The sequence below is a fragment of the Chryseobacterium salivictor genome (assembly GCF_004359195.1).
In the GTDB taxonomy this organism is placed as follows: Bacteria; Bacteroidota; Bacteroidia; order Flavobacteriales; family Weeksellaceae; genus Kaistella; species Kaistella salivictor.
In genome coordinates, this window is sequence record NZ_CP037954.1 from 57,672 (window position 1) to 115,342 (window position 57,671).

Below are 57,671 nucleotides of genomic sequence, written 5' to 3' on the forward strand. Positions count from 1 at the left end.
TGATGATGAGATCAGCATTTTTTTGGGCAATTGAAAAAATCGAAAAACACGCCGTTAAAAGGGAAATTATTTTTTTCATATTTGTTTATTTTTTAGTGAATATCTGTTTCCAGCGTAATTTTCTTATAAATTTGATTTCATCTTTTGATAATTCCCGTTTTCCTTTTTGTTTAAAAAAAGATTTCATCGTCGTTAAAAACTCTCCCAATGATCTGTTTTTCAATGATGATTTTGCCGATGAAATCAGAGTCAAAGGCAGATTCAACCCAATATTATAAAAATACTCACCGAGTTTTTCGGCTTTCTGATTCTTATACTGAAAAGCGGTCGGACGTAAATGCTTGACCCACAAATCTTTTATAGTGATAATTTCCCAACCGTTTATTCTGGCCAACATCACATCGATATTATCCCAGCCCAAAACCGGGCGCAAACCCTTCATATCCTGAAAGCATTGTTTCCTATAGGATTTTATCGGGCCGCGAACATGATTTTTGGAGGATAAATTTTCGAATTTCCATTGGTGCTTTTCATCTTTAAAATCGAATGCCAACGCCATTTCAAAAATAGATTTCGGTATTTTAACGATCCCCGATACCATTCCTGCTTTAGGCTGCGTTTCGTAGATCTGATTAACTTTCATTAAATAATTGGGCGGAAAAATAATATCTGCATCGAATTTACAGATGACATCAAAATCATTTAAAACAACGGTTTCTAAACCTTTATTAAAAGTCCGGACTACTTTCGCGCCAGGTTGATGCGCTGATTCCTGTAAATTCAGAATTTTAAATTTAGGATGGTTAAGAATAAATCCGTCAACAACCTGCTGGGTTTTGTCCGTAGAACCATCATTGACTACAATGCAGGAAAAATCCTGAAAAGTTTGTTGTTGCAGAGATTTCAGGGTGAAAAGAATATTATTCTCTTCGTTGTGTGTTGGAATGATGATCAGGAATTTCATAATCTACATTTCGTCGTTCCATTCTTTGATGGTAACTTTTGCGATCAATCCTTCCAAAACAAAAGGATCTCTTTTCACAAACTCTTCGGCAACGGCTTTATCGATAAAAATCGCCATCGCGCCTTCTCCGGGAACAGCAAACGCACCGGTTCCCAAAACTTTTCCGGCTTTTATAAATTCATCTTCTACCACTTGATGTTTGGGAAAAACTTCCATGAATTTTTCCATTGGCGCATCTGCGTGTTCGTAAAATACTACTGCTTTCATAATTTTTACATTTAAAATTAATTGAACTTCTTATTCCACTGATTTACCAAACGACTGCTTAAATTAAATCCAGTTTGTAGGCATTAAAAATTCAAATTCTAATGCGCTTCCAGCCAGTTATCTCCTACTCCAACTTCGACTAATAAAGGAACCGTCGTTTCGTAAGCGGATTCCATTTCTTTTTTAATTAAGGCGGTTACGGTTTCCAGTTCTTCTTCCGGTGCTTCAAAAACGAGTTCATCATGAACCTGCAAAAGCATTTTCGTCTTTAAATTCTTTTCGGTCAGTTTCTGGTCAATTTTAATCATTGCCAGTTTAATAACATCAGCTGCACTTCCCTGAATTGGTGCATTTACGGCGTTTCTTTCGGCATGCGCTTTTACGACAAAGTTGGCAGAATTGATGTCTTTAAGATGTCTTTTACGGTGCAGAATAGTTTCAACATAACCCATTTGCTGCGCTTTCACTACTTGATCCGCCATGTACTTTTTCAACTTTGGATAGGTTTCAAAATAAGACTCAATCATTTCTTTCGCTTCCTTTCTTGAAAGACCGGTTTGTTCCGCTAATCCGAAAGCTCCTTGACCATAAAGAATACCGAAATTAACGGTTTTTGCCTGTGAACGCTGGGTTTTGGTTACTTCTTCCAAAGGAACCCCAAATAATTTAGAGGCCGTAGAAGCATGAATATCTTCGCCATTTTGAAAGGCTTTAATCATATTTTCTTCTTCCGAAATTGCGGCAATTAAGCGCAGTTCGATTTGAGAATAATCCGCCGCAATAATCTTATTTCCCGGATTGGCGACAAAAGCACCACGAATCTGCTGACCGCGCAAAGTCCGGATCGGAATATTCTGCAGATTCGGATTTACACTGGCCAAACGCCCTGTTGCAGCGGTAGTCTGAGAAAAATTGGTATGAACGCGATGGTCTGTTTTATCGATTTGAAGCGGTAAAGCATCGACGTAAGTGGATTTTAATTTTTGATAGGTCCGGTATTCTAAAATGTGTTTAATGATTTCGTGCTTTGAAGATAATTTCTGCAAAATATCTTCGGAAGTGGCATACTGACCGGATTTCGTTTTCTTGGCCTTGGGATCGAGCTGCATTTTTTCAAATAAAACTTCGCCCAACTGTTTCGGCGAATTCATATTAAATTCTTCCCCCGAAAGTTCGAAAATCGTTTTCTCAAGGTTCCGCAAATCATTTTCTAAATCGATACTTTCCTGCGCCAACCATTTTTTATCGAGGGCAATTCCTTCCAGTTCCATCTTGGCCAGAACTTTCATTAAAGGCATTTCTACTTTGAAAAATAAATCTTCGAGATTTTCTTTCTGAAGTTGTGGTGCGAAAACGCCGTACAACCTCCAACTGATGTCGGCATCTTCGGCAGCATATTTTGTCTGTTCTTCAATGGTAAGCGACCGGAACGTTGCCTGATTTTTTCCTTTTTTACCAATTAAAGATTCAATTGAAATTGGTTTGTAATTAAGGTACATTTCGGAAAGATACTCTAAAACATGCCGACCGTCCGGACTGAGTAAATAATGCGCAATCATCGTGTCGAAGAGCAATCCTTCAACAGCAATGCCGTATCTTTTTAAAACTTTGTAATCAAATTTTATGTTGTGACCGATTTTCAATATATCCTGCTTCTCAAAAAACGGGCGGAAAATTTCTAAGGTTTCTACAACTTCGTCCCTATTTTCTGATAACGGAATATAATACGCCAATCCGTCTTGGTAGGAAAAACTCATTCCGATGAGTTCGGCTTCCATTTCGTCTGAGGAAGTGGTTTCTATATGGAACGAAACCGCTTTTTTCGTAATTAAATTTTGAGCTAAAATATGCTGCGCTTTTTGGGAATCGATGTACTGATAAAGATGATCGTTATCAAAAACGCTTCCTTTGGTTGTTGTTGCCTGATCTAATTCTTCAAAGTTTGCAAACAAATCCAGCTGCATGGATTGGTCGCCACCCTTTGTAGGTTGAGGATTTGAAAGGGATGGTTTCACATTAGATTTTGCACTTTCATTTGTCGGAGCGAAAGCACGATACAGATTTTCGTATAAACGTCGAAATTCAATTTCATCAAAAACCTCTTTTACTTTTTCGAAATCCGGCGTATCTAAATCATATTGTTCCTGATGAAACTCAATGGGCACATCACAAATAATCGTCGCCAATTTTTTGGAAAGTATTCCCCGTTCGGCAGAATTCTCCACTTTTTCTTTCATTTTTCCTTTTAAATCTGCCGTGTTGGCTAAAAGGTTCTCGATGCTGCCGTATTCTTTCAGAAATTTCTTGGCCGTTTTTTCGCCGACTCCTTCCAAACCGGGAATATTATCCACGGCGTCGCCCATCATTGCTAGAAAATCGATAACCTGTTTGGGATCTTCGATTTCATATTTCATTTTAACTTCTTCAATCCCCAAAATTTCAAATTCAGCCCCTTTTAATCCTGGCTTATAAATTTTGACATTTTCAGTGACCAATTGGGCAAAATCTTTATCGGGCGTTACCATAAAAATCTGGTAACCCTCTTTTTCGGCTTTGCACGCAATCGTTCCGATAACATCGTCGGCTTCATAACCTTCCAGACCCAAAATCGGAACATGCATTGCCTTTAAAATACGGTGAATATAAGGAATCGCTAATTTTATCGCTTCAGGAGTTTCGCTTCTGTGGGCTTTATAATCAGCAAAATCAGCGGTTCTCACACTGGCTTGTCCGACATCGAAAACCACCGCGAGATGTGTTGGTTTTTCTCTGCGGATCAATTCGATTAAAGAGTTGGTAAAACCAAAAATTGCGGAAGTATCAATACCGGTACTTGTTACCCGGGGACTTCTGATTAAAGCATAATATCCACGGAAAATCATCGCAAATGCATCGATGAGGAAGAGACGTTTATCGTTATTTTCTGACATAGAAGCAAAGATATAAAAAAGATAGGAGTGGCCGAAGAAATGAGAATGATCAAACAGGAATATTGCACTAATAATTTCCGCAATTCCAAAATTTGAAAATTTAAGAATGTACTACGGAAAATTAACCGTTAAAATTTCAGTTAAGAAATTAAGTTCATTACTATTTCCGGCGAACTTGGAGGTTTATTAAAAATAAATTTTAATGAAAACTATTCCAAAACGGAAGTTGTAGAATTTGACCTGTTCTGCTTGTGGATTACCTTTAAGGCTAAAGTGGCGAAAAACCCTCCTGTAAAAAAGCCCATCAAAGCTCCCATCAAAACATCTAACGGAAAATGTACGCCCAGATAAATTCGGCTATAAGACACAATAATTGCCCAGGAAAACAAAATATAAGGAAAGAACCGGTATTTTTTGTTCAAAAGCAAAGTCATAAAAGTGGCGATAAAAAAGGTATTGGCAGCATGGCTGGAATAAAATCCATATTGTCCGCCACATTGTACAGAACGCATTATTCCGGTGAGTGCAGGATCGTGACACGGTCGTAAGCGGCCGATTCCAGTTTTGAAAATACCCGCCAACTGATCGGAAACGGTAACTCCCAAAGCAATGAAAATCAGAATAAAAACGATATTCCGGAGTTTGAAGTTTTTAAATAAAAGGTAAAGAAAAATAACATAGAGCGGAATCCAAATCCACGTTGCTGAGATCATGAGCCATAATTGATCAAAAGACTCACTTCCCATATTATTGAGAAAAAGAAAAATGGATTGGTCTTTCTGAATAATTTCCTGCATATTAGCGGCTTACTGGTCCCTCGTGGGTATCATTATCGGCAAGATTGACTTTCGGCTCTTCTCTTCTGGCAAGAGCCTCTTTATCCAGTTCAGTCAAAGGATTAAAGTCCATTGCTGCCTGTTTCACTTTGTCGATTTCTCTTTTGATTTCCGAGACAGGATTGTCTGTTTCTTTCAGTATTTCAGTTTTTACATCTTCCATGGCGCCACGCATTTTGCGTACTCCTTCCCCTAAATCGCGTGCAATCTGCGGCAATTTATTAGGACCAAACAAGACAACAATTGCTAGGGCAATCATGAGCATTTCACCTATACTTAATTCCATGGCGTAAAATTACAAAAGATTATGGTATCGTTTTTCATTTTTAAAATTAAATTATTCTTAAAATTATAGCGAAAAAAATAATAAGATCCGGCAGCTAAAATTTTTTCTTTCTGGGAAAAAGGCGGTTGACCAAAACAACACTCACTGTCATTAATATAAATCCAAGGAAAAAGGGTGCTCCGGGAAATATAAAAGGTGCAGAATCGTGGGTAAAGTAATAAAAAATATTCGTCATTAATGGCGGACCGATAATCGCAGTAAAACTGATTAAACTAGCCAAAGCACCTTGCAGTTCGCCCTGTTCATTCTTTGGAACTTGGGCTGATATTACCGATTGTAGTGCAGGTCCGGCAATTCCACCTAAACCATACGGCACCAGAAAGGCAAACATCATCCAACTTTCACTGGCAAAAGCAAAGAGAAGCAAACCCACTGCATAAAGTGCCAGTCCGTACACGATGGTTCTTTCATTACCGAGTTTGGGTTGTATCAGCCGGATTAAATATCCCTGAACCAAAGCCGCCATCAAGCCCACAAAGCCTAAGGAAAGACCGACCAGTTTCTCGCTCCAGCCGAATTTGTACATGGTAAAGAAAGTCCAGTTCGTTTGTACGGCATGTCCGGCAATATACACGAGAACCAAAGTTGAAATCAATCCCAAAATTTCCGGATGTTTCTTCAATTGCAGCAGGGAACCAACAGGGTTTGCTCGTTTCCAGTTGAAAGGCCGCCGATGTACTTTGTCGAGACTTTCCGGAATAATAAACCAGCCATAAAGGAAGTTGACCAAACATAAAACCGAAGCAGCGTAGAAAGGAACCCGCGCCCCATATTGCCCCAGAAACCCTCCGATCACCGGACCGATTATAAATCCTAAACCAAAGGCTGCACCGATTACGCCAAAGTTTTTTGCCCGGTCTTCATCATTCGAAATATCGGCGATATAAGCACTTGCCGTGGTAATACTCGCACCGGTAACTCCAGAGAAAATTCTTCCTACAAAAAGCCAGAAAATCGTGGGAGCAATTGCCTGGATGAAAAAATTCAGGGAGAATCCCAATAACGAAAAAAGGATGATTGGTCTTCTGCCGTATTTGTCACTCAAACCCCCTAAAACGGATGCGAAGATAAACTGCATTCCTGCATAGGCAAAACTGAGCCAGCCTCCGTAGCGGGAAGCAACGCTTAAATCTGTTGTACCAACCAATTCCTGAATCAGTTTCGGGACGACAGGAATCACGATTCCCCACCCCGTAATATCGATTAACAGCGTGACGAAAATGAAACCTATGGCGGCTGATTTTTGGTTTTTTTTCATTGCGGGTGTAAAGATAGTTTTTTGTGAGGTTTTTTTTTAATAGAATAAAGATAAAAGATAACAGACCGCTGATAGATTAAAATAGTCCTGACAGTGGAGAAATATTTAACGCAAAGGCGTTTCATTTCTTCTCATACCGGTTGTAGGTATTAATCAGTCTAATCTTGGGGAAATCCAACATTAAAATATTCTATAAGATTATTTTTAAACTATGTAATAAATAAAACTGGTGTAATCTTCGATTTCACTTTTCAAAGTTTCGAGCGAATTGATCGTTATGACTATGCCGATATTCAAGAATACGTTCCTTAACGTTTATATTCCGAGACTAATTTCTTAGGGAGAGAAAAAGGTTTTGTTTTTTATGGATGCACGGATTGCAGCGCGCTGGAACGGGGCTCTGTAACTTGCGGGAAAAATATGATCTTCGAATAAATGTTTAGAATTGTTTCTAAAGTTTCCGGTTGCGGTTTTAGCTGCCATGAAATACGGCATTGATATTACCAAATGCAGCGTTTGCAAAATTGGGACGCTGGAATGGATGGCGACTTATGTAAATATCGCAAAACAGGGTGTTCATCTAGTAAATGCTGCCAAATTACTAAACCGTGGTTCTCCAAGAAAACCCATGAAAAAATGTAACAAAACTTTAGTAAAAAACCAACCAAGTGGGCGCCTTATCCAGCAATTGATAAACGCGCTCAAATGCATCCGGATCACCCTCAGAAGATCGGTTAGTTTCCTGATATGTAAGCACGAATTAGGAAGAGTATGGTTAAGGGATTGGTTTTTGGGGTGGTTGAGGATTTGGATGGTTGAGTATTTTGATTATTTGAATAACCGAATAATAAATATTTTTTTTAAATTACCTCCTGTTACTTTTTACCTGGCTCTTTCTCTTGGCTCTTCAAATCAGAAGCAATTCTTTCGCACGCCTTATCTAAAAGCCGATAAACCCGATCAAACTCTGCCATTTCACTCCAGTAAGGATCCGGAACTTCCTGACTGTTGTCTAAAATTAAAGAAACTTTATTTCGTTGGTAATCTGATTTTGCTAATGATAAAACATCAGTTAAATTATTTTGGTCCATACAGTAAATATGGTCAAATTCTTCAAAATCTTTGGTTGTAAAAGGCCTTGATTTCTGTTGAGAAATATCAACATGATAGTTGTGAGCGGTTTGGATAGAGCGGTAATCTGGACTTTTACCTTCATGCATATCAATCGTGCCGGCAGAATCTACGATAAAGCCTTCAGGAAGTTTCGACTGCAGGATCCCTTCCGCTAAAGGACTTCTGCAGATATTGCCCAGGCAGACCATTAAAATTTTCATGTAACTTTTATTAAAAATGCAAAATACAAAATAAAAAAAGGAATTTTTAAAAAAACTCCTTTTAGATAATGGCGGTAATAAAAATTACTGTTTAATTTTTTCAGTTAATTCTTTTACGTATTTCTTAATTTCTTTGTCTATTTTTGAAACATCTTTAATGGTGTCACAAGCGTACATGACGGTTGAATGGTCTTTTCCGCCCATTTCTTCACCAATTTTATTAAACGTAGCATTCGTGAACTCTTTTGCAAAATACATCGCTAACTGCCTTGGCAACGCAATTTCTCTTTTACGGGTTTTCGACAACAACTGCTCTCTTTCAATTCCGAAATATTCACAGACAACTTCCTGAATGTAAGGAATATTGATGACTTTTTTCTGATTGGCAGCGATTTTATTAATCGTTTCTTTTAGAAGTTCTAAAGATAATTCAGATTTATAAATCGTAGAATAGGCAATTACAGAATTGATAACTCCGATCAGTTCACGGACGTTTGTTTTTACTTCTGATGCAAGGAAATCGAGCATATCTTCTGTCAAAACAATTCCGTCACGGCTTAATTTATCAACGATGATTTTACGTCTGGTATCGAAATCAGGAGATTTAATTTCCGCTGAAAGCCCCCATTTAAATCTAGAAACAATACGGTCCTGAATATCCAGAATATCAACCGGTGCTTTATCTGAGGTTAAGATAATCTGTTTTCCGTTTTGGTGCAGATAATCGAAAATGTGGAAGAAACTGTCCTGAGTCGATTTTTTCCCTGAAAGAAACTGAATATCATCAATGATCAACACATCAACCATTTGATAAAAATTAGCAAATTCTGTCTGCTTGTGCGCTTTCGCTGCAGAGACAAACTGCTGGATAAATTTCTCGGATGATAAATAAAGAACCACTTTTTCAGGAAAAGCATTTTTAACTTCCAAACCAACGGCATGCCCTAAGTGAGTTTTCCCAACACCGTAACCTCCGTACAAAAACAATGGATTAAAAGCAGTTGCACCCGGTCTTTTAGCAATTGATTTTGCTACCGTCGAAGCAAACTTATTACTTTCTCCTTCTACATAATTGTCAAATGAAAAATCAGCTTTCAGGTTAGAATCAATATTAATTTTCTTCATTCCCGGAATGACAAACGGGTTGATGACGTTCGCGGAGAATGACGGCGGCAAAGTTTCCTGCATTTTTGGAGTCGGAACACTTTTCCCTTTCATGTTCATAGTAATCGGTTTCTCCTGGCCTGTCGGTTTATTTTCCATCACCGAATACCAAAGTTTCACTCCTTTACCAATGTTTTTTTTCAGCGCTGCAGAAAGCAGTGAAAGATAATTATCCTCTATATATTCTTTGTAAAAATCACTCGGAACCAACAAGGTCAGATTATTGCTGATTAATGATACAGGCTGTACATTATCAAACAGTAAATCAAAAGAATTCTCGAGTTTTTTTAGGTCGGTATTGTCTTCCGCTGCGTTGAGGTTGTCCCTCATAAACGTAAGACATTTCTCCCAAATTATAGTTAAATTTTCATCCATTTTCTTGCTGCAATTTTTCCTTCGCTTGTTAATTTTGACGGGAAGACAAAGATGTAATTTTTAATTGTCAAAAAAAAATCTTTGTACTATTGATTAATTAAAAATATATTTGTATGTCTAATTGAATACTTAAGATGATACACACAACACACACATTAAGAGTGCGTTACGCCGAAACAGACCCTATGAAATACGTCTATTATGGCAATTACGCTACCTATTTTGAAGTAGCCAGAGTAGAACTTTTTCGGGAACTCGGGATGCCATATAATGAGATTGAAGACCGTGGAATCTGGTTACCCGTCTCCCAATTTTCCATTAAGTATTTAAAACCAGCCTTGTATGATCAAAATCTCGAAATCCATACTTTTATAAAAAAAATACCGGGCGTCAGAATCGATTTTGAATATGAAATTTATAATGATTCTAAAGAGAAAATTACGGAGGCAAAAACGACTTTATTTTTCCTGGATTCGAAAAAAAACAAGGTGATAATATGTCCCGATTTTTTAATGGAACTTATTGAAAAAAATTGGAAAGATTAAACGCTAAAATAATCTATTTAAAAGAAAAACAAAAGCCTTTCCGCAAAGATTCGATGGTTAATTTTCGACTTCGTTCAGGAATTACATTATTCAAAAAAAAATACAAACTTTGGTAAGAATACGGTAAAATTCAATACAAATATTTTGAGACGGCCGCTGTTATAAAAAATTACAGTTCAGATCCGGATTCAATTTCGTACGGTTCTTTATCTTTTTCAAAAATCCTGGTCATTTCATTTCCTTCAACGGTAATCCGGTTCCCAATCCTTCGAATCCAGTTTCCTTCCCGGAGACCGATGACTTTGGTATTATTTTGAGTTAAAAATTCTTTGAGCCGGGTTTCGCGGGTTTCGCCATTATGTTTCAAATCCAGATTCGGATCCAGATAATGAGGATTTATATTAAAAGGAACCAAACCCATGCATTCAAAACTTGGAGGATAAACAATGGGCATATCGTTTGTCGTTTTCATATTGAGGCCGCCAATATTCGATCCGGCACTTGTTCCCAAATAAGGTTTTCCGCTTTCTACATTTTCTTTTACCGCCTGCATCAAATTCTTTTCATGCAAAGTTTTTACCAATAAAAAAGTATTTCCGCCGCCGGCAAAAAATCCTTTAGCTTCATTCACCGCCGCAATTTGATTTTCAAATTCATGCAGCCCTTTCACTTTTATATTAAGCTCTGCAAAAAACTTTTTCGCAATCTCGGTATACTCATCATGTGAAATCCCGCCTGGTCTTGCAAACGGAATAAAAACAATTTCATCAATCCCCGTAAAAAGTTCCGCAATTTCTGACTTAATGTATTCCAGATAATTTCCACCAAAGAGCGTAGAAGTCGATGCCAGCAGGATATTCATATCAATAATTTTTTTTGGTTACCGGGCACAAAGATAATGAAATGAAAATAGTTTAAAAATCAACCACCAATTAAATTATCATATTAATAATATTATTCCTGATTTTTATCAACTTTCTGTTAATTTATTTATAATGTGATTTTAATAAATAATTACAAAGTATATTTGCATAGAATTTAACAACAAAAACACTTTATCATGAATTACACGATTGTTGGCCTTTTCCCAAGTCAGGAAAACATCAAAGAAGTTTCTGCAGGAATAGAAAAATCAGGCATCAAAAACCAGGATTATATCATCTACAGAACCGACAAAGACAATGCGCCGGAAGTGAAAAACAATTTCTGGAAAAGACTCTTCGGGTCTTCTAAAGCACCGGTAAACCACACGGCAGACCCTTTGATCACAAGTGTCTCCGTAAAAAATGAAGAGGAGCTGAAAAGCGTTACAAAATCTTTTAATGATAATAAAGTCGTGAAAATCTATGAATTCAAAGACATGTCGATTGAAGAAGCAAAAGATTTAAACTACATCAGGAAAATTGTAGCACTGCGCGCGAAATCCCACATTTATGCAATGCCGGAAATCACCGTTTCACCCGCACAGATGAACTGATCATAAACGGCCTATATAAGCAGCACCGGAAATAAATTTTCAAAATAATTTCAATATAGCCGTTCTATTCGAATGGCTTTTTTATTTTTGTTGAATGAAAATCGCATTCCTTGGTCCGCACGCAAGTTTTACACAGCTGGCATGTTCTCAAATTTTTCCCGAAAAATTACTAATTCCGCAATCCAGTATTTTAGACTGCTTCAATGCGGTGATCAATGGCGAAGTCGATAAAGCGGTCGTTCCTTTAGAAAACTCGATTGAAGGAACGGTTTCGATGACCTTGGATTATCTCTATGATTTCGATGGAATTTATATAGAAACAGAAGTCATCATGCCAATTGCCCATCAAATGATGATTCATCCTGAAAACGAGAATTTTGAAACCATCATTTCTCATCCTCAGGCGTTGGCTCAGACTTTTCATTTCCGCCATGACCATTTTAAAAATATGGAAACCCGTGATTTCAGTTCTACTTCAGCAGCGGCAAAATTGGTCGCAGAAAATCCTCAGGAAAAATGGGCAGCAATTGCGAATTCTTATGCGGCGAAATTATACGGTTTAAAAATTCTCCATTCCAACATTCAGGATTTCGAACAGAATCATACCAAGTTTATCGTAATTTCAAAAAAAGAAGACTTGCTCCAACTTGGTTTACCCAAAACTTCCGAGAAAACTTCTTTATTAATAACACTTCCCGAAGATCATGCCGGCGGATTGCATCAAGTGCTTTCTGTTTTCGCCTGGCGACAAATGAACCTTTCAAAAATTGAAAGCCGAACATTGAAAACGGGTCTTGGGAATTATTTTTTCTTCATGAATATCGCCAATGAATGGCATCCTGTTTTATCAAAAAATGCATTGGAAGAACTAGAATCAATCGGGGCAACCGTGAAATTTCTGGGACATTACAATGAATATCTGCTTGAAAGCTAATTGTCTGAAAATCTAAATAAGTTCAATCAATACTTATCTTTCCATTTCTTTTTGAGCTGGTCAGCAATTTTATTTTCGGTGGAATTATTTCCGGGTTTGTAAAATGACGATCCTTTTAATTCTTCAGGGAGAAATTCCAGATCGATAAAATTACCTTCGTAAGAATGGGCGTAACCATAATCTTTTCCGTAGTCCAAATCTTTCATTAATTTCGTCGGAGCGTTTCTTAAATGCAAGGGAACGGGAAGGTTCCCGGTTTTTTTAACCATAGAAATCGCATCATTGATGGCAACATAAGTTGAATTGCTTTTTGGCGAAACCGCCAGATAAACTGCAGTTTGACTCAAAATTATTCTGGCCTCGGGATTTCCGATCACATTGATTGCCTGAAAACAATTGTTAGCCATCACCAAGGCATTTGGATTTGCCAGACCGATATCTTCTGAAGCCAAAATCAACATTCTTCGGGCAATGAATTTGATATCTTCTCCCCCCACCAACATTCTCGCCAACCAGTACACCGCGCCATTCGGGTCAGAGCCGCGCATCGATTTAATGAACGCAGAAATAATGTCGTAGTGTTGCTCCCCATTTTTATCATAAAGCGCCATGGTTTCCTGTAAAACCGAAAGGACATCTTCATTGTCAATTTCTTTCTTCTCAGAGTTTTTGAATTGATTGAGCACATTTTCCACGGCATTAATCAACTTTCTGGCATCACCACCGGAATATTGAATGAGCGCTTCGTTATCTTTAATAATGAAATCGGTATGGGAATCCTGGTTGTATTTGTGCAAAGAAATATCGATGAGCTCTTCTAATTTCTCATATCCTAATGCTTTTAAAATATAAACCTGCGACCGGGAAAGCAAAGCTGAAACCACTTCAAAACTCGGATTTTCAGTTGTCGCGCCCATCAAAACCACCCACCCTTTTTCCACAGCGTGAAGCAGAGAATCCTGTTGCGATTTGTTGAACCTGTGAATTTCATCAATGAACAGAATCGGTGATTTTCCTGAAAAAAGATTCTGCTTTTTGGCTTCATCGATGATTTCCCGAATATCTTTCACCCCACTTGAAACCGCTGAAAGCTTATAAAATTTCCGACCCGAGGTTTCGGAAATAATTTCTGCTAAAGTTGTTTTACCCGTTCCTGGCGGTCCCCAAAAGATGAGAGAATTCAAAGTGTCATTCTCCAACATTTTACGAATCGGTCCGTTTTTTCCGGTCAAATGCTCCTGCCCCAAAACCTGATCTAAAGTTTTTGGTCGCAGTTTTTCGGCAAGTGGAGAATTAGAGTTCAAAGTTTAAAAATTGAGCGGTTTAAAGAATATGTTCGTGGTCAAATTAAAGAGCGGAAAAATAAACAACATGTAGATTAGCAACTTTCACCACAAACTTAAAGCAAATTTAAACTATTTCGCTATTTTTGCAAGGCAATGTTCAACAAAATCATCACATTTCCTTTGGTTGTCCTGATAAAAATTTATCAGTGGTTCATCTCTCCGTTATTGCCAAAAAACTGTCGTTACGAACCCACCTGCTCTCACTATATGGTAGAAGCGCTGAAAGTTCACGGCCCGGTTAAAGGCTTATGGTTAGGCACAAAAAGGATTGCAAGATGTCACCCTTGGGGCGGAGAAGGTCATGATCCTGTTCCACCAAAATGCAAACATTAATTATCATTTTAAATTTTTGAATTCAATAATATGCTGACTTTTTTATACTCGACCTGGGATCCGTCCACAGGAATTCCTTTAGGGCCGGTGACCCTTCATTACTACAGTTTAATGTTTATTTTGGCTTTTGGTTTAGGCTATATGCTGATGACCAAAATCTACAAGATCGACAATGTCAACCTAAAATATGTAGAACCTCTTTTCACCTGGACTTTAATCGGAACCATATTGGGAGCAAGATTGGGACATGTTATTTTTTATCAGCCTGAACTTTTTAAACAAGATTTCTGGTCGGTTTTTTTACCGATCCGTACAAAACCTCATCTTGAATTTACCGGATTTTCCGGATTGGCAAGTCATGGAGCGACCATCGCTTTGATTTTCACAACGTTATATTACAGTATTAAAATCATCAAAAAGAACCCTTTCTGGGTGTATGATAGAATCGGGATTCCTGTTGCTCTGGGCGGTGCTTTCGTAAGAATGGGAAATTTTTTCAATTCTGAAATCATCGGAAAACCGGCACCGGAAAACTCACCGTTCGCCATTTTGTTCCCACAGCAAAGTTCTGAATACGGAGCGATTGTTCCTCGGTATCCAACGCAACTGTTTGAAGCAGCCGGCTATTTCCTGCTTTTCATCTTATTGTGGATTTTATACCGGTACACCAGAAAAAAATACCATCAAGGTTGGCTTTTTGGACTTTTCTTTATTCTCCTTTGGGCCATTCGCTTTTTCGTAGAATTTCTGAAAGAACCTCAAGGTGACGAATTTATTCACATCGCCGGATTAAATACGGGACAGGTGCTTTCAATTCCATTTATGATCGCTGGTTTCGTGATTATGTGGTATTCGAAAAACAATGTGATTACCGAAGAACAGAATGAAAAACCGGAATAGTTTTTAATGTATATCCGTATTTAGTAGCAGAAAAAAATTTCATTCAGCGCCGTTGTTAAGTGTAACGCCTTTGCGCCTTAAAAAAGTGAGAAAAACAGCCTGTTTGTAAATGAAGTTTTGCGTCTTTGCGTTAAAAAATTATGATGATGATTAAAGACAGATATACATCTAGCTTTTTTTAGCATTTTTTTAAATCAATCCTTTCAATTTATTGGAAGGATTTTTCAATTGAGATAGTTAAACACCGTTCCGATTTCCGCAATTAAATCTGAAGCCAGCATTGCTTCTTTTGAAAATTTTTCCGCAGCAAAATCACCGGCTTTACCGTGAAGCCAAACTCCAAAAACCGCCGCATTTTCCGGTGTGTAATTTTGAGCTAAAAGAGAAGTGATAATCCCCAGCAGGGCATCACCGCTTCCGCCTTTTGCCATGCCCGAATTGCCGGTTATATTATAGTACACTTTATTTTCTGGGGTAATTATTTGAGTATGATGATCTTTCAGCACAATATAGATTTGCAGGTCCTTTGCTTTCTGTCGGGCAAGTTTCAACCGTTCAAATGAGTTTTCAGTCTTTCCGAAAAGGCGCTCGAATTCTTTTGGATGTGGAGTGATAATTGAGTTTTTAGGAATCAATTTTATGGCATCCGGATTTTTAGATAGTATATTTAAAGCATCTGCATCGATAACCAAGGGCTTTGAAATACGAACTAAAAAATTTAAAAAAGAAATTTGCGTATCAGAATCAGTTCCTAAACCCGGACCGATTCCGATTACAGAATTTTCTTCAAAATCAAAATTAACAACCTTATTTTCACCTCCATCAATAAACATTGCTTCCGGGCAATTAGTTTGCAGGATTTCATAACCGCATTTTGGCGCCAGTGTAAAGGTTAATCCACTTCCCGATTTCAGGGCGGCTTTGGTGGCTAAAACGGACGCTCCTATCTTGCCGAAACTTCCCGCTGCGATGGTTGTTTTTCCGTAAGTTCCTTTATGCGAAAATTCATTTCTCATTTTATAAACTTTGTGAATCAATTTCTCGCCAATGACAAAATCATCCGTTTCTTCTTGAGAAGTAAACTCGTCGCTCAAAAAAATATCCATCAGGTGAATGTTCCCACAGAAAATTCCGGTTTCCGGATGCAGCATTGATTTCTTCCAGGTTTGAAATGTCAAAGTTTCATCTGCTTTAAAAACAACTGCATTTTCACTGATCATTTCATCAGCCATTAAACCGGAAGGAATATCGATTGAAATACCGGGGAAAGGCAGTTTATTTAAAAACTCAATCAAACCGGCGATTTCTCCTTCGACATTTCGATTGAGCCCGATTCCGAAAAGCGCATCGATGAGGACCGAATTGTCTTTAAAGACAAAACTGCCGACCTTTTCGAAATCCAGAATTTCAATTCCTGAAATATCACTGCACCGTTGAAAATTAATCAAAGCATCTTCCGAAAACTTTTCATTCTTTCCGGTAAAAACAGTAACATCAAAACCTTTGCTATACAATAATCTCGCAATCGCAAAACCATCGCCGCCATTATTTCCGAAGCCGCAAAAAACCGCGAACGAACTCTTACTTTCAAAATTCTCGAGAAACCATTTCACACAAGACTGCGCCGCTCTTTCCATTAATTGCAGAGAAGAGATTCTTTGATTCTCAATGCTGAACGAATCCCATTTTTTGATTTGTGGGGCTGAAAAAATTTTCATTTTAAAGAATTATTTTCATTATCTAAAATTACTTAAAATATTCAGTACACCATCATTTTACTCAATATTTTTAGAATAATAACATTTTTTCCTAATTAAACACGCATTTTTTAAAATAATTCTTTATTTTTACTTATTAAACAATTAAAACGTACAATTATGGGAATGGTTCAGGAATTTAAAGAGTTTGCATTTAAAGGAAATGTATTAGATCTGGCAGTCGCAGTAATTATCGGAGCTGCTTTTGGGAAAATTGTTTCTTCATTGGTTGAAGATGTAATTACGCCCTTGTTACTGAATCCCGCACTGAAAGCGGCTGGCGCAGAAAATATTTCAAAACTGGCTTGGAATGGCGTTACTTACGGAAATTTCCTGTCGGCGGTCATCAGTTTTTTATGTATTGCAATTGTTTTGTTCCTGATCATTAAAGGCGCCAACAAAATGCAAAAACCGGCTCCGGCAACAGCTCCAGCCGGCCCTACTCAAGAACAGTTACTTGCAGAAATCAGAGATTTGCTAAAAAATAAATAATAGTATTCGCTGTTAATAAAAAAGACGCATGGATTGATGCGTCTTTTTTATTTGTCTATTTTTCTCACTTAATAAGTCTGTAAAATACTGCAAATCTGTTCGGCAAGAGAAAGCCCTATCCGGTCCTGCGCTTCTACGGTAGATGCTCCTGTGTGCGGACTCAGAGAAATTTTGGGATGGTTCAGAATTTCTTTTGAAGGCGTTGGTTCATTCGTGAAAACATCTAATCCTGCGAAAGCAATTTTTCCTGAATTTAAAGCACCGATAAGAGCGTGCTCATCGACCACTCCACCTCTGCTGCAATTCACAATCACCGCGCCGTCTTTCATTTTATTTATTTCTTCTACCCCAATCATGCTGCCGCCTTTTTGAGCCGGAACATGAAGAGTTAAAAAATCCGCGTGTTTCAAAACATCTTCCAACGGTTCCGTTTCGATATCAACATTGATGAACTGATTATTATAAAATTTAACTTTAATGCTGGCTCTTCCGATATTATTGTCAGCGGCTACAACACGCATTCCAAGTCCTAAAGCAATTCTGGCAACCTCCTGGCCGATTCTTCCCATCCCCACAATGCCAATGGTTTTACCGCGAAGTTCAATTCCCTTCCCGTATGATTTTTTTAACTGATTAAATTGCGTGTCGCCAACCAAAGGCATTTTTCGATTCGAATCCTGTAAAAATCTTGCCCCACTGAACAAATGCGCAAAAACCAATTCTGCCACAGACGCTGACGAAGCTGCCGGTGTATTGATTACATGAATATTTTTCGAGCGCGCATAATCAACATCGATATTATCCATACCGACACCACCGCGACCAATGATATCCAGGCTTGGGCACGCATCAATTAATTCTTTTCTAACTGTGGTTGCACTGCGGACCAACAAGGTTCTGATCTCATGCGCATTGATAAAATCTGCTAAAAATTCCTGTGGAACTTTAGAGACAATTACTTCAAAACCTTTTTCTGTCAGGGCATCAATTCCTGACTGATCCAAACCGTCATTTGCTAATATCTTCATCCTATTTATTAATCATTAAAAACTTCAATCGTTTCTGTTTTTTCTACCATATCCGTAAACTTGCCTTTATACCTTGTTGCCTTTACAATATGATTGTCAATCCAGTGGTAATTTCCACCGCGTGGTTTCCCACACAAAACACTGTGATATTTGAAGCCGTGTTTATCGAGCCAGTCGATGGTAATCTGTTTTAAATTTTCGGTTCTGGAAGTGAAGAAACATATAATGTGACCTTGACCGTACCATCTGTTAATGGTTTCCAACGCATCCGGATAAGGTTCGGCGGTAATCATTCTTTCCGGTTCTTCATTGGGAATATCATCGGTAACCGTACCATCGATATCAATTAAATAATTCTTCATCTCTCCTTTCAGCATTGGGCTCAAATGATTTTTATATTCCAGTTCCATCATCAAAAATTTAAGGTGCAAAATTACAAAATTTCATTGATTTACAGCCTATTAAATCTTCTTAATCGTTATGCTCCCCGGCTTTTTCTTTTGGTAACAGTGCTCGACAACATTAAAAAACTCACGTAAAAATCCATTTTTTCAAAAATATCAGCTAGAACAAACTGTTGAACTTCTCCATTTATGAAGGTTAATTTGGAGTTAAAAATTTTTCCAATAGATTTATTAATGTTAATTTTGTGAAGATGGAAGAACAAGTAGTTTTAATCTCAGAAAATGATGAAGTTCTGGGATTAATGGATAAAATGCAGGCCCACGAAAACGGAATTTTACACCGGGCTTTTTCGGTTTTTTTATTTAATGATCAGGGAGAAGTCCTTTTGCAAAAAAGAGCCGCCGAAAAATACCACTCCCCCAATCAATGGACGAATGCCGTCTGCTCGCACCCAAGAGTGAATGAAACCTATCTGGAAGCTGCACAGCGCAGATTAAAAGAAGAATTGGGAATTGAAGGAATGGAACTGACTCCAAGATTTCATTTCATCTATAAAGCAGATGTGGGCGGAAATCTCTGGGAACACGAACTCGACCATGTTTTTACCGGAACTTATAACGGTGATTTTACTTTGAACGCAGAAGAAGTTTCTGAAGTTCGATTTATCACAATGGAAGCACTCGATCAGGAAATGCACTCGAATCCGGAAAATTTCACTGAATGGTTTAAGATTATTCTGGGGGAATATAAGGATCGGTTGTAGATGGTGAATTAATGAATAGTCAATGGTGAAAGGTGAATAGTAAATTTGAAATACAAATACTCAATAACTCAACCACTCAAATACTCAACCACCCGGCTGCCGAAAACGCTTCATAAGAGAAACTGAAATAAATTATAGCCCCGATGGAAGCGGCATCCCACGAATCCACGACCGTGGTGAGTGGATACAGCGGACAGCGGGACCGGATTTTCTAAAAAATATAAATCGTGGTGCTCCTTTTAAAAAGAAATTAATAAAATAAAATATGAAAAGAACTCCTTTATTTGATAAACATGTGTCGCTGGGCGCGAAAATGGTCCCTTTTGCAGGTTTTGAAATGCCGGTGCAATATACCGGTGTAACGCAGGAGCATTTTGCGGTTCGCGAAAAAGTGGGCGTTTTTGATGTCTCACACATGGGTCAGTTTTTTGTTGAAGGCCCTAAAGCAAAGGATCTTCTGCAATATGTAGGCACCAATAATGTAGATACCCTGGAAAACGGGAAAGCGCAATACACGTGTTTGCCCAACGGAAACGGCGGAATTGTGGACGATTTGATCGTGTACAAAATGGCTGATGAAAAATATTTCGTGGTCGTAAATGCCTCTAATATCGATAAAGACTGGGCGCATATTTCGAAATATAACGAGCAGTTTGGTGCAAAATTAACCAATGCCTCGGATGAAATGTCTTTGTTGGCAATTCAGGGCCCAAAAGCCACGGAAACTTTGCAGAAACTAACCGACGTGAACCTTTCAGAAATAGCTTATTATCACTTTACGGTGGGAACGGTAGCGGGAGTTGCCGACGTGATTATTTCGAATACCGGTTATACGGGCAGCGGCGGTTTTGAAATTTATTTTAAAAACGAAGATGCCGTAAAACTTTGGGACTCGATCATCGAAGCAGGTGAAGAATTTGGAATCCTTCCGTGCGGATTGGCTTCCAGAGACACTTTGCGTTTGGAAAAAGGATTCTGTTTATACGGAAATGATATCGACGATACCACTTCTCCGCTCGAAGCCGGATTGGGCTGGATTACGAAATTCGACAAAGATTTCGTAGACAAAGAGCGTTTTGCAAAACAAAAAGAAGAAGGGATTACCAGAAAATTAGTCGGTTTTGAAATGCAGGAAAGAGCAATTCCAAGACACGATTATCTGGTGGTTGATGCTGAAGGAAATGAGATTGGGAAAGTAACTTCGGGAACAATGAGCCCGATGAAAGGAATCGGAATCGGTTTGGCGTACGTGGCAACCTCTCACAACAAAATAGGCTCGGATATTTTTATTCAGATCAGAAATAAGAATGTTCCGGCGAAAGTGGTAAAAACGCCTTTTGTTTAAAAATTACTTCCGAAAAATAGATAAAAGTCTGAAAATAGTTTTCAGACTTTTTTATTTGCAGACACTGCAGGTTCCGCCATTCTTCGCACAGTTTTTACATCCTGTACAATTTTTGCAGGCGGTACATTTTCCTTTGGGACTACATGACCGGCCATATTCGCTGGCGACGATGTATCCGCCAAAACCAAAATAGGAACTGATCAATAAAACGGTAAAAAAATTTCTCATATCTTTTTATTTATTGGTGAAAAACGCTTCTAAATTCTCAATATTCTTTTTCTCATTTCCTACGAAAACTTCCTGATCGGTAAGGAAAACCGGTCGCTTCAAAAACGAATAATGTTCTAAAATTAATTTTTTAAAATCGTCTTCTTTTAAAGATTTAAGATCGATACTGCGGGCTTTTATTTGGGTGGATCTTCTGCTGAACAGCGCTTCATAAGATTTTGCATGTGCATACATTTGAGCCAGTTCTTCTTCGGTAACCGGTGCACTTTTCAGTTCACGAAGTTCCCAACCGGAAAGGTCGAACATTTTTAAAATCTTGGTACAGGTTCCACAGGTTTTGAGATAAAATACTTTTTGCATATTTCAAATTTAAGGATAAATTCAGAAATGCTACAACTGGCTTGCAAATGATTTCAATTTCCAAATACCATTAATAATCAGCGGCACATTAATAATTACATTTCTACGCTCCTTTGGACGGGATTTCAAAATTAACCAGCACATGAAGGATGCTTTCATTTAAAATATTTAATTTTGATATGAATAATAAAGAACCTCTTTAATTTTTAAAATGAAACCACCGGAAAAACCAACTATTTATACCATTGGTCACTCCACCAGAAGTATTGAAGAATTTCTGGAACTGCTGCTTTCATTTAAAATTAAAGTTTTGGCGGACATCCGCAGATTACCCGGTTCCAGGAAATATCCGCAGTTTAATCAGGATCATTTGAAAAAATCACTGGAAGAAAACGGAATTGAATATCTATATATTGAAAATTTAGGCGGGCGGCGAAAAGTCTCGCCAACTTCGAAAAACATCCTCTGGAACAATAAGTCTTTTCAGGCTTACGCCGATTATATGGAAAGCGAATCCTTTGAAAACGGCGATGATGAATTACAAAAATCAGCTTTAAGAAAACCAACGGCAATGATGTGTTCAGAAGCGGTTTGGTGGCGCTGTCACCGTTCGATGGTTTCGGATTATCTGAAAGCGAAAGGTTGGGAAGTTCTGCATATTATGTCGGTCGGGATAGCGACGGAACATCCTTATACTTCTCCAGCAAGAGTTGTGGGCGAGAAGGTTTTTTATTCGGAAAAAGACTGATTTAGAATGCCACGAAAAGTTTTCATTTCACCGCAAAAGATAAAAGAGCAATTCTAAAATTAATAATTCAAAGTTTGGAAAAGGAAAGTTCCTGATTCATGTCTAGATTTCGTTTGAACAGGTGAAAGGGTATTTTTTTGAATGTTTTATGATGAATATTTTGGGTTTAAAGTAAAAATTTAAAAATGAAAACAAAATTTAAAATCGGAGATAAAGTCAGTTGGAATTCTGAAGCCGGAAGAGTTTCGGGAACTGTTATTAAAGTTCATACCAAAGATTTTGATTACAAAGGTTATACGCATCATGCCACAGAAGACGATCCGCAATATGAAATCAAAAGCAGCAAAACCGATCATATCGCGGCACACAAAGGTGCTGCGCTGACGAAAGAATAATATTCAAAGAAATAGTGTGAATCTTTTTTACCGCAAAAGCAACAATAGCTTTTTACTGATTATCTCATAAAAAGTCTGAAAGGATTGAGAAAAGCAAGGTTTTATCTGTTGCAAACTTTTTGTAAACCTTTATTCTTCTTATTTATCTTTGATCCCTTTTTGTGTTTAAAATTAAAAAACCGCATTTTTACAACCTACTTTAATGCTACAAAAATGTTTGATTACCGACTGAAAGTTTTTCACACCGTTGCGAACCGCCTGAGCTTTACAAAAGCCGCAAATGAACTGAGCATTTCGCAACCCGCGGTGACCAGACATATCAAAGAAATAGAAAATCAACTGAACACGAAATTATTCAACCGAAACGGCACTTCGATTCAGCTGACCGCAAGCGGTAAGATTTTGCTGTCCTACGCCGAAAAAATCCGAAACCTTTCCCGTGACCTGGAATTTGATATTTCTCAACTTAACAAACACGCAAAAGGCAAACTGAAAATCGGCGCGAGCACCACGATTGCACAATATATTTTACCGGAAATTCTGGCAAAATTCCATTCCTATTATAAAGAAATCGACATCGAACTGGTGACGCGCAATTCCGAAGACATTTCGACTTTGCTGAAAAACGGGCAGATCGATTTGGGTATCGTAGAAGGTGCTTCGCAGTCTTCTTTTTTTGATTATCAGATTTTCAAACCAGATGAAATTGTACTGGTTTGTAAAGCCGGTCACCCTTTGGCAAATAAAACGTTGAAACTGAATGATCTCTATACAATCGATTGGATATTTCGCGAGCAAGGTTCGGGAACACAGGAGTTCATTCAAAATCAGCTGCAACAAAACGGGATCGACCTCAAACTTTTAACAACGGTGATGCAGTTGGGAAGCAGCGAAAGCATTAAAAATTATTTGCTGCATTCTGAAGCGATGGCGTTTCTTTCCGTCAGCACGGTTTTGCAGGAACTTAAAAATGAGCAACTCAGTATCATCGATATTAAGAACTTCACTATTGAAAGGAATTTTCACTTTATCACGCTGAAAGGCGAACAGTCAGAACTCATCCATCTCTTTCTAAAATTCATTAGTTATAATTAAAAGTTATAGTCAAAAACAAAATGTGATTTATTTTTGAATAACAAATAACAGACCTTTGCATCTGAAAATAAAATCATCAGATGAAAACTATTAATAAAGTTCTTTTACAAAAACTCCTGTTTTTCGTTTTAGCCATTTTCTGTATCTCACCCTTCGCTTCTTCACCGGTTGCACTGGCTTTGGGAATCGCTTTTACCATTATTATCGGGAATCCTTATGAACAGTATCTTCACAAATACATTCATCTGTTACTGCAGATATCGATTGTAGGTTTAGGATTCGGACTCAAATTGGATGAAGCGCTGCAGGCCGGAAAAGAAGGAATCACTTTAACGGTGATGAGTATTTCTACGGTCATGATTCTCGGCTACTTTCTGGGAAAATTATTAAAATTAGAAAAACCTTTATCTTATTTAATTTCCGTGGGAACGGCTATTTGTGGCGGAAGTGCGATTGCTGCGGTTTCACCGATTATCAAACCGAGTACGAAACAAATATCATTGGCCCTGGCAGTTGTTTTCACGCTTAATTCGGTCGCGCTGTTTATTTATCCCGCACTCGGACATCTGCTTCACATGACTCAGGAACAGTTCGGATTATGGTGCGCGATTGGAATCCACGATACAAGTTCTGTCGTTGGGGCAGCCAATAAATATGGAGATATCGCTTTGAAAACCGCAACCACGGTAAAACTTTCAAGAGCTTTATGGATTATTCCGATGTCACTTTTAACGATGGTATTTTTTAAAACCAAAGGTGCAAAAGTGAAGATTCCCTGGTTTATCGGCTATTTCATCGCAGCGATTATCCTTAATACCTACTTCCCTGTTTTCGATGGTTTCAGCAAAGTTGCAACGGTCGCCGCAAAATCAGGATTGAATTTAACTTTATTTTTTATCGGTACTACCATCTCTGTTCAAACCCTGAAAACAATAAGTTGGAAACCTCTGTTTCTTGCCATTGTTCTTTGGGTGACCGTGAGTGTCGGAAGTTTACTTTTCATTTTAAAGTAAATCTTCCGCTTAAAATCAATGCCGATTTCGCCGGAATCCTGTTTTCACAAAAGTTTCGTTAAATTTGCAGTGTTAAATTTTGCTTTTTCTCACTTTCGTTTTTACAGAAAAAATTGAAATCAAAGCAAATTCACTTTATTTTCATTCATTTTAAAGGAATCCCTTGGAAAGAAAAAAAATCGTCACCCAGCATTATTTCCGGCTCATCGTTTCATCATTAACGGTAGGATTGGCAAGTGCCATATTGGCTTTTGCTCTCAAACACAGCACCGAATTTTTCGAACATTATTTTTTTGATTTTATCCGTCATCAATATGCACCGCTCTTTATTATCTTACCGTCAGTCGGAATTACCGCCATCTACTTTTTAAGAAAATATCTTTTCAAAAACAGAAAGAATAAAGGAATCACAGAGATTTACAAAACACTTGATCAGCGGAAAGACCATCTGCCTCTATTTAAAATTCCGTCACATTTTGTGAATGGATTCCTGACTGTCATTTTCGGCGGTTCTACCGGAGTTGAAGTTTCTACGGTGGTTGCCACAGCGACTATTGGGAATTACGCTTACGAAAAAGAATTCTCGGCGCGGATGTATAAACGGGAATTAATCTGTGCGGGAGTGGTCGCGGGAGTTGCGGTTTTATTCACCAGCCCGCTTGCCGGATTTCTATTTGCGCTGGAAGTAATTGCGCGAAAAACAAGAAAGTCACTGGTTATTTCGTGCACCGTTTCAGCTTTGCTCAGCTGGTTATTTATTGAATTATTCGATTCTGAAACCATACTTTCTGTAAAAGCGCAGAACTGGAATTATGAAGCAATCCCTTTCTTTTTAGTTTTAAGTATTTTAGGCGGAATACTTTCTGTTTACTTTACGCTGTTGGTCACGAGAATGAAAAAGATTTTCAGCACTATTTCGAATAATTTTATTCGGGTGAATCTGGGAGCCATCGCGGTCGGAACATTGATTTTCTTTTTCCCCACTTTATATGGAGACAGTTATCACGGATTGCGGGAAATTCTGGATCAGTCCTTAACGGTTTCCAGCATCCCGGTTTTATTTCTTCTTGCGGTGGCGGTTCTGAAACCATTAGCTTCCTCCTTAACTTTGGGAGCTGGCGGAGACGGAGGCGTTTTCGCGCCCAGTATCGTAGCCGGTGCTTTTTTGGGATTAATGGTGGCCTTCATTGGAAACAATTATTTCGGGATGAATTTAATTCCGGTTAATTTTGCGCTGCTCGGTGCGGCGGTTACTTTATCGGCCTCTTTGTATGCCCCTTTTACTTCGGTGGTTTTAATCTGCAATCTTCTTCCGGACGGCTATGTTTTGTTTGTTCCTATTTTGGTTTGCTGCTTTATTTCTCATCAGTTTGCGAAAAAACTTCTTCCGTATAATGTTTATACGTACGACTTTTATCTGAGTTCGAAAATTTAGAGATAATGTATTAAACCTTTTTTTTCCTCAAAAGAGACAAAAGTTTAATGCAGATCAATAGTTGCTCAAAAGAATACAAAAACTAAATTTTCATTTTGATTGTTCTGATCTTTTTACTTTTAAAAAATCGGAAAATCCCTTAATTCTAAATAGAAATCCACCTCATCAAAATGAAGTGGATTTCAGTAAAAAAACAGAAAATTAAAATTTAGAATGTTTTCTCTAAAGCGATTGCTTTTGGAAAAAGAATATTGTTTTCTAAATGAATGTGGGTATGCAGATCTTTTTCAAAATCCTCAAGCATTTTATAAGTGACCTGATACGTTCCACAGGCATCTGCGGGGAATTGATAATTATTGGTTAAGTCCGCAATTTTCACAAACCGCTCACCTTCTACGGTATGCTCATGTTTCATCATCGCCACGGGACTTTCTACGGTTCCAAAATTGGGACTTGCCAGCGGTTCGCCTGTTTGTTTTGCGTTCACCATTTTTTTAATGAAAGGGAAAAGAATTAATTCTTCTTTTTTCATGTGTGCTGCCAATTCGTGAGCGCTTTCTGTGAATAATTTTGCGATTTCAAATAATTCCGGATGTCTGTCGCCATGAACTTTGCACAGTTTATTTAAATATTGAATGAGTACGGTGGAGTTTTCTTCTACATAACGGTGATGGGTTTTCTCCACATAATCTGCCAATAAATCCAGTGGCCAGGAATTAAAATCGATATCGCCCGATTTTAGATTTGCAACATTTGCCAATTCATTATAAATATCTTCTGCCCGGTATTTTTTGTTCTCGCACGCTTCTTCTACGGTTCGGTTTCCTTTGCAGCAAAAATCGATTTTATATTTGCGGAATATCTGTGCTGCTCTGAAATCTTCTGCTACCAGTTCGCCGATGGTTTTTTCTTTCGTTAACATGATGTCTTATTTAATATTATGATACAAATGTACACAATATTTTAATTCGGACAAAATTATCTTAATTAAAAATACTAAAATTATAAATCCTATTTTTGATAAAATTTAAATAAAGTTTAAAGGGAAAATTATTTCAGCCAAACCAGACCGGTTTCGGTTTTTATAGCCAAATCGTAAAAAGAATATTTCTGTACCATGGCTACCAAACCATTCCGTACTTCTTTGAAATCGTCGTGAACGGGACAGGGATTTTCTGAGGAACATTTATGCAGTCCCAGTCCGCAGTTGGTAAAAATTCCGTCGCCGTCGATCAACTGAACAACATCGAAAATTTTGATTTGTTTTTGCCGTTCCACCGGAAAAATAAAACCACCCTGCTTCCCGCGAATGGATTCCACAATGTTTTCACGGCAAAGTTGCTGCAGAATTTTAGCGGTAAAAGCTTCGGGTGCATTTACTGCTTTGGCAACTTCTTTTACATTGGCACGCCGCTCCTGATTGCTTTGCTGGGCAATATAAATCGTTGCTTTGATCGCGTATTCGCAGGCTTTGGAAAACATCTGTTATAATACTATTATTTAAAAAACTGCCATTTCGGAATGATCACAAAGAGCCCCAGACTGGTGTAGAGAAACATATTGGTCACATCGGTATAGAGAAAAGTAGACAGAAAGAAATTATGCGCCATAAAATGCGTTACGACTGCGGCGGGAAAAACATAGGCAGCGATCTTTTTGTAGAAAAAGATAAATACCACTGAAATAACCATCAGCAGGTCGATTAAAAATATAAAATAAAAATATCCGAGCGGAATATTGATTTCCTGACGTTGTGTAAACTCATCCAGGTCGATTCCCGCGCCCATGAGCGAGAAAAGCATCAGCGCAGCCAATGCTAAAACAAATCCGAAATTTTTCTTTGGACTTTCACCTTCAAAATTATTATTCATAATGGTAAAAATAAAAAAACTTTTGATAAGAAATCAAAAGTTTTAGTTATTGTTGATATAAATCAGTGTTTATATCGAAACAGCCCGGATCAATCTATTTTTATCGGAGATATGTTCTTCCATAGAAATCATACTTTCCGTTCTCATCACATCCTGGATGTCGTCTATCTGATATATAATTCTTTTGGCATCCTCTGTATTTTTTGCTTTTACTTTGCAGAAGATATTGTATTTCCCAGAAATTACACTTGCTTCTATAACATTTGGAATGGTGGCCAGTTCTTTTAAAACTTCCTGGGTTCTGTTTGACTTGGTCAAAAGGATTCCGATAAAAGCGGTAAAGTGGTAATCTAATTTCGAGTAATCAATGTTCAGTGAAGAGCCTAAGATAATTCCTGCGTCTTCCATTTTTTTTACACGTACGTGGATGGTCCCTGCAGAAACATCCATTTGTTTTGCAATTTCTGTAAAGGGCATTCTGGTATTTTCAACTAAAAAGTCCAGAATTTTCTTGTCTATTTCGTCGAGTTGATAATTCATTATATTGATTTTATATATTTATTAATAGTATGTCAAATTTTTTGCAAAATTACAAAAAAATATGAATACACGAAAATTATATCAAACATTAATAAATTTTAACTAAATGACCGCTTTTACATAAACATTCTTAATTTTCAGACTTCTTTTTAGTAGAATCTATTTTATTTTCAGGCAAATCGGGCTTTTGATTTTTGTTATTTTTCTTTCTTTTAAATATTGTATTGAAACTTTTACTGTACACCACCCCTATTCCGTAACTTTGGTTAGCGCCGGCATTGGCTGCCTCCGTTCCGTTGAGTCCAATATTGGTAGGTTTTGAATAAGCACGCAGTAATCGGGTGCCGTCATTTTTCTTTGACCAGTCGTACTCTACAATTCCTTCTCCGGAAAGATAATCACTGCTTGCAGTTTCGGATTTTGAAATAGGAATTCCTAAACCGGTTTTAACAGTCGTTCTCGGCGAGAGGGCAAAACTTAAACTTGCGTTGGCCCGGTCTCCGGTATTGGAGGAGGCGTCACCTTTCAGGTAATTCAAATCGACTTGAAACTCATTACTGATTGTATTTAAAACGGAACCTAACTGCTTAAATAACATATTATACCCGGAACTTTCAGCAAAATTCCCGATGTTAACGTCAAATCCTGAATTGGTGTTGTTGAAACTGTTTAAAACCAAAACCGACCCAAACTGGATGATTTTTTCGTCCTCGTTACTCATTTTTTGGGCAAGAGTTTCTTTCACACTGCTGGAAACATCCTGTGCAGAGACACCAAGTTCTATTTTCGGATTATTAAGCGTTTGGGATATTTTTGTAGAAAGCACAATATTAATGGGTTGTAAAGTTCCCAGATTCAGATATTGTCCGGCGTTGGTTACGGTTCGCAGATAAGTGGCATTAATGTCTAATTGCGGTGCCATCGCATTGCCGTCCCACCGGATGGAGCTTCCTTTCGCAATCTGAAAAGTCCGGCTCAGGATTGCTTTGGAAACAAAGGTTCCATTATCCACGATATAATTTCCGTTCATCGAGATCGCTCCCGTTCTGCTCATGGTAAACCGCAGCCTTTCGGAATTTCCCCGGACCGTTATATCACCAATATCATTTCCTACTAATACATTTACTGTTGTTCCTTTATCGACTTCCAGGTTGAAATCGACATTCATATTGGCTCCGGATTTTTTCTTTTTTTCTGTGGTGACCGCACCGGTCTCGTCTCTTTTCAAAAAACGCAGCATTTTAAACTCTTCTACATTGGAGGTTGAATTGGAATTAAATGTAAAGACTGAATTGTTAAGCGCACGCATTTCGGGCGTAGAAATATTTAGTCCGGTAACAGGTCCGTCTACATAGATAGTTCCGTTACCATAAACTCTTCCCCAAAATAAATCGTAATCTTTTTGAGTGGTATTCAGCAACAAAAGATTATCCGCACGCATCACTAAGTTGACTCCCATTGAAGATAAAGTCTCAAACTGAATCGCCCCGGAAATTGTACCGCGGGAATTGGTTCTACCGTCCTTCACCCCAATATCATTCAAAATAGCCAAGCCTCTTGATAAGGAAACTACGGTATCGTCAAAGGAATAATCAACACCCGTAAAATCTAGTTTCAACCCGAATTTTTTCAGCACGATATCCCCACTATAATCCATATCATTGAGCTGCCCGGCAATGCGCAGATCACCAGAAGCTTTCCCCCGAATATTAGAAAATACTCCTTCTACAAATTGTTGTGCAAACGCCAGATCAAAATCATTCATTCTGGCCACCAGATCAAGTGATGGCGAAGCAGTATTGTTATTAATGGTGCCTGTTAAATGAAGATTATTATCTCCTAACATCCCACTGGATATCACTTTCGCATCCACATCAAATACATTTGGAATGGGACTGTTTTTCGTAAGAATCTCTATTTTCCCCATTTCATTACCGTTCATGAAAATGTCTGTAATGGCAATATTTATGAGTGGCTCGAGATTATTTTTATTCATTTTAATATCAAATGTGCCGTTGGCAATTCCCTTGACATCCATGTCGTTTTTGTTCTTAATCAAAGCAAATACTTTCGCGACATCTACATTCCGAATTTCGCCCTCTGCGGAGAAATCCTTCGCTGATTTAAAAATGGATTCTTTTAAAAACAGCTCGCTTTTATCTGAATAAAGCCTTAGATTTTGAATAAAGAAATCACCCGTTTTTTTCCGGTAAGTAATCGAGTGATCGAAGGCCGGATCGGTATCTACACTCCACGCAATATCATTAAATTTAACCGTAGTGGGCTCGAAGCGGAAAACAAAATCGCCCTGGCTGTTGGTACTTTGGTTAAGATTGATGGTATATTCTTTCAGTTCCTGTTTCACTTCCTCTTCGGGAGAACCGAGTTTAAAGTTAGCCGCAATATGCAGGACTTGATTCCTTTCATTGGTACCGCTTAAAGTAATGTCTTTCAGAATATTTTGATTGTATTCTATCCGGTTTATTTTTGCGAAAATCTGTTCCTCTAAATTCGCTGTGTTTATTCTGACCGTCAACTGATCAATCATCGCGCTGTCTTTTGAAATCTGGTCTCTTTCATTTACCTTATATGCGGGATTTGCTTTGGCAAGTGCTTTATCAGCCTCTGTGATTTCTTCTTTTTTGGTCATCACATATTTCAACACCTCAGCATCTACATTCAGAATTAAATTATTTGAATTGCCGTCATAAGAACCATCAACAGTCGCGCCTTTCGGGAGATGAAGTTCAGGCATAAAATAATTGACAAGATCCTGTCTGACTTCAAAATTCATCGCAAAGTTTTGCCCACGGTATAATTTTCGCGGCGGCGGGCCTACCAATATTTTCCCGAAACCATTTTCAACCATTCCGGCTAAATCGCCCAGATTAAATTTCCCATCGATCTTTCCTTTGACCGCCCCCGGTGCGTCTACAGAAACAATCCGGTTTCCATTTTCGAAAAACGCTTTTACGTCGGCATTAGGAATCGTAAACTTTTGATTGTTCGCCGCAAACTTCACATTTTGCAGATTAGCATCTAAAGTTAAATCGTTAATATTGGTCATCGATATCTTTCCATTAACCACGCCGCTCACAGCCTGAGTTCCTTTTGTACCCGTAAAATAATTGAGGTTTAAATAATCCACACTCGCATTGACATCGGCAATAAGTTTTGAAGTACTGAAATCGATGAGTCCTTTTATAGTGGCTTTTGCCTGATCGTCATTTACATTAATGATTCCGTTGTATTTTTTATGATCGAGAATCCCTTCTAAATAAACATTATTAATGACTTTATCGGTAATTTCAATTTTCGAGATCTGCGATTTTGTTCTCAAAACCATCGTGTTGACATCAAAACTTCTCCCATCAACATTAAACTTTCCACTGATTAAACCCACTTCTTTACTTTTGGTAATGACGGAAGAATTCAAATCATTGACTTCAGCAAAACCACGGTATTTTGGTAAATCTGTACTGTAATCTTCTAAATAAAAATTGGTGATTTTTGCCTGTCCGATTCCGGTAATCAATTTTGCGTTCGGAACAAAAACCTGTTTGGGAGTTACCCGCGCTGCACCGTCATATTTTATTCTTCCAAAATCATCGGCGAAATTTTTCATCTTTGAAGAAATGAAAGTGGGCATCATCGCCTTTAAATCTTTATAGGTAAAATCGGTAGAAAGCGTATTGGTTTCAATCTGAAAATTATCCTGCAAAATATGGGTTACGTTCATTGTTTTGGTCTTAATATTGACCTGTGGATTTCTAATCAGGAAATTATTGAGCGTAAATTTATTTAATGGGCCGGCCATTTTTCCGGAAATATTGATGGGTTTATAATTATCCCAGTCGGTCACAAAATAACTGATATCATAACCACTGATCTGACTACCCTGCTGAAGATTCAAATCCCACCGGACTTTATTAGTGAAATCTTGCCAGGATCCGTCATTGAGATTAAATTTAACATCACCCTGAAGCAAGGAATGATCGGTATTAAGCGTTAAATCTTTGAGTAAAAGAAAGTCATGTTTTAAAGAAAACTCGGTAGAAAACGTATCTACAAAATGTTTTTTACCCCATCTTTCGGTGGTAAACCGCATATTGTTAATTTGGGCAGAAACCTCTGAACCAAGCACCGTTAGTTCCGGAATCACAAGATTTACATTTTGGGCATCAAGCCATTTCCCAGCCTCACCCTCTGTATTTTGATTAATAATGGAAATTTTTGAGTTGGTAATATAAACCCGTGATTTTAATTGAAAAGGCTCTCTCGGCACCGCAGGAGCGGGACCATTAAATAAATCTACAAAACGGATAAAATTAGATATGCTGTCACCTTTGTAAGTAATTACTTTAAGATCAAGTTCATCTAAAGATAAGGACTGAAACTGTAAATTCCGGGAGTCACTGATAATTGAAAACCAGTCGGAATCAGCATACATTTCTTTTGCTTTTAAAAACTGAAAGTTTTTGTAATCTTTCACCGCCACATTATGAATGTAGATATCACCAAAATAACTCACATCCACACTTTCAAAAGACATGTTCGCATTCAAATCTTTATTAAGTTTGATAATTACTTTTTGCGCTGCCCAGTTTTTGGTTGCAGGCAAACTCACAATGACAATAAAAGAAAAAACCAGAAAAAGAAAAGTCCAAAACATGACGAGCAGTAATTTTGCCCACCATTTATAACTTATAACATCTTTTGCGGCTTGCTCACCAAATTCCTTGGCCGTTTCTACAGGATGATTGATGGCATCAGAAGCAAGATCCGCTGCACCTTTCACTGTTTCTTTTACAGAATCCTGAACATTTTCCACGCCTTTCTGCACAGAATCCCCAATGTTTTCTGCAATTGATTTTTTGTTTTCTTTATCGTTATTATTCTCTAAATTTGCCATTGTTATGAGTGACTCAATAATTTTAGGGATTGAATCTTCCTGCGACGACACTTCTGCTGCCGTTCTCAAAGGGAATATCATCCTCTCCAACATCGCTGCCAATCAGGAAATCCACAACGAATATGGTGGTGTGGTTCCGGAATTGGCGTCTCGTGCGCATCAACAAAACATTATCCCGGTTGTCCGAAAAGCAGTCGATAAAGCAAATATACAACAAAAAGATATTTCTGCGGTCGGTTTTACAAGAGGGCCTGGACTTTTAGGATCTCTTTTGGTCGGAACTTCTTTCGCTAAATCATTAGCAATGAGTTTAAATATTCCTTTAATTGAGGTGAATCATCTCCAGGCGCATATTTTAGCTCATTTTATCGATGATGCAAATCCCCAGCCACCGAAATTCCCTTTCCTCTGTCTCACCGTTTCCGGAGGGCATACCATGATCGTGGTGGTCAGAGATTATTTCGATATGGAAATTATCGGAAAAACCATTGATGATGCTGCTGGTGAAGCTTTCGATAAAATCGGTAAAATTTTCGGTTTAGATTATCCTGCGGGACCAATAATTGACAGATTATCAAAAAACGGCGATGGAAATTCGTTTAAATTCAATAAACCACGGATAGAAAATTACAATTATTCTTTTAGTGGAATTAAAACTTCTGTGCTTTATTTCATCCAGAAAGAAGTTCGTAAAAACCCAGATTTCATTAAAGAAAACCTCAACGATTTATGTGCTTCTGTACAGCAGACCCTCGTTGAAATTTTAATGGATAAATTAGAAAAAGCGGCCGAAGAACTTAATATCAGAGAAGTTGCTATTGCCGGTGGCGTCTCCGCCAATTCCGCTTTACGGGAAGCGATGCAGAAAAACGCCGAGAAATTAGGATGGAATATTTACATCCCGAAATTTGAATATACCACGGATAATGCTGCGATGATTGCAATGGTCGCCAAGTTAAAATTTGACCGTGGCGAATTTACCGATTTATCAGTTTCTGCCACGGCAAGATATGATATTGAGGAGGAGGGGTTTAAGTAATTGTTGGGTGATGGATGTTGGGTGCTTGAAATGTTAAGTGTTGAAAGATATAATAAAGAATAAATTATGAAACTTTTTTTTGGAGAGGTAGTTCCCGAAGTCAAAATCAACGGAGAAGAACAAACGCATATCGTAAAAGTTTTGCGGATGAGATCCGGGGAAGAGATTGCGTTGACCGATGGCAAAGGAAATCTCGCAAAAGGAACTCTTTTATTTGAAGGAAAAAAAGTGTCGCTCGACGTACAAGAAATTCAGGAGCATCTTCCTAATTTCCCGACGCAACTTCACATCGCAATTGCGCCGACGAAAAATATCGACCGCATCGAATTCTTTGTTGAAAAAGCGACAGAAATGGGAATTGCAGAAATCACTTTATTGCAAACCGAAAAAACAGAACGTAAAAACCTGAATATTGATAAGTTGCGAAAACAAACGATTGCAGCTTCAAAACAAAGTCTGCGCTTTCATTTTCCCAAAGTGAATGATTTGACAAAGTTTTCTGACTTTATCAAAGACATTAATCCTGAAACCACTTTTGTAGCCCACTGCGACGAAAACCTGGAACGAACTGATTTAAAACAGATTAACGCGCAGAAGAACATCACTTTTCTCATTGGTCCCGAAGGTGATTTTTCTCCTAATGAGATTAAAATTTTAGCTGAAAAAGGAGTAAAAGCAGTTTCGCTTGGGAACCAAAGATTACGCACAGAGACCGCAGGTGTTTTTGTAGCAGCCTGGAATTATTTTATTAACTTCGAATAAGAGTGAGATAGAGTAAGCGATTCAAAATAATTTAAACTAAATCAGCAATGTGGAAAAATTATCTTTACTCAGCATTTCTAATTATTTTGTTTCTATTTCCCTGTTGCATTCCGTCGCAGACGCTGATCAACCACACGACCAATTATTTTGGTCCAAACGCCAATCCTGTACCGGATTTCACGAGTGCTACCATTCCAAAAAACACTGAATTCTCTGTGTATTGCGACTATTATTTTGGCTATGGAGACCAGACAGCTGATCAATTATTAAAAGTAGAAATCCCCTTACTCCCTGAAAAAATATCTGTAAAGCTGTGGATCGTTCCTATCGAATATTACACGGTGACTGATGCTGTTAAAGAACGGAGAATGATGAGCAGAAATTCAGGTTTAGCGTCGGGTGATTTTTATCTGCAAACCAGAATAGCGCTTTTCAACGAAAAAGAACATAAAATTGCGGTCATATTCAACGCTACCTTAAAAACTGCGTCAGGAAGTGATTTTATTAACAGAAGATTCTTTAATACTGCCGGCTACTATTTTGACACCGAAATTGGCAAAAGCTTTATAGTACGTGGTTTCCTCAATGAAATCCGTTTGGTTGCCAATGCTGGATTTTACTCCTGGGATGTACAGACTCCCAATAACAATGTGCAGGATGACGCCGTGATGTACGGTTTAAAAGTAATTTTGAAAAAGAAAAACCTATCCTGGGAAAACACTATTTCCGGTTACAGCGGTTGGATCAAAAGGGCTGATGACTACGGGGACAGACCGATTGTTCTGGCAACAAAACTTAATTTAAAAGGTAAGAAAAATACGTACTTTTTGCAGTACCAATACGGAATTAAATATTTCCCATTTAATCAAATCAGAATTGGAGCAGTTTTTCCGCTTGCGGCATTGACTCCAAATTTTTTTTAAATAAATTTCAACCTTCATAGCTCCTAAAATTTATTTAAACTTTTTCACAACTTTGTAAAATGGACTTTCATTTCCTACAATTTTTCTTCCGAAAGTTTATAATCGAATTTATCAATTTCTTTTTGAGTTTACACCTAAAGATTAATGACGCAGCAGCAACATTTAAATCTTCGAATAAAGACACAAAAAAAAGAATTTAGATTTTAAGAAATTTACAGTGTTGAAAATCTTAACTTATTCGTCAAAAAAGTATAAAACCAGTGATAGGGCAAAAACATAAACACCACACCATAGATAGTACTTTTCCAATCTGCAAAAACAAAAAACTTTGTATACAAATGAAATGATACGATAAATACCATTGCAAAAGTCAGAAATTTTCTATTGAAAGCCCCCAGAAAACAAGTAGTCTGAAACAGAATACCTAATAAAGTTAAAACAATCCACAAATTTTCATATTCATAGAAATCAATCATCCATTGAGGTAACATTCGATCAATAATATAATAGTTATATTCTGTATTGATTCGGGCAGCATTTCTTTCGTACCAAGATAAATCAGGTGAACCGGAAACTATGTCTTTTGTCATTGAAATAAATTTATACATTCCAGCTAACGAGTAAGTTATAAGAATTCCTAAATTCAAATACTGTACGAATTTATAATCACTTTCATTCAGTTCTTTTGGCAGTAAAAACATCGAGAAAAAATAAAATAAAACCACAATATGACTATGATGCCCCATTCCATGATAACCTGCAATTGGAAGATTTACCAAAAAAATAAAAACAAAGATGAGTATGTTGATCCAATATTTCTGCTGAAATAAGCTCCAGATCAAGAATAAACAAAGTAATAAACAAAGTCCACCAAAGTAAAATGCCGATGGAAAACTCGGAAACATCATAAGTTGAATCCAAACCTTTGGATTATAAAACTCCGGTAATCGCTGCGAATAGATTTTATAGCAACAAATTTGTTCCCAAATCCAATATAAAGTAAACAACCTAAACGCATAATAAGCAATCTGGTAATTGAATACTGTAAGTTTTTTATAATCCATCAAAATTCCGTTATAATTTCTTGATTTATTTTAATTTTTTCCTCATTAATTTTTTGAAAATTAAAGCTTTCCTCGACAAGAATATATTTTGAAAATTGTGGTGCGGTAATTTTTGCAAAATTCCGCAATTTCTTAAGATTTTGCTCTTTATCAATATTCATTTTGATATTTTTCCCATAAAGATTTATGATGCTGAATTTTGTATTTCCATCATAGGCCTCTTGATCAAAATTCATAATAAGCACAAGGCGTTTATTTTCCAATCCATAGATCCTAAATATTTTATCTTCTGTTGTTGATCCAAATGGCTTAGAGAATAATTTCCATGAGTAAAAGGGATAAACTTCAGCTTTTCCTATAGAAGTCAAATAATAGGTGACTGCCATAAAAAAAACACTTAAATAAAAAAGCAATGGTGTAAATTTCTTCATAGCTCTAAATTAAGTGTTTTTGAAACCTTTCCAATATTTTCTGCCCACTTGTAATTGAATTCACCGCCCAACGCACTTTCATTTCCCACAGTTTCTCTTCGGAAAGTTTGTAATCTAAATTCGACTTTATCAATTTCTGTTTGAGTTCATACATACAGATTGCCGCCGCAACAGAAACATTGAAACTTCGCGTAAATCCATACATGGGAATCGCTAAAGTTTCGTCAGCGAAATCTAAAACTTCCTTGCTGACTCCTTCTGCTTCGGTCCCAAAAACCAACGCGACAGGTTCTGTAATTTGAAAATCCGGTAAAAGCGTCGCATTATTTTCGTGAGAAACAGCAACAATTTTATAACCCCGGTTTTTAATTTCTTTTAAAGAATCGATGCTGTGCGGAAGCCGCTCTACTTCTACCCAGGTTTCTGCTCCTTTGGTGACGCGTAAATTGGGATTGAATTCATGCGCGCTTTCCATCGCGACAATTTTATGAAATCCACAGGCTTCTACGGAACGCACAATCGCCGCGGCATTCCTGAATTGAAAAACATCTTCGATCACAGGCAAAACAAAATCGGAACTTTCCGGAGCAAAATGATTGATTTTCCGGAGTCGCTCGTCGGTAAGAAACTGCTGGAGATACTCGAAGGTCTGCTTGTTTTTCATGGATTCAAAAATAAGGATTATTTGGAGTTAATTAAACCTTCGAGGTTTAAAAAAACAGTAAAGGTTTAAAAATAGGCAATGAGCAAACAAAGCTCGGAAAAGGTGAGAAGTTAAGCGCTGTTAGAGCTTTAAGCTCTAACAGCGCTCTTCAGGAGAGGAATTAAAACGAAGAACCCGTTTTTTTCAAAAAATATTGTCGACGATAATTCGTTCAGGAAATCAACAAAAAATCACCGGATTAGAAGTTTTATTATTCTCTAAAATACTGTATTTTTGAAGTTATGAAAAGAAAAGTGCTCCTGATTTATACCGGTGGAACCATCGGCATGGAAAAAGATTACGAAACCGGCAGCTTGCAGGCCTTCGATTTTGGAAATATCTTCCAGAAAATTCCGGAAATGAAATTGATCGAGTGTGAAGTTTCGGTATATCCTTTTAAAAAACCGGTCGATTCTTCGGATATGGGTCCAAAAGAATGGAAATTTATCGCCAATCATATTGGTGAAAACTATGATAACTACGACGGTTTTTTGATTCTGCACGGGACAGATACAATGTCGTACACCGCTTCTGTATTGAGTTTTATGTTGAAAAATTTAAAGAAACCCGTGATTTTGACAGGATCCCAGTTGCCCATCGGAGATTTGCGTACGGACGCGAAAGAAAACCTTCTGACGAGTTTGTATTATGCAAGTCTGTACGAAAATAACGAGGCGGTCATTCAGGAAGTTACGATTTATTTTGAATACAAATTACTGCGGGGAAACCGAACTTTGAAATATTCAGCAGAGTTTTTTGATGCTTATCAAACGCCGAATTATCCGGTTTTGGGTCAATCGGGCGTTCATTTGAATGTGAAGAAAGATTATCTGTGGCGAAACAAAACCGATGATCAATTTATGGTAGATGACCACATTTCGCAGGACGTTTTATTTTGGCGCATTTTTCCGGGAATGCATTTGAACCATTTTACGCAAATCCCCAATGTGAAGGTTTTGATTTTACAGGTTTTCGGTTCGGGGACTATTTTTAATACTCCAAAAACGCTAAAGACTTTGCAGATGTTGCGGGATCAGGGGACAGAAATCGTTGTCATCTCCCAGTGTGTTTCCGGCGGAATTAGTTTTGGAAAATATTCTAATTCTAATATTTTCACAAAAATCGGTGCGATCAGTGGTCACGACATTACAGCGGAAAGCGCCATTACAAAAGCGATGCACCTTTTAGACAATCCTAATTATGAGGGAAACTTTGCCGAAAACTTTGTGCGGAATTTGTGCGGTGAGGTTACTGAATAATCGCCACAGCAAGGAGCAAAAAGGGAGAATAAGTTTTTATTTGTAAAAATTACGGTTTTCCGTTTTTAGAATTCAATTAAATACCCTATTTTTGCAGTCTTCAATTAGAGAGGTGTCCGAGTGGTTGAAGGAGCTAGCCTGGAAAGCTAGTGTACGGGCAACTGTACCGTGGGTTCGAATCCCATCCTCTCTACAATATTTCTTCATAACCTACTGTTTTACAGTGGGTTATTTTATTTTACTCACTTTCCCTCCCAATATTCACCCCACATATTTAGGATCAGTAGCAAAAGTTGTGTTTATGCAAAAATATTTTGTAGTCTGAATAGAAAAAACGCCCGATCTCTGACTCCTCTAAAGTTGCTTCTAAATTTTTTAATTTTTGCATTGAAAGATTCTGCGGATGCATTCGTACTTCGATGATTGAAGTAGTTTAGGATATCATTATAGTGGATGGTAAAAGTTTTTAATAGGATAGCAAAAGATTTAAAGCCAGACGCTTCCACCTGGTGATACCATCTTGCTAATTTTAACATAGCGATTTCTTTGGTGTTTTTCTTGTGGTAGACGTTTCTTAAAGCTTCTGTTAGTTGGTAAGCGTGGTGGAGATCCGGATATTCACTGAATAGGATTTGGGCGCGTTCTTTCTGGGATTCAGTCCAGTGGAAGGAGCTCTTATACAGCAAATGCCTGCTTCGTGCCAGGAGCTGTTTTCTACTGTCTCCATTTGAATACCGTTCCGGTTGGTAGATTTCTTTATTTTTCCTGGCATTTAGGATGTCATCGCTTTCCTGCTCTATAGCTTTCCATCGCTGCTTGATACGGATTTCCTGCAGTGCTTCTGAGGCAAGTTGCTGTACATGGAACCGGTCAATGGTTCGTTTGGCATTGGAGAAGCATCTCTTGGCAATGAGTTTCATGGAACCGGCCATATCCAGAGTGATTTCTTTTACGTTTAACCTTAACCTACGGTTGATTTTCAGTAAATGTTCTATGATGGTTTCTGCACGAGTTTCTTTAATAATGGCAACCAGACAACCTTTTTTACCCTTCGCTTTTTTAGACGTGACCACGGTATAAAGTTCTCCGCTAGACAAGGCTACTTCATCTATCGACAAGGATTGTGACATGTTTTCGGGATAAATGAGCCACTCCTGTGCATGGGATTTCTCTTTCCAGGTTTTATATGTTTTTGTATTGGCGCTGGAATTTTTTACCCGCCACACCGTACATTTCAGCAATGGTTTTACAATCAAGAGGTCGGGTATCGACAGATTTCTTTTAAAAAATCGGCAAACCCCTTCGTTAAACGGGTGCCTTCTGCGACTAAGTTCCAGTCTCTCTGCACGATTTCCTTTGTCTTCTTATCCAGCCATCTGCACCTTTTAATATGCAAGTAAACGGCGTTTCCACGCAGGGGAAAATCTTGAATAGTAATCTCCTTATGGAATCCGTGTGCTATTAAAATTCGATTTGACACTTCTTTGGGAGGGTTATTTTTCTCCTCAAAATAAAGGTGCATCACTTCACCCTCGGTGGCTTGCTTGGTTAAATCAAAATGTTCAATTAAAAATTCAGGCAGAATATGTTTCAGCAGTTCCAGATAATGATCCAATGTTCTTAAAGTTTATCTCAATTTACACACAACTTTTGAGATTGATCCCATATTTATTTCTTGCAAAATTATTGAGAAGCCAGTCTTCTGTTTCTAAATTTCAAAAAAAAGTAAGCAGCATGGGAGGGGTACCACAAAAATGAGATTTTGGTGGGGGACTATCTCATATGTAGGTATATTCTCATTAAATGTTTTTTTCATAAATCATATTAAAAAAAAATCTGGTAATTCCTACTTCATAAAATCAAAAATACTACGTTAAATAGCATAGTCAATATGATTTTGAATTCGAATAGCAAAACCGTTCATAGTATTTTAAACCAACGAACCTACCACAAATTTTGCGCAACCACTTGATTTGAAGTCAATTAATATTATTCATTAAACATATGGCTTTACTTACAAAGCAAAAAAACTCTTCAATTATTAGTTGAGTGGGGTCTAAAGTGTTCGTTTATTAGGTTAATAGAAAAAACGGTCAAATTGACCACATATTTCGGAGTCAGTTATTTTAACACCAGTAAATTGTTTGCTAAATTGAAAATGGCAAAAGCAGATGGCTCTTATCTTCAGAAACTTGCCAAAATACAACCCTAAGAGATGATTATACTCGATGATTTTAGACTCCATGCATTAGCAGAAACAGAATTACTCTTTTCGAACTCATTGAAGACCGTCATAACAACAGTTCTATCATTGTAACCTCACAGTTTCGGGTTCAGGATTGGTATGATATTATTGGCGAAAAAACCATTGCTGACACTATTTTAGACTGGCTGATCCACCAATCTCACCGCCTCGAACTGAAGGTAGAATCGATGCACAAAAAAAGAGGAATAAACAGAGCCGAAAATTAATTATATTTGAATACAAATTAGCACATGAAAAACATCCGTTTTTACTACAAAAAAGAGATGTTCAGTTTAAACCGAATCTAGTGATCAATTACACCGAAGTTTGCATTTAAAAGGAGAAAAAAAGCCTGTTGTAATGAAATCTTTGTCTCATTCACGACGAGATTAAAAATTTTCATTATGATCAAAGACAGATATGTATATAAAATTTATTGGCAAGTGCATAATTAGTACTACCCGTAAAGTTTTTATCGCCGAGAAAATTACTGTGTGATGACATTAATAAAAAATACAACGATGAAAAAATCTGTTCTAACCATTACTTTAAATCCGTCAGTAGACAAAAGCAGCAGCGTACAAAACATAGTACCACGATTGAAACTACGGTGCAAAGCCCCCAAACATGAGGCAGGAGGTGGCGGCATCAATGTTTCCAGAGGATTAGCAAGACTGGGGATTTCCTCAGATGTTTTCTTTACCTCCGGAGGAAGAACTGGCCAGTTGTTGGAAGAAATACTCCAGACCGAGAGACTCCATACATTCCCGCTTGACATTTCCACAGAAACCAGAGAAAACTTTACTGTTACGGATACCGTTAGCAAAGAGCAATATCGTTTTATATTCCCCGGCGGAAAGCTTACCTTGAAAGAACAAAAAAAAATAACAGATTTTGTCGACAGGATAAATCCCTGTCCCGATTTTGTAGTGTTTAGTGGCAGCCTTCCACCAGGGGTTGATCCAATTTTTTTGAGCCAACTTGTTAATAAATGCAAAGCCAAAGGCAGTAACGTCATTGTAGACACCTCAGGGGAAGCGCTCAAAACTGCGATAGAAGCAGGTTTATTTTTAATCAAGCCCAGCGTACGGGAACTGAGTGCTTTTGTTGGAAAAGACAAGCTGGAAGACAGTGAGATAGAACAGGCCGCCCAACGTATAATTTCGCGGGGAAAAGCTAAAATAGTTGTCGTATCATTAGGTTCTGGCGGAGCTGTTTTATTTTCAGAAAATGAAAAGATTCAAGTTGCAGCTCCTGTGGTAAAAGTGAAAAGTACGGTGGGTGCCGGTGACAGTATGGTTGCCGGTATGCTGTCTGTCCTGATCAACGGAGGAGACCATAAAAAAATGATTTCAATGGGGATTGCATGTGGATCTGCTGCTACAATGACAGAAGGAACGGGACTGTTTACAAAAGAAAATGCAGAACGTCTTTTTAATGACATTCAAAATCAAAAATAAGTGTACTGGCCCCGATCTCATAAAAAATTATATCAAAAAATACAGACGGTAGATTTCGTGATTACCATATCTGCAGATGCACGATCAGCCTTACCCAAGATGGAATGCTTCTCTTCTAATATAAAAAAATGAACAATTTTTAAAATATATTTTCGGTATGCCGATTTTTGCCGATTCAGAAAGCAAAACAGAGCCCTTCCATATAAAAAATTTACATCTTTCCATGTTAATAGTTTAATTTAAAGATAAAGTTTTAACTTTATAACATTCAGTTACTTATAAATGATGAAAAGTGAAAAACTGTTGTATGCCATTATAGAAACTGCTGCTGAAAGTATTATTACCATTAACAGCATGGCAGAATAGAAAGCCTGAATTCCTTTGCTTTGACAGAAAAATCACCCTGTGAACGGTCAAATTCTTTTTAAAGGCAAAACTGGAATGGCCAGTAAATTCACCCTGTCATTTCATAAAATATAATGAACATTAATACTGTTTTTTTAAACCAATGGAAAAAAAACGCGTTCTGATTATTGAAGACAATGAAGACATCCGTGAGAATACTTCCGACCTTCTTACACTGGCAAGCTATGAAGTTTTCCAGGCGGATAATGGGAGAAAAGGGGTAGAAATGGCTATTGAACATATGCCGGATGTTATCCTGTGCGATATTATAATGCCGGAAATGGATGGGTACGGTGTCCTCCATCTGCTGAGCAACCGGGAAGATACCGCATTGATTCCCTTTGTTTTTATTACTGCAAAAACCGATAGAACAGAAATCAGAAAAGGAATCGAAATGGGAGCAGATGACTATCTCACAAAACCTTTCGATGATACCGAACTCCTGAGTGCAATTGAAAGCAGGCTGAAAAAGAAAGAACTACAGAAAAGCATGTACACCTCTACGCTCACCAAGATGACCAATCTATTTCTGGATTCACACGGCCTTGATGAATTAAAAAAATCATTTGACGAAAGAAAAATTAAATTCTTTAAAAAAAAGCAGATCATTTATTATGAAGGCGATCCTGCAAATACCGCTTATTTAGTTCTTTCAGGATCCGTTAAAACAACAAAAATGACTGAGGACGGTAAAGAACTGATGACAGGAACTTATCATCCCGACGACTATTTTGGAATTGTATCCCTGTTTTCTGGAAAAGAATATAAGGAAACAGCCGAGGTATTGGAAGATAGTACATTATGCTCTGTGCCAAAAGAAGTTATAGAGCAGCTGCTGCATAAATATCCTGACATTGCCGAAAAATTCATCACCATTTTAGCACAGAATGTTATTGATCACGAAGAACAATTATTACAGCTCGCTTATTATTCCGTCCGAAAAAGAATGGCCGAAGTACTGATCAAACTCCATGCGAATCATTCACCCACCAACTGTTTCGAAATCTCAAGAGAAAATCTTGCTGCGATGGCAGGAATGGCCAGTGAAACGGTAAGCAGGATTCTCAGCGATTTCAAAACAGAAAAACTCATTAATAAAAATGCAGGGGTGATTACAATTCTTAATCTCAAAGGTCTTCAAAAACTTAAAAATTAAAGTGCACTTCGACCCAAACTAATGCAAAGGCAGAAGGGAATATTTAGACCATCACCATTTGAGTATGACTTTAAAAAGAGGCTGAATATAATTCTTCCCAATCGGCGAAGCCGAGACTGCGCCTTAAAACAGAGTCAATTAGGAAATTTTGCGCCTTTGCTTTGCCAATGACAAAAAAATCTAAAAGCCCGCTGCGAGCGTCCCGCCCGTTCCCATCATCATTACAGATTTACATCAATTTCTAAAATCTCCTGATTTTCATCACAATAAATTCTTGCACTGCTGTATTTCCATTCCCAAGGCTCTATAACAAAACCACTTTTTCAAAATACCTTTTCAGTTTGGCACTGATGCAAAATAAAGATTTTTTAATAATAAAAAAGCACCTACATCGCTGTAAGTGCTTTATTTCCAATATTGTGGCCCCACCTGGGCTCGAACCAGGGACTTGCTGATTATGAGTCAGCTACTCTAACCAGCTGAGTTATAGGGCCTATCTTTATTTCAAAGAAATAGAAGTCTCAATTGGGATTGCAAAAATAGCGTTTTTTTTAAAAAATCAAAATTTATTTGAGGATTTTCCTGAGAAAGTTTTGATAAATGCAGTTTGAAGATTTTTTTTATCGCTAGCATTACTCATCATGAAAATTTTTAATCCCGTTCTGAGCAAAACAAAGGTTTCATTTACAAACACGCAGTTTTTCTCACTTTTTAATATTCAAAGGCTTTACACTTACCAAAGACGCAGGCTTTTCCAATCTTTTGATAAGGTTAATTGAAATCGGTTTAAAAAGTACACCATTCACTCTGCTTTGGCTCTTTTTACTTTTTACTTGGCTCTTACCTTAAGGTTTCTCCTGACACAGTTCTATTAAAATACCGTTCGTAGATTTCGGATGAAGGAAAACGATGAGTTTATTGTCGGCACCGTCTTTCGGTTCTTCGGAGATAAAGATGAATCCTGCCGCTTTTAAGCGTTCGATTTCTGTATAAATATTTTCTACTCCAAACGCAATATGATGAATCCCTTCTCCGCGTTTATCGAGGAATTTGGCAATGGCACTATCGGGATTGGTCGCTTCCAGGAGTTCGATTTTGCTTTCACCTAATTCATAGAAGGAAGTGGTAACGCCTTCCCTTTCCACGGTTTCCTGTTTGTAGTTTTCTTTGCCTAATAATTTAGCAAATAAGTCGTCCGATGTTCCTAAAGATTTTACGGCAATACCGAGATGTTCTATTTTCATAATGATGGATGTTGGGTGATGGATGCTGGGTGTTGGATGAGATCAAAAAAATTAAAGTCAGAATGATTTATTTTAAAGCGTTCTATTCTTATTTTATAACGGACATTTTTTTTAATGCAGTTTATCGGAGGACGAAGCGTATTTTTAAAGCTGCTTTTGCCAGGTTTAAATCAAACCGGACGGAATCCGGCCTCTATTTTCGCTGCTCTTTAATATGGTTAAAAAAATCTCGCCTGACGACGGGAAAATAATTCAAACAAAAGTAGTAAATTTGCGCCATGAACGAAAGCAACAGACAAAGAAAAGTCGCCCAAATTATACAGGAAGATTTAGCGGAATATTTCCGTAAACAAGCCTCAGAAAGCAAACAGTCCTTTTTAATCTCCGTTTCTGATGTAAAAGTAACGGCCGATTTGAGTATTGCTAAAGTTTACCTGAGTATTTTTCCGCCAGAGTTCCGCAAAGATATTATGAAGGAAATTTTGGTCAACAAATCAACTTACCGAAACTTCCTGGGGCAACAAATGGGCAAACAGGTCCGGATAATCCCGGAACTTAATTTCTACCTGGATACCACTTTAGACGACGTGGAAAAAATTGAAAAAGAATTGAGAGGCGAAGGTGATAATCCAATCCTTTAATCTGTTATAAATCGTTATTTCCTTTTGAAAAACACTTCATTTTATATCGCTACCCGCTATCTTTTAGCCAAAAAAGGTAGTACGGCCGTCACTTTCATTACGTGGCTCGCGGCAGTGGCGATGATGGTTGCAGTGGCTGCGATGTTTATCATCATCTCTGTTTTCTCGGGTTTAGAGGAACTCAACCAGGATTTAATTGCGAATGTGCACGCCGATATTACCATTAAAAGCAATACAGGAAAGGCACTGTCCAACATCGACAACGCAACAAAAATCATCGGACAAAATAAAAGCATTGCCCATTTCTCAAAAGTGATTGAAGAGAAGGCTTATATCCGTTTTCGTGAAAATGGAGATATCGCCAATTTGCGTGGGGTGGATTCTGCCTATATTTTTGTAAATCCCATCAATCAGAATATTTTATACGGTAACTATCCGAGTTTTAAATATTCGAACGAGGTGTTGATGGAAAACAAACTCGACAACCGTCTTACGATTCCCGTTGGTGAAGCTGCAGATTATGCCACGATTCTGATGCCCAAGCCAGGGACGGGAATGATCAGTAAAGAAGAAGATATTTTCACCAAAAGAGACATTATAGTTTCTGGTATTTTTCCCGGGAATGATCAACTTGACAATACCATTATTTCTCCTATTGAACTTGCGCGGGAACTTTTGAACTTGCCGAAAAACTCTGCCTATCAGATTGTTATTAAATTAAAGGATGCTGATAAAGCAGATGAAGTTAAAGAACAACTTTCGAAATTACTGGGTATGGACTATGATCTGAAAACCAAGAAAGAAGAAAATGCGGCTTTCTGGAAAATGATCAACACCGAAAAACTCTTTATCTATTTGATTTTCGCGCTGGTTATTTTCATTACCACTTTCAATTTGGCAGGAGCGATTATTATTTTACAACTGGATAAAAAAGAACAGGCGAAATCCCTTATTTCTCTGGGAATGAATTTCAAATCGCTGCGGAATATCTATTTCTATACCGGACTTTTAATTGTCTTTTTCGGCATTATTTGCGGACTGATTTTGGGAACTGCGATTTGTTATATACAGATCAATACCGGCTTCTTTAAAGCTGGCGCGAATACCGATTTGGCTTTTCCGGTTCGAATTAACACCCTAAACTATTTTATCGTCACCGCCACTGCAGGAATCTTTGGACTCGCGGTTGCATGGCTTTTCTCAAAGGTTAACAAAAGACATTTTAAAACCAGTTAAAACAGTATTAAAAACCGATATTCGCCATGGGTTTTCAATACTGTTTTTAATAATTAAATTCTTGGGGATTTTCAGCCAAACACATTTTTATTCTATTAAAAAAGTATTTTTTCTTAGCATTAAAAGACAGAATACTACAACATATCCCAGTTATCATTCTGAAAAACCTAAAAAAAATCAGCTTTATATAAAAAAGACATTTTTTCTTTACATTTTTATATACCTTTGCCCTCCAATTTTAATTTTTTTATAATGAAAAAACTCACTACTCTTTTACTGGGCTTCATGTTTTCAATAGCATCAGCGCAAGCTCCAGCTACTTATTATAACGGAACCGAAGGCTTATCGGGCTCCGCTCTGAAAACAAAACTAAGCGAAATTATCACGGCCGGTGCCAAAGACAAAGGTTATGACGGGTTATACAATGCGTATCCAACCACAGACACCGACAGCTTTTATGAAAATGACGGAACGGTTCTGGATATGTATTCCGAAAATCCTACAGGAACAGATCCTTACAACTATCGGCATGGTCAAAAAAAATGTGGTAACTATAGTGTAGAGGGTGATTGCTACAACAGAGAACATGTTGTTCCACAAAGTTTTTTTGGAAGTAAAGCCCCCATGGTTTCCGATGTTCATTTCATTCGTCCCACCGATGGAAAAGTAAACGGAATGAGGAGCAACTATCCTTTTGGTGTGGTAACAAATCCTTCTTTTAAATCAAAAAACGGAACTAAAGTCGGACCAAGCACTTCACAAGGTTATTCAGGAACAGTCTGTGAACCTATCGATGAGTTTAAGGGTGATATCGCAAGAATGGTTTTTTACTTTGTAACCCGATATGAAAGCAGACTTTCAGGATTCTCTTCCGGAGGCATGTTAGGAAATACGACTTATCCTGGCTTGCAGGAATGGGAAAAAAATGTACTCTTGACCTGGGCCGCTCAAGACCCCGTTTCGCCCGCAGAAATTGCAAGAAACAATGCATCCTATGTTTATCAAAATAATAGAAATCCTTTTATTGACCACCCAGAATGGATTCAAACAATATGGGGAACTCAGGTTATTGATAATGAAAACCCTTCTACTCCCACTAATTTAGTTTTAAATTCTCTTTCTACTGCGTCAGCTAATTTAGCCTGGACTGCTTCAACAGATAATATTGGAGTTGCTTATTATAAAGTATATGTTAATGGTACTTTTCACATGAACTCCAGCACCAACACGGTAACAGTTTCCGGATTGACTCAGGGAACCACTTACAGTTTCTATGTCATTGCTTCTGATGCTGCAGGAAATGTTTCCCCACAAAGCAACACCGTAACAGGGACGACTTTGATCGATACCCAAGCACCGACAGCACCAATGAATTTAACATTAGGTTCAGTAGGAACAAATAATATCGCCATAAGCTGGACTGCTGCAACAGATAATGTTGAAGTTGCTTCGTATGATATGTATGTAAATGGACAATTAACAGGTTCTACAACTTCTACCAATTCTAATATTGCCAATTTAGATCCTTCTACCGTTTACACCATTTATGTAGTTGCGAAAGATGCTGCAGGAAACGTTTCTCCAGCAAGTAATTCAGTAACAGCAACTACGCTGGCAATTGGCTTAAACTGTGGCGATGAAACCTTCGATTCTATCCCAGCAGCCTCCTCTACTTACTCCACTTATAACTGGACCAGCAACGGAATTTCATGGACTTCGGAAGACTCGAGAACAGATCAAACCATTAACGGAAAAGCGATTACCATCAAAAATGGTTTCCTTACAGCATTATCAGTTCCGAACGGAATTGGCGATTTAACAGTAACGACACAATTAAAATTTACGGGCAGTGCCGGTACTTTGAAAATTTTTGTAAATGATGTTGATACCGGAAAAACCATTCCATACAGCGCTACACAAACGACAACTACCGTTACAGGAATTAACATTTCCGGGAATATCGAAATCAGTTTGGTAAATTCAAATTCCAACAGAATTGCAATTGATGATATGAAATGGACCTGCTATAAAGATTTAGCAACCACTGAAAATGCAGTTACTAAATCTAATTTTACGGTCTATCCAAATCCAGTAAAAAATGGAGAATTGAATATCAGTGGTAAAGATTTAACAAATATTGCAACCGCTCAGATTTTCGATTACAGCGGAAAATTAGTTCAGACGGTTTCCCAGCCGTTTAAAAACAGCAATAAAATCATTCTTAAAAACTTGCCGAAAGGCGTTTATATTTTGAAAGCAGGAAACAGTAACGCGAAATTTATTATTGAATAATTTCAGGACTCCTGTTTTAAACAAAGACCGGTTTTTAACCCCATTATGGTCGGAAGATTTTTCTTCCGGCCTTTTTTTATTTTCAAAAATACAGACCTAAAAAGCAGCAGCCACTTATTCTTTTACAACAGGTATTTTTCCGGTTTTTCCTCCCTTAAAACAGGGTGGTTTCAGCGTTGGTAGAAAACTATCTGAAATAAATTCAGTATTTTATTCAGAGAATCACTTTAAATAAGTGCAATGGCCGGAATATTTCTTCCGGCCATTTTTGTAATTCCTCAGTGATTACCATGTACTGATTTTTTCGTAAATTAGTATCACGAAAACACTATTCATTTGATATTGAACAATTTGAAGTTCAACACCAGCTTGTTTACTGCGGCGCAACCTCCATTATTGAGCAGTTATTTCTGATATTTAAAAAATTACCCATCATGAAGAATAAAGCGGAACGCATCCTCATCACCAAATCTTCAGGACAGAAAGTGCCTTTCAATGTAGGGAAACTCAAAAAATCCCTTTTGCGTGCGGGCGCAAATGATTTTGAGGCAGAGGAAGTGATCAGTGAAATAATTTCGTTACTGGTTGAAGGCATGTCCACGGGCAAAATCCATAAGGTTGCCTTCCGTTTACTGAAAAATGTTTCGCGTCCGGTCGCAGCGAGGTATAAACTAAAACAGGGACTGCTGGAATTGGGTCCTTCCGGTTTTCCTTTCGAACGGTATGTCGCTGAACTTTTACAGGTGCAGGAATACAAAACCCAGGTTGGCGTTTTTCTTCAGGGACATTGCGTGACCCATGAAGTGGATATCACTGCCGAAAAAGAAGAACGGCACATCATGATTGAATGTAAATTTCATAACCGACCCGGATATGTATGCGACATCAAAATACCACTGTATATCCATTCAAGATTTCGAGATGTGGCCACTTCAAAGAACGTTGCAACGGGTCAGCCTGAAAAATTTGATCAGGGATGGGTCATCACCAATACCCGCTTTTCGGAAGATGCCGCACAGTACGCAAAATGTATGGGGATGCAGCTGGTAAGTTGGGACTACCCGAAAAACAATGCTCTGAAAGACTGGATAGACCGTTCCGGGCTTCACCCCATCACCTCATTAACCACACTCACCCAAAAAGAAAAACAACAGTTGCTGGATGACAAAATCGTGCTGTGCAAAAGCATCGTGAACAGCCGCGAAATTCTGGAACATATTGGAGTAAGGCCTCCACGTCTTCAAAAAGTACAGGCCGAATGCACCGCATTATGCGAACCATTTCCCATGGCAGTCAATTCCATTAAAACCTAAAATCATGAGCGCAATTAAAATCAAATTTCTGGGAGCAGCAGGTACTGTCACCGGTTCCAAACACTTAATTTCCGCATATGGAAAAAACATTCTGATCGACTGCGGACTGTTTCAGGGATTGAAAGAACTGCGGCTGCTGAACTGGGAACCGCTAACGTTTCCGGCAGATCAAATTGATATGGTTCTGCTCACGCACGGACATTTAGACCATACGGGCTATTTGCCGAGACTGGTAAAAGAAGGTTTTAGCGGAAATATCATTGGTACTTCTCCCACCCTTCAGATCACTGAAATCATTTTAAAAGACAGTGCCAAAATTCAGGAAGAAGATACGGTGAGAGCAAACAAATTCAGATATTCCAGGCACCATCCTGCCCTGCCTTTATATAACCTTGATGATGTAGAAAAAACTTTGCCTTTTTTCAGATCAAAACCTTTAAATGACTGGCAAAGCATTAACGAAAATATCCGCTACCGCTTCAGATACAACGGACATATCATTGGTGCGACGTTTATAGAGATGGAAATCGGGGGCAAAACTTTAGTATTCTCGGGTGATATTGGAAGGGAAATCGATCCTTTACTTTTCCCGCCGGAAAAGCCGGAAAAAGCCGACCTGCTTTTCATTGAAGCCACTTATGGAGACCGCTTTCATCCTGAAATTCCGGTTATCGATGCTTTACAGAAAATCATTAACCGTTGCACCGAGAGAAACGGAACCATCATCATCCCAAGTTTTTCAGTGGAACGAACTCAATTGCTCATGTATCTTTTCTGGCAGCTGAAGAAAAGTGGAAAAATGGCAAAAATCCCTATCTATATGGACAGTCCGATGAGCCGGAATGTTCTCGAAGTATTCCATCAGAACAGAGATTGGCATAAGCTTTCTCCAGAAGAATATTACGGGATGTGCGATGAGATCTCCTTTATCGGTACCGTGAATGAGACCCTTGCTTTGGCAAAAGATTCCCGTCCGAAAATCATCATTGCCGGAAGCGGCATGGCAGCCGGCGGAAGGGTACTCACCTATTTTGCAAAATATTTGGGCGATGCCAATGCTACCATTATGCTGGTTGGCTTTCAGGCAGAAGGAACACGGGGCAGGGCTTTGTTGGAAGGTGCCAAAGAAATCAAACTGTACGGAAAATATTTTACGGTAAGGGCAACCATCGAAAACATGGAAGGACTTTCCGCTCATGCCGACCAAAACGGTTTAATTGGCTGGATGAGCAAACTTGCCGGAAAACCGGAACGCATCTTCATCGTTCATGCAGAAAAAGAGGGAGCAGAAGGGCTGCAGCATAAAATTAAAACAGTTTATGATTGGGATGCTGAAATCCCCGCTTTGAATGATCATACTGAAATCACTGTCATTCCATAAAATTAAAAATTTAATTCCTAACGATGGAAAACAGAAAAATCCAGACGAATTGGAACGTCATAACAGGCGGACCGTGCACCGGAAAAACAACATTAGTGGATCTCCTTGCAAAAAGGGGCTACAAAACGACTGTTGAGTTTGCCCGTCATTATATTGATATGCAGGAAATAAAGGGACGGACCGTGGAGGAAATAAGGAAGAATAAAAAAGAATTTCAATTAAACGTTCTGAAAATGCAGATTGCAAAAGAATCAAGCCTGGACCCTCATGAACAGGTCTTTCTGGACCGGGCTTTACCCGATGCCATGGCGTACTATCAGTTTTTAGGTTTGAAGTATGATGACATTCTTCTTGAGGAATGCCATAAATATGCATACCACAAAATTTTCATTTTAGACCGGCTCCCTTTAACCAATGATTATGCGCGGCTTGAAGATGAATCGGAACAGGTGCGGATCCATAACCTTATCATCAGCGTGTACGAAAGTTTACACTTTCCCTTGGTTCATGTACCTGTTATACCGCCGGAAGAACGGGTGGATTTTATCCTGAAAAATATATGATTTAACGGAAATACTTGAGGACGGAAAAATGTAATAGTATAAAATCTTTCAATTCTAGTCAAAAAAAATAAATCCTCCAAAAAGATCCGTTTTTAGCCGGTCTTTTTTTAATTTTGAAGAATGGAACAAAAAAAATTAGGACTCATCGGGAAAAATATTTCTTACTCTTTTTCTAAAAATTATTTTGAAAATAAATTCAGAAAACTATTTCTTAACAATCACACTTACACCATTTTCGATCTAAATGATATTGCCGAAGTTGACAGGATTTTCAATGATGCAAATCTACTCGGTCTAAATGTGACCATCCCTTTTAAAGAAAAAATAATTCCTTACCTGGATGAATTAAGTGATGAAGCTGAAAAAATAGGTGCCATAAATACGGTTCTGATAAAAGACAATATTAAAAAAGGATTTAATACCGATGCTTTTGGTTTTGAGAAAACACTTTTACTTCACAAAAAAGATCATCATCGTGCAGCCTTGGTTTTAGGAAACGGCGGTGCTGCTAAAGCCGTAAAATATATTTTGGAAAAGCATGACATTCCCTACAAAACCGTTTCCAGAAACACCGAATTAAATTTCGGGAATATTACTAAAGAAATTGTGGCTGAAAACACTTTAATCATCCAGTGTACGCCGGTCGGAACTTTCCCGAATGTGGCCGAATGTCTTGAATTCCCCTTTGCCGGATTAACTTCCGGTCATTTAATTATCGACCTGATTTATAATCCGGAATATAGCTCTTTTATAAAAAAGTCCGCCGAAAATGGCGCAAAAACGGTGAATGGATTTTATATGCTTGAACAACAAGCAGAAAAAGCATGGGAAATTTGGAATGTTCAAAAAAAATAAGTTAATTTAGTGCACGGTTTATCGTTGAAAATAAACCGACCAAAAAAACTTAATAAAAAGACTGCTATGATTACAGAAGATTCACTTTCTGAGAACCACGAGAAAGAACCGATTAACCATGAGGTTTCAAACGAACAGACCGCTGAAAACCCAACAGCAACAATGACTGAAACCCCGTCAGAAACTCTTGATGCAGCTGTAGAAGAGCCCAAAGAAACTGAGAATATAGAAGAAGCTCCTGCAGAAATTCAACCAACCGTTGAGGAGAAAGAATCTTCTGAGAAACCGGATACCGCTAAAGAAGCAGAAACCAAAGCAGTTGCCGCTGAAAAAACGGCAGAAAATGAAGAGGAAGAACATCATGAAGAGCAAGCGGAAGATTTATCCCATTTGTCTTTACCTGAAATTCTTTCCTTAATGGAAACCCTCATTAACAAAGAAGATGCCGGTGCGCATTTTAGAAAATTCAATCAGCTGAAAGAGCAGGCAAATCATTTGATCCACGATCAAACCGAAGATTTGAAAAGTGAATTTGTTGCAGCAGGAAATCCTGTAGAACTTTTCAGTCATCAACATCCTTCACAAGCCAAACTTTCGGCGTTACTGAATATTTATCGTGAAAAAAACGCTGAATACCACAGAAAACAAGAAGAAAATCACCATATCAACTTAGAGCACCGCCAGCGAATTATCGAGAATTTGAAAAACCTCTATACCAATACCCAAGCAGGAACCAATCTTTTCAAAGCCATCCGCGAAATAAAAGAAGAATGGAAAAATGCCGGCCAAGTGGCGAAATCAGAATTCAAATTACTGAATAACAACTACTTCCATCATCTGAATCAGTTCTATCAAATGCTTGATATGAACAAAGAATATATGGAGCAGGAATTTGCACATAATTTAGAAAAAAGACAGCACATCATCGAACGGGCCAAAGAATTACAGCAGGAACCTTCCGTGCAGAAAGCGCTGAATGAGTTGCAGTACCTTCATAAACTCTGGAAAGAAGAAGCAGAACCGGTTGCCGAAGAATTCAGGGAAAAAACATGGGACGAATTCAAAGAAATCTCGAATAAAATCCATGACAGAAAATCTGAACTGACCGAGCAAATCGAAAAAGAACAAAACGATAATCTGGTCCGTAAGAATGAAATCATCGCGGAAATCCAAAAAATGGCGGAAGCCACAAAAGAAATCAATCATAATTATTGGCAAAACGCCATTAAAAAAGTGGAAGCTTTGCGCTCTGAATTTTTAAGATTAGGAAATGTCCCAAGAAAAGTTTCGAATCAAAACTGGAATGATTTTAAAGAACATTTGAGAAACTTTAATGTAAAGAAAAATGAATTTTACAAAGGTTTAAAAAATTCTCAGCAAACAAACCTTGACGAAAAACTGAAATTAATCGCCTCGGCAAAAGACAATATGCTCTCCGAAGAATGGGAAGTGGTAGTACCTTTATTTAAAAAATTACAGGAAGACTGGAAAAAAATCGGTCACGTACCGCGAAGCATGACCAACAAAGTTTGGGACGATTTCCGGGAAGCATGCAATACTTTCTTTAATAATTACAGAGAAAAAAACAATACCGCCAACGATAACTGGAAAGAAAACTTCAAAAGTAAAAAACTTCTTTTGGACGAATTAAAAGAAATCGGCAACGAAGAAGGAAGCGTTGAAAAAATAGAGCAGATTAAATCAAAATGGAATAATATCGGAAAAGTTCCAAGAGAGAAAATCACCATCAATACTGAGTTCAACAAAGTGCTTCGCGACAAACTGAAACTGAACAAAATCCACGAATATGATTTGAAAGAAGAAGGACTTTCTGAAAACCAAGTCACCGATAAAGCCCGAAAAATCAAAAATCAAATTGCTGATTTAGAAGCGGAAATCGTAAAAATGGAAAACAACATTGGATTCTTCAGCAATGCATCCAGAGAAAATCCTTTACTGAAAGCAACTTACCAGAAAATTGACGATAAAAAAGCACAGCTCGAAAGCATGAAACAAAGCTTACACAGTATTCTGATCGGCGAAAACCAATAAAAAAGTCATGGTAAAAAAAATATTCTTACTCCTTTTCATCAGCACTTTATCTTTTGTTAAAGCACAGGGCAGCGTACCGGATTTATTATCAATCCCCGGCCCGATAGAATATGATGGGACTGAATATTTTTTGTCCTGGAGCAAACCGATGTCGAAAACCCTTTATCGGCAACAGTATTTACCTAGTGATGAGCGCATTGAAGACTTCACCCAACTCCTCGATTTTTCGTATTTCACCAAAGAAATAGAAATGGAGTTGGCGGTCCGTCAAAAAGTTGAGGGAATCCAGCAAAGAGCGAAATCTGATAAATTCACAAAAGTAAATGTAGTTGAAAGTCCCGACGGAAAGGAATATATCGTCGATTATTTCATTTCTGAAAGTCCGGAAAAAGGCAGTTCTTTTATCGAGTATAATGTCTATCGTTTTAAAAAGTATGATAACGGAACCTCAAAAAGCTTCCTTATTTTATCTCATGCAAAAAGAATGTACGGCGACTTAAAATCTGCCGCGAAATCTTTGGCAAGACAAAGAGATCATCTCATTACAACGATGATTGAGTTCAAGATTCCGGAAATAAAAGTTGCTGCAAAAAATTAATCTTTAATGATAATCAATAAAACACCCGGCAACCCGTTGGGTGTTTTTTAATTCAGATGAACCACGAAATTTACATGCGGCGCTGCGTCGATCTCGCCCAAAAAGCTTTAGGGCAAACCTATCCAAATCCTTTGGTCGGTTGCGTAATTGTACATAATAACGAAATTATCGGCGAAGGATTTCATGAAAAAGCAGGTTGTGCTCACGCTGAAATTAATGCAATTAACTCTGTTAAAAACAAAGCATTGTTAAAGGAATCTACGATCTATGTTTCGCTGGAACCCTGCGCGCATTTCGGAAAAACGCCTCCGTGCGCCAACAAAATTGTAGAAACCGGTTTCAAAAAGGTGGTCATCGGAACTTTGGATGCTCACGATAAAGTGAATGGAAAAGGCAAACAGATTATAGAAGACGCAGGAATTGAAGTTATTTCCGGAATCCTGGAAAAAGAATGTCGGGAACTGAACAGGCGGTTCTTTACTTTCCACCAAAAACGGAGACCTTATCTTATTTTGAAATGGGCCGAATCCGGTGATGGTTTTTTAGATCAGGATTTTAAACCGACTCAAATCGGTAATGCTTTGACCAGACAATTTGTTCATCAGCTTAGAAGTGAGGAACATGCCATTTTAGTAGGAACAAATACAGCTTTG

The 57,671-nt window shown here is 37.9% G+C and carries 57 protein-coding genes and 2 tRNA genes (2 of these 59 cut by a window edge); 31 read left to right on the forward strand and 28 right to left on the reverse strand.

The window, feature by feature from the left end:
* The 9 genes from NBC122_RS00255 to dnaA all read right to left on the reverse strand — a co-directional run.
* Positions 1-79: the 5' portion of an amidohydrolase gene (locus tag NBC122_RS00255; RefSeq protein ID WP_133438454.1), read on the reverse strand. It extends 1,616 nt beyond the left edge of the window; the window shows 79 of its 1,695 coding nt (coding positions 1-79); the start codon lies at positions 77-79; its stop codon lies off the left edge, out of view.
* 6 nt (positions 80-85) lie between these two features.
* Complete coding sequence (locus NBC122_RS00260; RefSeq protein WP_133438455.1) at positions 86-964, reverse strand: glycosyltransferase family 2 protein; 879 nt, start codon at positions 962-964, stop codon at positions 86-88.
* A 3-nt stretch (positions 965-967) separates the two neighbouring features.
* A complete protein-coding gene (locus tag NBC122_RS00265) occupies positions 968-1,231 on the reverse strand; it encodes a YciI family protein (RefSeq protein WP_133438456.1) in 264 nt (87 codons plus the stop codon).
* 98 nt (positions 1,232-1,329) lie between these two features.
* Positions 1,330-4,161 carry a DNA polymerase I gene (polA, locus tag NBC122_RS00270; RefSeq protein WP_133438457.1) on the reverse strand — a complete coding sequence of 944 codons (2,832 nt, stop codon included), beginning with the start codon at positions 4,159-4,161 and terminating at the stop codon, positions 1,330-1,332.
* Positions 4,162-4,370: 209 nt separating this feature from the next.
* On the reverse strand, positions 4,371-4,958 hold the full coding sequence (locus NBC122_RS00275; protein ID WP_133438458.1) for a phosphatase PAP2 family protein: 588 nt from the start codon (positions 4,956-4,958) through the stop codon (positions 4,371-4,373).
* 1 nt (position 4,959) lies between these two features.
* Positions 4,960-5,283, reverse strand: a complete 324-nt coding sequence (locus NBC122_RS00280; protein WP_133438459.1) for a Sec-independent protein translocase subunit TatA/TatB — start codon at positions 5,281-5,283, stop codon at positions 4,960-4,962.
* 94 nt (positions 5,284-5,377) lie between these two features.
* Positions 5,378-6,601: a TCR/Tet family MFS transporter gene (locus NBC122_RS00285; RefSeq protein ID WP_133438460.1), complete on the reverse strand. Its 1,224-nt coding sequence runs from the start codon at positions 6,599-6,601 to the stop codon at positions 5,378-5,380.
* 875 nt (positions 6,602-7,476) lie between these two features.
* Entirely contained in the window at positions 7,477-7,935 is a 459-nt protein-coding gene (locus NBC122_RS00290) for a low molecular weight protein-tyrosine-phosphatase (protein WP_133438461.1), read from the reverse strand.
* Positions 7,936-8,019: 84 nt separating this feature from the next.
* Positions 8,020-9,474 carry a chromosomal replication initiator protein DnaA gene (gene dnaA / locus NBC122_RS00295; protein WP_133438462.1) on the reverse strand — a complete coding sequence of 485 codons (1,455 nt, stop codon included), beginning with the start codon at positions 9,472-9,474 and terminating at the stop codon, positions 8,020-8,022.
* A gap of 134 nt (positions 9,475-9,608) precedes the next feature.
* Between dnaA and NBC122_RS00300 the strand changes: the two genes are divergently transcribed.
* Complete coding sequence (locus NBC122_RS00300) at positions 9,609-10,019, forward strand: acyl-CoA thioesterase (RefSeq protein ID WP_133438463.1); 411 nt, start codon at positions 9,609-9,611, stop codon at positions 10,017-10,019.
* Between the two features lie 169 nt (positions 10,020-10,188).
* On the opposite strand, the gene pepE is transcribed toward NBC122_RS00300, so the two are convergent.
* A complete protein-coding gene (gene pepE, locus NBC122_RS00305) occupies positions 10,189-10,881 on the reverse strand; it encodes a dipeptidase PepE (RefSeq protein WP_133438464.1) in 693 nt (230 codons plus the stop codon).
* Between the two features lie 198 nt (positions 10,882-11,079).
* On the opposite strand from pepE, the gene NBC122_RS00310 reads away from it, so the two are divergent.
* Together NBC122_RS00310 and pheA are read left to right on the forward strand one after the other, a co-directional pair.
* Positions 11,080-11,496, forward strand: coding sequence for a hypothetical protein (locus NBC122_RS00310; protein ID WP_133438465.1), 417 nt, complete (start codon positions 11,080-11,082; stop codon positions 11,494-11,496).
* A gap of 94 nt (positions 11,497-11,590) precedes the next feature.
* Positions 11,591-12,430, forward strand: a complete 840-nt coding sequence (pheA, locus tag NBC122_RS00315) for a prephenate dehydratase (RefSeq protein ID WP_133438466.1) — start codon at positions 11,591-11,593, stop codon at positions 12,428-12,430.
* Between the two features lie 26 nt (positions 12,431-12,456).
* Here the strand turns inward: pheA and NBC122_RS00320 are convergent, their stop codons facing one another.
* Positions 12,457-13,734: a replication-associated recombination protein A gene (locus tag NBC122_RS00320; RefSeq protein ID WP_133438467.1), complete on the reverse strand. Its 1,278-nt coding sequence runs from the start codon at positions 13,732-13,734 to the stop codon at positions 12,457-12,459.
* 135 nt (positions 13,735-13,869) lie between these two features.
* On the opposite strand from NBC122_RS00320, the gene yidD reads away from it, so the two are divergent.
* Positions 13,870-14,109, forward strand: coding sequence for a membrane protein insertion efficiency factor YidD (gene yidD / locus NBC122_RS00325; protein WP_133438468.1), 240 nt, complete (start codon positions 13,870-13,872; stop codon positions 14,107-14,109).
* Positions 14,110-14,139: 30 nt separating this feature from the next.
* Positions 14,140-15,009, forward strand: coding sequence for a prolipoprotein diacylglyceryl transferase (lgt, locus tag NBC122_RS00330; RefSeq protein WP_133438469.1), 870 nt, complete (start codon positions 14,140-14,142; stop codon positions 15,007-15,009).
* 224 nt (positions 15,010-15,233) lie between these two features.
* On the opposite strand, the gene NBC122_RS00335 is transcribed toward lgt, so the two are convergent.
* A complete protein-coding gene (locus NBC122_RS00335) occupies positions 15,234-16,727 on the reverse strand; it encodes an NAD(P)H-hydrate dehydratase (RefSeq protein ID WP_133438470.1) in 1,494 nt (497 codons plus the stop codon).
* 159 nt (positions 16,728-16,886) lie between these two features.
* Between NBC122_RS00335 and mscL the strand changes: the two genes are divergently transcribed.
* Positions 16,887-17,258 (forward strand): large conductance mechanosensitive channel protein MscL, encoded by a 372-nt coding sequence (mscL, locus tag NBC122_RS00340; protein WP_133438471.1) that lies wholly within the window; start codon positions 16,887-16,889, stop codon positions 17,256-17,258.
* 68 nt (positions 17,259-17,326) lie between these two features.
* On the opposite strand, the gene NBC122_RS00345 is transcribed toward mscL, so the two are convergent.
* Together NBC122_RS00345 and NBC122_RS00350 are read right to left on the reverse strand one after the other, a co-directional pair.
* Entirely contained in the window at positions 17,327-18,286 is a 960-nt protein-coding gene (locus NBC122_RS00345; RefSeq protein ID WP_133438472.1) for a D-2-hydroxyacid dehydrogenase, read from the reverse strand.
* Between the two features lie 8 nt (positions 18,287-18,294).
* Positions 18,295-18,696, reverse strand: a complete 402-nt coding sequence (locus NBC122_RS00350; RefSeq protein WP_133441020.1) for an LNS2 domain-containing protein — start codon at positions 18,694-18,696, stop codon at positions 18,295-18,297.
* 245 nt (positions 18,697-18,941) lie between these two features.
* Here NBC122_RS00350 and idi point away from each other — a divergent pair, with 245 nt between their 5' ends.
* Positions 18,942-19,454, forward strand: a complete 513-nt coding sequence (gene idi / locus NBC122_RS00355) for an isopentenyl-diphosphate Delta-isomerase (RefSeq protein WP_133438473.1) — start codon at positions 18,942-18,944, stop codon at positions 19,452-19,454.
* A 265-nt stretch (positions 19,455-19,719) separates the two neighbouring features.
* Complete coding sequence (gene gcvT, locus NBC122_RS00360) at positions 19,720-20,799, forward strand: glycine cleavage system aminomethyltransferase GcvT (RefSeq protein WP_133438474.1); 1,080 nt, start codon at positions 19,720-19,722, stop codon at positions 20,797-20,799.
* Positions 20,800-20,850: 51 nt separating this feature from the next.
* Here the strand turns inward: gcvT and NBC122_RS14285 are convergent, their stop codons facing one another.
* Together NBC122_RS14285 and NBC122_RS00365 are read right to left on the reverse strand one after the other, a co-directional pair.
* Entirely contained in the window at positions 20,851-21,027 is a 177-nt protein-coding gene (locus NBC122_RS14285; protein ID WP_165983169.1) for a hypothetical protein, read from the reverse strand.
* Between the two features lie 6 nt (positions 21,028-21,033).
* Complete coding sequence (locus tag NBC122_RS00365) at positions 21,034-21,387, reverse strand: arsenate reductase family protein (protein WP_133438475.1); 354 nt, start codon at positions 21,385-21,387, stop codon at positions 21,034-21,036.
* Between the two features lie 211 nt (positions 21,388-21,598).
* Between NBC122_RS00365 and NBC122_RS00370 the strand changes: the two genes are divergently transcribed.
* From NBC122_RS00370 to NBC122_RS00390, 5 genes are all read left to right on the forward strand, one after another.
* Positions 21,599-22,135, forward strand: coding sequence for a DUF488 domain-containing protein (locus NBC122_RS00370; protein WP_133438476.1), 537 nt, complete (start codon positions 21,599-21,601; stop codon positions 22,133-22,135).
* A gap of 185 nt (positions 22,136-22,320) precedes the next feature.
* Positions 22,321-22,530 carry a hypervirulence associated TUDOR domain-containing protein gene (locus NBC122_RS00375; RefSeq protein WP_133438477.1) on the forward strand — a complete coding sequence of 70 codons (210 nt, stop codon included), beginning with the start codon at positions 22,321-22,323 and terminating at the stop codon, positions 22,528-22,530.
* A 213-nt stretch (positions 22,531-22,743) separates the two neighbouring features.
* Positions 22,744-23,625: a LysR family transcriptional regulator gene (locus NBC122_RS00380; RefSeq protein ID WP_133438478.1), complete on the forward strand. Its 882-nt coding sequence runs from the start codon at positions 22,744-22,746 to the stop codon at positions 23,623-23,625.
* Positions 23,626-23,705: 80 nt separating this feature from the next.
* Complete coding sequence (locus tag NBC122_RS00385) at positions 23,706-24,638, forward strand: YeiH family protein (protein WP_133438479.1); 933 nt, start codon at positions 23,706-23,708, stop codon at positions 24,636-24,638.
* Positions 24,639-24,801: 163 nt separating this feature from the next.
* Entirely contained in the window at positions 24,802-26,073 is a 1,272-nt protein-coding gene (locus tag NBC122_RS00390) for a chloride channel protein (protein WP_133438480.1), read from the forward strand.
* 208 nt (positions 26,074-26,281) lie between these two features.
* Here NBC122_RS00390 and ric read toward each other — a convergent pair whose 3' ends face one another.
* From ric to NBC122_RS00415, 5 genes are all read right to left on the reverse strand, one after another.
* Entirely contained in the window at positions 26,282-26,995 is a 714-nt protein-coding gene (ric, locus tag NBC122_RS00395; RefSeq protein WP_133438481.1) for an iron-sulfur cluster repair di-iron protein, read from the reverse strand.
* A 128-nt stretch (positions 26,996-27,123) separates the two neighbouring features.
* Positions 27,124-27,555 carry an RrF2 family transcriptional regulator gene (locus NBC122_RS00400; protein ID WP_133438482.1) on the reverse strand — a complete coding sequence of 144 codons (432 nt, stop codon included), beginning with the start codon at positions 27,553-27,555 and terminating at the stop codon, positions 27,124-27,126.
* 14 nt (positions 27,556-27,569) lie between these two features.
* Positions 27,570-27,944, reverse strand: coding sequence for a hypothetical protein (locus tag NBC122_RS00405; RefSeq protein ID WP_246012406.1), 375 nt, complete (start codon positions 27,942-27,944; stop codon positions 27,570-27,572).
* 69 nt (positions 27,945-28,013) lie between these two features.
* Positions 28,014-28,484, reverse strand: a complete 471-nt coding sequence (locus NBC122_RS00410; RefSeq protein WP_133438484.1) for an Lrp/AsnC family transcriptional regulator — start codon at positions 28,482-28,484, stop codon at positions 28,014-28,016.
* Positions 28,485-28,614: 130 nt separating this feature from the next.
* The gene (locus tag NBC122_RS00415) at positions 28,615-33,396 is read right to left on the reverse strand and encodes a translocation/assembly module TamB domain-containing protein (protein ID WP_133438485.1); all 4,782 of its coding nucleotides are present in this window, start codon (positions 33,394-33,396) and stop codon (positions 28,615-28,617) included.
* 4 nt (positions 33,397-33,400) lie between these two features.
* Here NBC122_RS00415 and tsaD point away from each other — a divergent pair, with 4 nt between their 5' ends.
* The 3 genes from tsaD to NBC122_RS00430 all read left to right on the forward strand — a co-directional run bounded on the left by tsaD (position 33,401) and on the right by NBC122_RS00430 (position 36,120).
* Entirely contained in the window at positions 33,401-34,435 is a 1,035-nt protein-coding gene (gene tsaD / locus NBC122_RS00420) for a tRNA (adenosine(37)-N6)-threonylcarbamoyltransferase complex transferase subunit TsaD (RefSeq protein ID WP_133438486.1), read from the forward strand.
* A 66-nt stretch (positions 34,436-34,501) separates the two neighbouring features.
* The gene (locus NBC122_RS00425; protein WP_133438487.1) at positions 34,502-35,197 is read left to right on the forward strand and encodes an RsmE family RNA methyltransferase; all 696 of its coding nucleotides are present in this window, start codon (positions 34,502-34,504) and stop codon (positions 35,195-35,197) included.
* Between the two features lie 47 nt (positions 35,198-35,244).
* On the forward strand, positions 35,245-36,120 hold the full coding sequence (locus NBC122_RS00430; protein ID WP_133438488.1) for a hypothetical protein: 876 nt from the start codon (positions 35,245-35,247) through the stop codon (positions 36,118-36,120).
* Between the two features lie 212 nt (positions 36,121-36,332).
* Here NBC122_RS00430 and NBC122_RS00435 read toward each other — a convergent pair whose 3' ends face one another.
* Genes NBC122_RS00435 through NBC122_RS00445 form a run of 3 tightly spaced genes read right to left on the reverse strand, consistent with a single transcriptional unit; the run spans position 36,333 to position 38,279 of the window.
* The gene (locus NBC122_RS00435; protein WP_133438489.1) at positions 36,333-37,184 is read right to left on the reverse strand and encodes a hypothetical protein; all 852 of its coding nucleotides are present in this window, start codon (positions 37,182-37,184) and stop codon (positions 36,333-36,335) included.
* Positions 37,184-37,615 carry a hypothetical protein gene (locus NBC122_RS00440; protein WP_133438490.1) on the reverse strand — a complete coding sequence of 144 codons (432 nt, stop codon included), beginning with the start codon at positions 37,613-37,615 and terminating at the stop codon, positions 37,184-37,186. The genes NBC122_RS00435 and NBC122_RS00440 overlap by 1 nt, the downstream gene beginning before the upstream one ends.
* Positions 37,616-37,619: 4 nt before the next feature.
* Complete coding sequence (locus NBC122_RS00445) at positions 37,620-38,279, reverse strand: TrmH family RNA methyltransferase (protein ID WP_133438491.1); 660 nt, start codon at positions 38,277-38,279, stop codon at positions 37,620-37,622.
* A 281-nt stretch (positions 38,280-38,560) separates the two neighbouring features.
* Between NBC122_RS00445 and NBC122_RS00450 the strand changes: the two genes are divergently transcribed.
* Together NBC122_RS00450 and NBC122_RS00455 are read left to right on the forward strand one after the other, a co-directional pair.
* The gene (locus NBC122_RS00450) at positions 38,561-39,577 is read left to right on the forward strand and encodes an asparaginase (RefSeq protein ID WP_133438492.1); all 1,017 of its coding nucleotides are present in this window, start codon (positions 38,561-38,563) and stop codon (positions 39,575-39,577) included.
* Positions 39,578-39,683: 106 nt separating this feature from the next.
* Positions 39,684-39,770: transfer RNA gene (locus tag NBC122_RS00455), tRNA-Ser, on the forward strand.
* A 106-nt stretch (positions 39,771-39,876) separates the two neighbouring features.
* Here NBC122_RS00455 and NBC122_RS00460 read toward each other — a convergent pair.
* Positions 39,877-40,833 (reverse strand): ISAon1 family transposase, encoded by a 957-nt coding sequence (locus NBC122_RS00460; RefSeq protein ID WP_246012408.1) that lies wholly within the window; start codon positions 40,831-40,833, stop codon positions 39,877-39,879.
* A complete protein-coding gene (locus NBC122_RS00465) occupies positions 40,830-41,192 on the reverse strand; it encodes an ISAon1 family transposase N-terminal region protein (protein WP_133438493.1) in 363 nt (120 codons plus the stop codon). Before NBC122_RS00465 ends, NBC122_RS00460 begins: the two co-directional genes overlap by 4 nt.
* A 695-nt stretch (positions 41,193-41,887) precedes the next feature.
* Between NBC122_RS00465 and NBC122_RS14695 the strand changes: the two genes are divergently transcribed.
* From NBC122_RS14695 to NBC122_RS00480, 3 genes are all read left to right on the forward strand, one after another.
* Entirely contained in the window at positions 41,888-42,049 is a 162-nt protein-coding gene (locus NBC122_RS14695; protein WP_394345898.1) for an ATP-binding protein, read from the forward strand.
* 294 nt (positions 42,050-42,343) lie between these two features.
* Positions 42,344-43,282: a 1-phosphofructokinase family hexose kinase gene (locus tag NBC122_RS00475; RefSeq protein ID WP_133438494.1), complete on the forward strand. Its 939-nt coding sequence runs from the start codon at positions 42,344-42,346 to the stop codon at positions 43,280-43,282.
* A gap of 508 nt (positions 43,283-43,790) precedes the next feature.
* On the forward strand, positions 43,791-44,843 hold the full coding sequence (locus NBC122_RS00480; protein WP_133438495.1) for a response regulator: 1,053 nt from the start codon (positions 43,791-43,793) through the stop codon (positions 44,841-44,843).
* A 420-nt stretch (positions 44,844-45,263) separates the two neighbouring features.
* Here NBC122_RS00480 and NBC122_RS00490 read toward each other — a convergent pair.
* Positions 45,264-45,337: transfer RNA gene (locus NBC122_RS00490), tRNA-Ile, on the reverse strand.
* Between the two features lie 351 nt (positions 45,338-45,688).
* Positions 45,689-46,087: a methylmalonyl-CoA epimerase gene (gene mce, locus NBC122_RS00495; RefSeq protein ID WP_133438496.1), complete on the reverse strand. Its 399-nt coding sequence runs from the start codon at positions 46,085-46,087 to the stop codon at positions 45,689-45,691.
* 278 nt (positions 46,088-46,365) lie between these two features.
* Here mce and rbfA point away from each other — a divergent pair, with 278 nt between their 5' ends.
* The 10 genes from rbfA to ribD all read left to right on the forward strand — a co-directional run.
* The gene (rbfA, locus tag NBC122_RS00500; RefSeq protein ID WP_133438497.1) at positions 46,366-46,728 is read left to right on the forward strand and encodes a 30S ribosome-binding factor RbfA; all 363 of its coding nucleotides are present in this window, start codon (positions 46,366-46,368) and stop codon (positions 46,726-46,728) included.
* 24 nt (positions 46,729-46,752) lie between these two features.
* The gene (locus NBC122_RS00505) at positions 46,753-47,964 is read left to right on the forward strand and encodes an ABC transporter permease (RefSeq protein ID WP_133438498.1); all 1,212 of its coding nucleotides are present in this window, start codon (positions 46,753-46,755) and stop codon (positions 47,962-47,964) included.
* Between the two features lie 252 nt (positions 47,965-48,216).
* Complete coding sequence (locus tag NBC122_RS00510; RefSeq protein ID WP_185145770.1) at positions 48,217-50,256, forward strand: endonuclease; 2,040 nt, start codon at positions 48,217-48,219, stop codon at positions 50,254-50,256.
* 434 nt (positions 50,257-50,690) lie between these two features.
* The gene (locus NBC122_RS00515) at positions 50,691-51,569 is read left to right on the forward strand and encodes a restriction endonuclease (protein WP_133438500.1); all 879 of its coding nucleotides are present in this window, start codon (positions 50,691-50,693) and stop codon (positions 51,567-51,569) included.
* A gap of 4 nt (positions 51,570-51,573) precedes the next feature.
* Positions 51,574-52,950 carry an MBL fold metallo-hydrolase RNA specificity domain-containing protein gene (locus NBC122_RS00520; protein ID WP_133438501.1) on the forward strand — a complete coding sequence of 459 codons (1,377 nt, stop codon included), beginning with the start codon at positions 51,574-51,576 and terminating at the stop codon, positions 52,948-52,950.
* Between the two features lie 23 nt (positions 52,951-52,973).
* Positions 52,974-53,513 (forward strand): AAA family ATPase, encoded by a 540-nt coding sequence (locus NBC122_RS00525; protein ID WP_133438502.1) that lies wholly within the window; start codon positions 52,974-52,976, stop codon positions 53,511-53,513.
* Positions 53,514-53,633: 120 nt separating this feature from the next.
* A complete protein-coding gene (locus tag NBC122_RS00530) occupies positions 53,634-54,368 on the forward strand; it encodes a shikimate dehydrogenase family protein (RefSeq protein WP_133438503.1) in 735 nt (244 codons plus the stop codon).
* Between the two features lie 162 nt (positions 54,369-54,530).
* The gene (locus NBC122_RS00535; RefSeq protein ID WP_394345899.1) at positions 54,531-56,420 is read left to right on the forward strand and encodes a DUF349 domain-containing protein; all 1,890 of its coding nucleotides are present in this window, start codon (positions 54,531-54,533) and stop codon (positions 56,418-56,420) included.
* A gap of 7 nt (positions 56,421-56,427) precedes the next feature.
* Positions 56,428-57,018, forward strand: coding sequence for a hypothetical protein (locus NBC122_RS00540; RefSeq protein WP_133438505.1), 591 nt, complete (start codon positions 56,428-56,430; stop codon positions 57,016-57,018).
* Between the two features lie 56 nt (positions 57,019-57,074).
* Positions 57,075-57,671 carry the 5' portion of a bifunctional diaminohydroxyphosphoribosylaminopyrimidine deaminase/5-amino-6-(5-phosphoribosylamino)uracil reductase RibD gene (ribD, locus tag NBC122_RS00545; protein WP_133438506.1) on the forward strand. The gene runs 426 nt beyond the window's last position, so the window shows 597 of its 1,023 coding nt (coding positions 1-597); it begins with the start codon at positions 57,075-57,077; its stop codon lies beyond the right edge, outside the window.

Coding starts and splice junctions, on each gene's coding strand:
- NBC122_RS00260 (WP_133438455.1), bottom strand. CDS start 964: ATGAAATTCCTGATCATCATTCCAACACACAACGAAGAGAATAATATT.
- NBC122_RS00265 (WP_133438456.1), bottom strand. CDS start 1,231: ATGAAAGCAGTAGTATTTTACGAACACGCAGATGCGCCAATGGAAAAA.
- polA (WP_133438457.1), bottom strand. CDS start 4,161: ATGTCAGAAAATAACGATAAACGTCTCTTCCTCATCGATGCATTTGCG.
- NBC122_RS00275 (WP_133438458.1), bottom strand. CDS start 4,958: ATGCAGGAAATTATTCAGAAAGACCAATCCATTTTTCTTTTTCTCAAT.
- NBC122_RS00280 (WP_133438459.1), bottom strand. CDS start 5,283: ATGGAATTAAGTATAGGTGAAATGCTCATGATTGCCCTAGCAATTGTT.
- NBC122_RS00285 (WP_133438460.1), bottom strand. CDS start 6,601: ATGAAAAAAAACCAAAAATCAGCCGCCATAGGTTTCATTTTCGTCACG.
- NBC122_RS00290 (WP_133438461.1), bottom strand. CDS start 7,935: ATGAAAATTTTAATGGTCTGCCTGGGCAATATCTGCAGAAGTCCTTTA.
- dnaA (WP_133438462.1), bottom strand. CDS start 9,474: ATGGATGAAAATTTAACTATAATTTGGGAGAAATGTCTTACGTTTATG.
- NBC122_RS00300 (WP_133438463.1), top strand. CDS start 9,609: ATGATACACACAACACACACATTAAGAGTGCGTTACGCCGAAACAGAC.
- pepE (WP_133438464.1), bottom strand. CDS start 10,881: ATGAATATCCTGCTGGCATCGACTTCTACGCTCTTTGGTGGAAATTAT.
- NBC122_RS00310 (WP_133438465.1), top strand. CDS start 11,080: ATGAATTACACGATTGTTGGCCTTTTCCCAAGTCAGGAAAACATCAAA.
- pheA (WP_133438466.1), top strand. CDS start 11,591: ATGAAAATCGCATTCCTTGGTCCGCACGCAAGTTTTACACAGCTGGCA.
- yidD (WP_133438468.1), top strand. CDS start 13,870: ATGTTCAACAAAATCATCACATTTCCTTTGGTTGTCCTGATAAAAATT.
- lgt (WP_133438469.1), top strand. CDS start 14,140: ATGCTGACTTTTTTATACTCGACCTGGGATCCGTCCACAGGAATTCCT.
- NBC122_RS00335 (WP_133438470.1), bottom strand. CDS start 16,727: ATGAAAATTTTTTCAGCCCCACAAATCAAAAAATGGGATTCGTTCAGC.
- mscL (WP_133438471.1), top strand. CDS start 16,887: ATGGGAATGGTTCAGGAATTTAAAGAGTTTGCATTTAAAGGAAATGTA.
- NBC122_RS00345 (WP_133438472.1), bottom strand. CDS start 18,286: ATGAAGATATTAGCAAATGACGGTTTGGATCAGTCAGGAATTGATGCC.
- NBC122_RS00350 (WP_133441020.1), bottom strand. CDS start 18,696: ATGGAACTGGAATATAAAAATCATTTGAGCCCAATGCTGAAAGGAGAG.
- idi (WP_133438473.1), top strand. CDS start 18,942: ATGGAAGAACAAGTAGTTTTAATCTCAGAAAATGATGAAGTTCTGGGA.
- gcvT (WP_133438474.1), top strand. CDS start 19,720: ATGAAAAGAACTCCTTTATTTGATAAACATGTGTCGCTGGGCGCGAAA.
- NBC122_RS14285 (WP_165983169.1), bottom strand. CDS start 21,027: ATGAGAAATTTTTTTACCGTTTTATTGATCAGTTCCTATTTTGGTTTT.
- NBC122_RS00365 (WP_133438475.1), bottom strand. CDS start 21,387: ATGCAAAAAGTATTTTATCTCAAAACCTGTGGAACCTGTACCAAGATT.
- NBC122_RS00370 (WP_133438476.1), top strand. CDS start 21,599: ATGAAACCACCGGAAAAACCAACTATTTATACCATTGGTCACTCCACC.
- NBC122_RS00375 (WP_133438477.1), top strand. CDS start 22,321: ATGAAAACAAAATTTAAAATCGGAGATAAAGTCAGTTGGAATTCTGAA.
- NBC122_RS00380 (WP_133438478.1), top strand. CDS start 22,744: ATGTTTGATTACCGACTGAAAGTTTTTCACACCGTTGCGAACCGCCTG.
- NBC122_RS00385 (WP_133438479.1), top strand. CDS start 23,706: ATGAAAACTATTAATAAAGTTCTTTTACAAAAACTCCTGTTTTTCGTT.
- ric (WP_133438481.1), bottom strand. CDS start 26,995: ATGTTAACGAAAGAAAAAACCATCGGCGAACTGGTAGCAGAAGATTTC.
- NBC122_RS00400 (WP_133438482.1), bottom strand. CDS start 27,555: ATGTTTTCCAAAGCCTGCGAATACGCGATCAAAGCAACGATTTATATT.
- NBC122_RS00405 (WP_246012406.1), bottom strand. CDS start 27,944: ATGAATAATAATTTTGAAGGTGAAAGTCCAAAGAAAAATTTCGGATTT.
- NBC122_RS00410 (WP_133438484.1), bottom strand. CDS start 28,484: ATGAATTATCAACTCGACGAAATAGACAAGAAAATTCTGGACTTTTTA.
- NBC122_RS00415 (WP_133438485.1), bottom strand. CDS start 33,396: ATGGCAAATTTAGAGAATAATAACGATAAAGAAAACAAAAAATCAATT.
- tsaD (WP_133438486.1), top strand. CDS start 33,401: ATGAGTGACTCAATAATTTTAGGGATTGAATCTTCCTGCGACGACACT.
- NBC122_RS00425 (WP_133438487.1), top strand. CDS start 34,502: ATGAAACTTTTTTTTGGAGAGGTAGTTCCCGAAGTCAAAATCAACGGA.
- NBC122_RS00430 (WP_133438488.1), top strand. CDS start 35,245: ATGTGGAAAAATTATCTTTACTCAGCATTTCTAATTATTTTGTTTCTA.
- NBC122_RS00435 (WP_133438489.1), bottom strand. CDS start 37,184: ATGGATTATAAAAAACTTACAGTATTCAATTACCAGATTGCTTATTAT.
- NBC122_RS00440 (WP_133438490.1), bottom strand. CDS start 37,615: ATGAAGAAATTTACACCATTGCTTTTTTATTTAAGTGTTTTTTTTATG.
- NBC122_RS00445 (WP_133438491.1), bottom strand. CDS start 38,279: ATGAAAAACAAGCAGACCTTCGAGTATCTCCAGCAGTTTCTTACCGAC.
- NBC122_RS00450 (WP_133438492.1), top strand. CDS start 38,561: ATGAAAAGAAAAGTGCTCCTGATTTATACCGGTGGAACCATCGGCATG.
- NBC122_RS00475 (WP_133438494.1), top strand. CDS start 42,344: ATGAAAAAATCTGTTCTAACCATTACTTTAAATCCGTCAGTAGACAAA.
- NBC122_RS00480 (WP_133438495.1), top strand. CDS start 43,791: ATGGAAAAAAAACGCGTTCTGATTATTGAAGACAATGAAGACATCCGT.
- mce (WP_133438496.1), bottom strand. CDS start 46,087: ATGAAAATAGAACATCTCGGTATTGCCGTAAAATCTTTAGGAACATCG.
- rbfA (WP_133438497.1), top strand. CDS start 46,366: ATGAACGAAAGCAACAGACAAAGAAAAGTCGCCCAAATTATACAGGAA.
- NBC122_RS00510 (WP_185145770.1), top strand. CDS start 48,217: ATGAAAAAACTCACTACTCTTTTACTGGGCTTCATGTTTTCAATAGCA.
- NBC122_RS00515 (WP_133438500.1), top strand. CDS start 50,691: ATGAAGAATAAAGCGGAACGCATCCTCATCACCAAATCTTCAGGACAG.
- NBC122_RS00520 (WP_133438501.1), top strand. CDS start 51,574: ATGAGCGCAATTAAAATCAAATTTCTGGGAGCAGCAGGTACTGTCACC.
- NBC122_RS00525 (WP_133438502.1), top strand. CDS start 52,974: ATGGAAAACAGAAAAATCCAGACGAATTGGAACGTCATAACAGGCGGA.
- NBC122_RS00530 (WP_133438503.1), top strand. CDS start 53,634: ATGGAACAAAAAAAATTAGGACTCATCGGGAAAAATATTTCTTACTCT.
- NBC122_RS00535 (WP_394345899.1), top strand. CDS start 54,531: ATGACTGAAACCCCGTCAGAAACTCTTGATGCAGCTGTAGAAGAGCCC.
- NBC122_RS00540 (WP_133438505.1), top strand. CDS start 56,428: ATGGTAAAAAAAATATTCTTACTCCTTTTCATCAGCACTTTATCTTTT.